Raw genomic sequence first — 57,671 nt, 5'->3', positions numbered from 1 at the left:
AGCAGACGCGGGAAGAAGCGGGCCGCCTCGACTTCGGCATCAGCGTTGATGGCGCGCGCATGCGCGATGCAAGCCTGCCGGATAGCGGTCCAGTCGCCGGCGAGATCGGCGACACGGTCTTCGATCAGGGCGAAATCCCGTTCGCGATCGAGCGTCATGAGATGGCCGGGCGTACGGATGCGGTCGCGGATACATCCCGTATCGCTTGCCACCACGTCGACACCCCGCGCGAATGCTTCGAGCATCACCAGCGGCTCGGCCTCGTCGATCAGCGTCGTCGGCAGGACGAACAGGTCGATATCGGCAAAGAACCGCTCCTTTTCCGCGCCCTCGACGGATCCACGATACTCCACGCGGGCCGGTCGCCCGTCCGGCCCGGCGACCGTCGCGGCGGCCAGGGCCGCGCTCAAGACGGGATCCGCACACGGACCGGCGATCACAAGGCGCCAGTCATGCCCGCGCGCCGCAAGACCCGCGAACAGATCGAGCAGATAGGGCACCCCCTTTTCCCGCGTCAGCACGCTCATATGGCCCAGCGTGACCGGCCGTTGGGGGCGGGCCCGAGGACGGTCGTCGTCGATCCGCGGGCCGAACAGATAGGCGTTGGAGAGGCTGATCGCGCAGTCGTCCGTTTCACCGTCCAGATAAAGTCCGGCGAACCGACGCCGCATGTCGTTCGACAGCAATATGTGATGCTGACGGCGCCCGCCTGCCGCGACCAGCGCCCGCATCGCCTGCGATGGGCCGAGGTTGATCGGGCGGAAACTGTGATGGTGAACCCAGTGTTCGATGCCGCGCAGCCGCAGGATCGAGGCCAGCAGGACGAAAAGCCAGACGCCGCGCTGTCCAGGGACCGAGAGATAGGCGCGGTCGCGGCGTTTTCCGCCGACCACCAAGGCAAGCGCAGCCCTCATGGTACGCTTGAGCTTCGTTGCGCCTGCCCCCCCGGTATCGCGCAAACATACCGGTGCGCCGTGCGTGACAAAATACTCGAGCATTGCCCGATTGCAGTTGGACTGACCGTGAAGCGGAGGCGGAAGGGCGCCGACGAACCAGAGACGGGGGCCGGATTTGGCCTTGGTCTCGGCCGGGACGGGAGGGCGCAAAGCTGCGGCGATGGGCATGAATCAAGCGAGCCTATGGGGAAAGCGGATCGGTGGTCGACGTTGCCATCCCGAAACCCGTATGCGAGACGCGCACCTTACCGACGATTACGGGCGAGGAAAAGTGACCGCATCGTACACCACGCGTCACGACGACGTCACCGCAGCGACGGGCCAGCCCACGCACCGCGACGACGTTATCGCGAAGACCGGATATACTACACGTCGCAGCGACTTCATCGTGGCGGCCGGATTGCTGTGCCTGGCATTATTGCTCGGGGGCGGCAGCCCGATCTCACCGATCCAGCGCATGATCGTCGAGATCGCCGGCGTCTTCACGCTCGGATGGTTCTTCGCGCGCGGATGGCACGCGCCCCGCAGCCGCTCGGTCACGACCGGCCTGATCCTGATCGGGGCCCTGGTGCTGCTGATCGTCGTGCAGGTCATTCCGCTTCCACCCGGCACCTGGCGGGCGTTGCCCGGACGAGAGATGGTCATCAACGTCCTGGACGTCATTGGCGCAGGCAGCACATGGCTGCCGCTCAGCCTCGATCCGACCGCGACGCGCGAAGCGGGGTATTTCCTCATCCCGCCGATCGCGATGTTCGTCGCGACGCTGCATCTCGATCGTGACGCACAGATCAAGCTGATCCTGCTCATCGTCGCCGCGGCGGTCGTCAGCGCCGTGCTGGTGATGATCCAGGCCCAGGGCGCGATGTGGCTGACGCTCTACGACGCCCCGCATGCCACCAAGGGCAAGGGGATCTTCGCCAACAAGAACCACAACGCCGCCTTGCTGGTGGTGGCGATCCCGCTGGCGGCCATGCTCGGCCGAAGCGCCCTGCGGTTCGCGCAGCAAAGCACGCAGCGTGCGGTGACCGGTATCGTGATCGCGATCCTGGCGCTGGCGGTGCTCGGCTGTCTGTCGCGGGCGGGTATCGCGTTGCTGCCGATCGCGCTTCTCGCCTGCGTACCCGTTCTCGGGGGCTATGCACTGGTGAAACGTCACTGGAAGATCGCCGTCGGCGCGGCCGTGGCCCTGGTGGTCGCCGCGATCCTGATCGCGCAGTCGTCGATCGTGAAGGAGACGCTCGACCGGTTCGGTGCCAGCCAGGAGGGCCGGTACGTCTTCTGGCCCGACGTGATCGCCGCGATCCGTCAGTTCATGCCATGGGGATCGGGCTTCGGAACGTTCGTCCCGGTGTTCCGGATGAGCGAGACGCTCAACGCCGTGCACCAGACCTATACCAACCATGCGCATGCCGACTTCATGGAAATCGCGCTCGAGGCTGGCGTACCCGGCCTGTTGCTGGTGGTCGCATTCCTTATCTGGTTCGGCGTTACCGCATGGTCGCGACTGCGCGGCCGGATCGACGCGCCGGACTTTTCGCCGATGCTGACGGCCGCGACGGGTATCCTGCTGTTGCTGGCCGCATCGATCGTCGACTATCCTCTGCGGACGCTGTTACTGGCTTGTGTATTCGCAGTTTTGGCAGCGATCCTCGCGTCTCCGCTGCGGTTTTCCGCCACGTCCAATCCTTTTGGTACTGGACGCGATACAGCACCGCGCCATCCTCGCCGAAAGGTCAGGCTCTAGCCAATCGGGCAAACCCCGGGTAAGCGCCCAACTCGGTTGCGGAAACAGTCTGTAGCCCGGTAGTATCTTGATAGAGGCCATAATGAAGGCTGGTTGTTTCCTCCTGCTGTCGAGCATGTCGCTCAGCGCTTGCGTCTCGTCCGAAAACTGGAAGAAGCTGCCGGCTGGTCCGGCTGCCTACAACACGATTCCGGCGACCATACCTGTGGATGCGCGGCCCGAGTACCGCATCAATCCCCAGGACAAGCTGACGATCACGGTGTTCCGCGAGCCCGACATGTCGGTCGAGGAAGCACCCGTCGAGACGGGCGGCACGCTGGTGCTGCCCCTGATCGGCCGGATCCGCGCGGCGGGACAGACGACAGCCGCGCTCGCCAATTCAATCCAGTCGCAGCTTGCAGCACGCTATCTGGTCGATCCTCGCGTGTCGGTGATCGTCGCGGAATCGCGCGCGCAGAGCGTCACGGTCGATGGTGCAGTCGGTATCCCCGGGGTTTACGGATTGCAGGGCGATACGACATTGCTTCAGTCAATCGCGCTGGCACGAGGCGTGACCCGCACCGCGACATTCGACAAGGTCGCGGTTTTCCGCACCATCAATGGTCAGCGCCAAGGCGCGCTCTTCAATATCAGCGATATCCGCAATGGCGATGCAGAAGACCCCGTGTTGCAGAGCGGCGACTATGTCGTCGTTGGCAATTCGGCGATCAAGGCGGTCGGATACGACCTTCTGAGCCTTGCCCCAGCCGCGGCGCTCTTCATTCCGCTCGTGAACTGACCCTTGCTTCGCGATCAAATACCCTCGTTCGTCCGGATCTCGCATGAATAGTGTCACCCCTAGCCTTTCGCGTTTCCCGGATGCGGATGCACCGCTGCTCAACGACGTGCCGGACGAGACCAAGGGTCCGATCGATCTGCGCGCCGTCTGGTCGGCAGCCTATCGCAACCGCGTCAAGCTGCTCATCACGGTCATCGTAGCGATGCTGCTTGGCCTGCTGATCACGTTCCTGAGCACGCCGATCTTTCGTGCCGACGCGCTCATCCAGATCGACCAGCAGGCGGCACAGATCCTGGCGGGTACCGATGTCGAGCCGAGTGAATCGATCCTCGACGGCGACCGGTTTCTCCAGACCCAGATCGACGTGATCAAGAGCCGCACGCTGGCGCGCCAGGTCGCGGAATCGATCGGTCTCTACCGGAACAACAGTTTCCTCGAGAAGATGCACATCACCCCTGCGGCCGAACCGCGGGGGTCTTATAATCTCGTGCAGACGCGTCGCGAGCAGGTTGTCGACGCGCTCCAGAAGAATCTCGACGTCGAGCTTCCGGTCGACTCGCGGATCGTGACGATCTCGTTCTCGAGCCCCGACCGCCAGCTGTCGGCGCAGGTCGCCAACAGCTTTGCCGACAGCTTCATCGTCAGCAACATCCAGCGCAAGTTCAACACGTCGGCCTATGCCCGTCGCTTCCTCGAAGGCCAGCTGGCCCAGACCCGCCAGCGCCTGGAGGAATCCGAGCGTGCCCAGATCGCCTATGCGCGTTCAGCCGGGCTGATCGACGCGAGTTCGGGTTCGTCCGAAGGCCAGTCCTCGGGACCGAAGTCGCTGACGACGGCGAACCTGATCCAGCTGAACCAGGCCTATGCGCAGGCCGTCAGCAACCGCATCATGGCCGAGCAGCGGTGGCGTGAAGCGTCGGGAACGGCGCTGCTGAACCAGCCCGAAGTACTGAGCAACGCCGCGGTCCAGGTCCTGATCCAGGAGCGCGCCAAGGCACAGGCGGAATACGCCCAGAACGCCAAGCGCTATCTGTCGGGCTACCCCGGCCAGACCCAAGCTGCAGCGCAGATCGAGACGCTCAACAACCAGATTTCGCGCATCGCCAGTGGCATCCGGGACGGCGTCCGCCAGCAATATCAGATCGCCTTGAGCCAGGAAAAGGCACTCGAACGCGATCTCGACAGGCTGAAGGGCACGACGCTCACCGAGCAGGGTCGTGGCGTCCAAGCCAACATCCTGCGTCGCGAAGTCGATACCAACCGCGCCCTCTATGATGCACTGCTCCAGCGCTACAAGGGCGTGAGCGCAACCGCAGGCGTGTCGTCGAACAATGTCTCGATCATCGACCGTGCCGATCCGCCGATCACGCCTGTGTCGCCGCGACTGCTGCTCAACCTCGCACTGGCGCTGTTCACCGGCCTGTTGCTGGGCGTCGGCTATGTCGTGCTCCGCGAGCATTTCGACGATGCCATCCGCTCGTCGGAGGACGTCGAGACCGAACTCGGCACGAGCATGATCGGGCTCGTGCCGATGCTCGCCGCGGGCCAGAGCCCCAATACCGAGTTGCAGAAGGTGCGCTCGGAGACGTCGGAGGCTTATTACGCGCTGCGTGCGGCACTCGAACTCGCAACGCCGACCGGCGCGCCGCACAGCCTGATGGTAACCAGCACGGGGCCGTCGGAAGGCAAGTCGACCACGTCCTATGCGCTCGCCCGCGGGTTCGCACAGATCGGTCGCCGCGTGATCCTGATCGATGCCGACATGCGCAAGCCGGCCCAGCATCGCAATCTGGAGCTGCCCAACAAGTTCGGCCTCGCCAATTTGCTGGCACGCCAGGCGACGCTGCAGGAAGTGCTGCAGCATACGACCACGCCGAACCTCGACTTCATCTCGGCCGGGCCCCTGCCCGTCAATCCTGCCGAGCTGATCGCAGGACTGGGGCTGGCGAAGCTGATCGATCAGATCAAGGACGACTACGACATCATCCTGGTCGACGCCCCGCCGGTCCTCGGCCTCGCCGATGCGCCGACGCTCGCCTCGCATGTCGATGCGACCCTGTTCGTGGTCCAGGCAAACCATGCCCGCGGTCGCCAGGCACGGATCGCCCTCACCCGGCTCAAGGCCGCGCGCGCCTATGTGGTCGGTGCGCTGCTGACGAAGTTCGATGCCAAGGTGATCGGGCATTCGACCGATTACGGCTATTCGTACAGCTATGGTCAAACCGATCCGCGGAGCTGAATGCATGCCGGATACCGGTAAAACCATCCGCAAGACGTCTGGCAAAACGGGCCGCATAGCCCGTACGCTCGTCGCCGTACTGCTGGGGACGGGACTTTGCTGGCAGATCAGCGCGGCTGGCGTCGCGTCGTTGGCGGCCCGATCCTCCGATCCCCGCCTGCTGACGGCGACCGGATCGGCCGCGCATCCCCAGGCCGGGTCGATCATGGCGCAGAGCCTGTTGGCAGCCGGGCAACGCGCCCCGGCAGCTGCGCTCGCCCGGTCCATCCTGCTGGTCGATCCCACCAACGACCGGGCCATGCGCGTGCTCGGCCTCGCGACCGAGGCGCTCGGGCAGCGCGACCAAGGCGCCATGATCATGCGCCAGGCAGCCGCGCTCGGCTGGCGCGACACGCCGACGCAATTGTGGGTCCTGCGCGATGCCGTCATGCGCGACGACTATGTCACGGTGATCCAGCGCGCCGACGCGCTGGCCCGCCGCAACCGTTCGGGCGAACTGACGCAGCCGCTTTTCCGGGCCGCGGTCACCGAGCCTCATTTGCGTGGTGCGCTTGCCGACAGTCTCGGCGACAAGCCGATGTGGCGCGGTGCGTTCTTCGCCGATATCCGCCAGAACCTCCCCGCGACCTCGACCGCAGGCATGGAAGCGCTGTTTCGCGACATGAAGGCGCGTGGCCAGACGATCGGATCGATCGAATGGCTGAGCTACGCCGAGCGCCTGATCGATCTCGGCCAGTTCCAGCGGGCGCGGCAGGTCTGGGCGAACGCCTTCAAGGTTCCCGCCAGCCGATTGTCGACGTCCCCCTATGACGGCAATTTCGCACTCGCGGCTGCGCGGCCCAACGACGCACCGACCAGCCGGTTCGAATGGGTCTTCAACCCCGATCTCGCCATGACCTTCGCCGAAGGTTCGGGCGGGTCGTCGCTGACCATTCCCACCGACATCGCGGGCGGTACGCCGCTGGCCTCGCAGGTGGTGATCCTGCCTGCCGGCGAACATACCCTGACCGCCAAGATCGACGGGTCGCCAAGCGCCGCGGCTGCCGGATGGACGATCACCTGCCTGCCGTCCAAGCAGATCCTGCCGCGCCGCCTGGCGCGCGGGGCGAGCGACGAATTGTCCAGCGTGACGTTCGACGTCCCAGGCGACGGCTGCGTTGCACAACAGCTCACGCTGATGACGCGCGACCGGCTGGATGCGCAATCGATCACGATCGGCGACGTCCGCATTCGCTGACCCCAGGCTCGGCTACCGGTTCGGTCGCCGCCCCAGGGTCACCATAAGCGCGCCAACCGTCGTGTATTCGGCGTGTCGTTATTCGGCGTGTCGTTATTCGGCGTGGACGGGGGGATTGGTCACCAGCGCTGCCTTGCGCCGCCTGCGACCCAGCACGCGAAGCAGGTTTCGCTCGATCAGCCGATAGCAGAGATAGCCGACGGCGATCGCGAACAGCGATATCACCGGAACCCCGATCGCGGTCGACAGGTTCGGCATCACCACCGAGGCGACCTTGCAGACGCACGATATCGCGATCACGTGGACGAGATAGATCGAATAGGACGCATTGCCGAGCTCGGGCAGTACAAAACCCGCATAGGGTTTGCGAAAATCGGCATAGATCGCGAGCGAGACCAGCGCGGCCGACGGCACCCCGAAGGCCCAGACCCGCCACGCCGCACCGCTCATCGGCAGGGTCAGCAGGACCAGAACACAGCCGAGCAGCATCCAGGGGAACAGCCGGCGATCGTAGAGGAACGTGCCGATCGTCATCCCGAACACGAACTCGATCATGATCGGATTCTGCAGGAAGAAGGACGTTCCCCGCCCCGACAGGACCAGCGCGAGCATGACGAACGCGGCCGTTGCCCAGGCCCGCTTGGTCAGAGCCATCGACGCCGCGGCGACTGCATAGAACAACACCTCGTATTCGAGCGTCCAGCCGACGTTCAACACCGGATAGGTCTCCGGTCCATTGACCCACGACATGAACAACAGCGACTGGAGAAGGTGGCCGGGTCCGGAGACCTCGTTTCGTGCCAACCCCGGGATATGCGTCAGAGCAAACGTCGCGGCGGTCATGATCCAGTACATCGGAACGATCCGCTCGACTCGGCGCTTCACGAACACCGACGCCGTAGTCTCCCGGCTCGAGCCGATGAAGACGATGATGAAACCCGAGATGACGAAGAACAGGTCGACCCCGTAGACCCCCAGTTCAAGTACACGGTAGGGATCATCGCCCCCGAAATAAGATATCGTCGTGATCTGTGCGTGATAGGCGACAACGACCGCAGCAGCGATGAACCGCAATATTTGGATACGCAGGAATGTACGCTTGTCTTGCACTGCTAACGGATCCGAATTATGGAGGGCTGTGGGCCCGCCGGGTATGCAAAGACCGGGGTGGTGGCAACGGAGGCGATCGACATAATATCCCGTATTTACCGCAGGCTAGGTCGGGGATCTGCCATCGCGAAGGCCGCTTGGCTTGCCACCGGCCTTGGCCTCGCCGCTGCGACCGGATCCGCATCAGCGATATCGCCATACATCAAATCGCAGCGCGACCAAGTGGTGTTCGTGGGCGACAGTATCACTTTCGGGCAGGGGTCTTCGGACCCCGCCACCAAATCCCGACCCGCGCTTTTCGAGCAACGCTTCGGGACAAAGGTCGATGTCGTGAACAAGGGGATCAACGGCATAACGCTAGGATCGATCGCGGGGATAAACGATATCGGCGCGATCAAGCGACCTGGTGTCCGCAACGTCGCGATCGTTCTTGCTGGCTCGAACGACCTCGAACAGGGCGACAAGGCGCCCGCGCTGTACGGAACCTTGCGGACCTATGTGACGGGACTGAAAGCCAGCGGCTGGAAGGTCGCCGTCGGGACCATCCTGGCGCGCCATTTCCCGCCCGACAAAGAACGCGAACGCCTTGCCCTCAATGCGATGATCAAGTCCGGCGAGATCGCCGCTGCAGGGATCGTCGTGATCGATTATGCCCGCGCGCAGGACAAGGGCGGGATTCCGCTGGCGGATCCCGTACATCCCGACGACACCGGTTTCGTCACGATGGCCGCGCTCGAACGCCCGGTGATCCTGCGCCTGCTGCGATCGAAGTGATCGAGCGCTGCGGACTATCGGGCGTGACGATCGGCAATGTGCCCCCGCCGGTCGACCTCGAGAGTTGCGCTTGCCGGCGCCCTTTGGGGTGACCTGGGCATCACGATCCGGGGCAAGGTTTGGCAAGGCGAAGTACGCCTAGACCTTGCCGTTCGCCAGATCGGCGTACCGACGGGCGAGTTCGAGATGCGCGGCTTTCGCACATCCGTCGCTGGTTATTTCTGCGATGGACCGCTCCTCGGCAGCCCTGGCGACATAATATTGGCGATCGTTTTCTGGCATGGGGTTTGGCCGAAAATCCTTGAAATCGATGCGTCAAAAGCTGCACCGAGATCTTTGTATCGCCGGTAAGTCGCGGAATACATGGTACATATGTACGTGTTTCAGGGTAGATTCCGACGGCACCCCTCAGGTCCGGTCACGTTTTGCAGGACAGCCGAGCCCCGCTGTCCTGCCGTTTCGACACGGAAATCGCCGATCTAACTACAGCCCGGACGACCTGACGTCGCTCAGGCCTGTCGCTCGGCGCGATCGCGCTGCCGCCAGTAGAAGGGTTGCATCGACAGGCGCTGCTTCCAGCGGTTCGACAATTTGGCCTCGCGGCTGCCCATCTTGTAGCCGGCATATTTGGCGAAGGTCCGCGTGACCGCCGAGGGCAGTTGCAGCGGGTCGTGCCGCGCCAGATAGGTCAGCTCCGAGCGGATGAAGCGAAGCCCCTCCCCCTCGGCCCTGCCGAAGGTGTCGAGCAGCCAGCGATTGCGACCGTGGAACACGCCGACGTCGAAATACCGGCGGAATTCCTCGGCGATCGTATAGCCGTGGCTGTGGATCACCTCTGCGTCACCGCGATAGGCGATCCGCCAGCCCTTAATCAGCATCTGGCCGGCAACCAGCTGGTCCTCCGCGAAAAAGGCATCTTCGGGGAAGCCACCCACCGCCGCCAGCGCCGCAGTGCGATAGGCGGCGAAGGAATCCGAACAAAATACCGTCTTCACGCCGCTTCGCGCGCGATCCTCGAGCGACCGCGTTTCCGATGCCGGGGGATAGTTGGTCAGTCGGGCGTGCCGCTCGATACCGCGCGCGACGGTGCGGGGCAGCTGCCGGCCATAGGCCATGCCGACTTGCGGGTCGGCAAATGCATCGACCAGTCGGGCAATCGTATCGGGCGCCTGCGGAATGGCATCCTGCGTCAACATGACGACGACATCGGCCTCGGGCCGCATCTCGACCGCGCGTTGCCGGGTTCCGCCATGATTGAACGTGCGACGCTCGATGCCCACGACCGTCGCACCGAAGGCGCGGAACGCCGCGCAGCTGTCATCGTCGGACTCGGAATCGACGATCAGGAACTGTGCGGGGGCAAGCCCCTGCCCTGCCAGCGCCGGCAACAGCGCCGGCAGATAGGCGCCGGCATTGAGCGTCGGGATGACCACCGACACGCGTGCCGGATCGATCGTCCACTGCTGGGTTCCGGGCTGGGTTTCCGGCTGGGTTCCGGTTTCGAACATGGTGACGGTCGGATCAGAAGGCATTGTCATGCCGGATCACGAAGATGGTCCTGAACAAAATCCACATATCCTTACCCATCGACCAGTCGCGCAGATATTCGAGATCGGACGACAGCCTGTTCGTCAAGTCTGCGGTCAGAACCGTCGCCCCGCGAAAGCCGCGGATCTGCGCGAGCCCGGTCACGCCCGGCTTGACCGCATGACGGTGCCGATAACGCGCGTCGATTTCCCAATAGAGCTGTTCGGCCGCGCGAGCCGACAACGCATGCGGCCGCGGCCCGACCATGCTCATGTCGCCACGCAGCACGTTGATGAGCTGGGGCAATTCGTCGATGCTGTTGCGCCGGATGAACTGGCCGATCCGGGTCACGCGACTGTCGCTCCGGGTCGTCAGCACGCTGGCCGTCGCATCGCACTGGTCGTCGAACATGCTGCGGAACTTGAGCATCATGAACAGCGTGTTGTCGCGGCCGATCCGCTGCTGGCGGAACAGGACCGCGCCGGGGGATTCGAGACGGATAGCGATCGCGATGCCCACCAGCAACGGCGACAGCAGCACCAACGCGATCGCCGAGACGACGATGTCGAAGAGCCGCTTCATGATGCGATCGCGCAGATGCAGCGGTCCTGCCGATACCACCAGCGTCCGGTGGTTATGGTAATGGCTGACGCCGATCATGCCGATGCGATCGACCTCGGGCGTGAGGATCTCGCCATCGACCGCCATGCTCTTCAGCACGTGCGCCCAGGCGACCACGCGGTCGTCGCGGCATGCGATCACCACGCGGTCGGCATGCGCGACGAGCTTGGCGAGCCGGTGATATTCGAGCGGATCCTCGGTTGTGGGATCGAACCCGATATGGGCGGCATCGAGGATCATGCCATGCGACGGCGCAGTCCAGGCGATGCCGTCGACCACCACGACAGTGCTGAACGGCGTCCCTCCCAGGCGGCGCAGCATGATCCGACCCAAGATCAGCCGTTCGCCGATGATCAGCCCGGCCGCGCTCAACGTGCCGGTCCAGAAGACAAAGCGGGAAAACGCTGCGCCGACCTTGAAGGAATAGGCGATGATCAGCATCGCCGCGGCCGCGAACGCGATCGCGCGGATCGCGGTGAATGCACCGACCCGCGGATCGCGCAGGACTGCGCCGTTATACGATCCGTTGATCGCCGCGACCCAGAGATAGATCGGCAAGAGCACGCTCAGCATCGTCGTGCCGTGCAGCGTGGACCATGTGCCGAGATACAGCAGATTGGCGAACAGAAATCCCAATCCGATCGCAACGACGTCGGCACCCGCCAACGCCGCGTAACAGCGGATCCGTCGCGTCTCCATATTTTTGACCGAGATCATGGAGTCTGGGAGGATCAGGGATTCTGTAGCGTTGGCGACGCTGTCGTAGCGGCGATTGCTCTGGATATTCATCAAGTCTGTTCCGGTGGACCAATTGAGTGGCTTGCCCGCCAGCGTCGGCCTATGCCACGGATATCCAACGACCGTTAGTCTCGATGTGGCCGGCGGTGAAGCGGGCGGAGGTAAAGCGGGCGGCGCAGACGGAGCTGATCCTGCCGCCAAGTAATTTAGGCCTTTGGTGCAGCCGCTTAGCTTTGATCCCAAACCGCAATCGTCAGCATTTCGTCAGACGGGCATAGCGCCAACACGTCCCGCCTTATGATGATCTCGCGCGGGCGACGCATTGGTACGTCCTCCCCCGGTGGCAGCTCCTCGCCGAGAAGCAACGGCACGACCGATCCGGCGGGTGCTGTATAAAGATTGGGGTACCCACCAGTCTTAAGACATCGGGCCATCCCGCGTTCCACCAGCTCCTCGATCCAGTTGATGCCCATCGCGCCAACCTTCCAGTTCGCCAGCACCGCGTCGCGATCGAGTTTTAGCGGGTAATCTTCGGGAGCCTGCCAAATGATGGTGATCGACCAGCCTGCCATGCCTGTCTCCTGTTTCCCACGTTTGCCATTGGCGTCACGCCCCACGCGAGCACGATAAAGCTATCACCTGCTCGACAAACCGGATGGGGCGCGTTTTCGGTGGTATCTCGTATTCATAGGCGCCTGGGCATCATCGCGCGCGTGACCGCTTATTGATTCTGGCGGTTCCCGTTTGCGATATCCTAGAGCCTGGTTTGGCGTTGCAGTACCCGCAGAACGAGCACTTCGACGCCGACGTCTATGAGCAGGATATTGCCTATTCGGACCTGGCGCCAAAGGTCCGTCATAGCCGCACGAATGCAATGCCCCGATCCCCCCTTTAGCAAAATCCCGGCACTTTCCGGCGTCACTTTTCCTGCTCGCATTACAGCGATCCGGCCAGCATCCGGCAGCCGTTTGAACACATCGGTTCCTATAATTTATGACGATCCACAATCCTCAACGGATCCTTGTCGGTGGCCCCGGTATCTTGAACGGTTTCAGTCCCTGTCGCTCGATTTCGGCCGTAACCATCTGCAATTTTTGCGGCGCTGAAAGGGCGCGCAATAGCAGCAGGGTCTCGACCTCAATGGCACTGGGCTCGCTGGTGGCCTGCGTCTCCTGGGTAGGCGTACCGGGCCGGTCCGTTACCTGATCGCGCATTTCGTCCATCGTTTCTCCCATGTCGATCATGGCAGCACGGAGACTCGCAAGCTCCTCACAAATCCTGTCGGCGTGATCGAGGCGATCACGTATGTAGGCCGCGACACCAACCCCCCGCTGTTCGGCCTGGGCGGCATATACAAGCGCCTGGCCCTCCCTCAACCGGATCTTAATGGAATCTGACAGAGCCATATTACCTCCGACTACAGCTTGGACCCCAGATATTTTACAAAATTCTCATATTAGCAAATACTTACTGAATTATAGGGTCCGCTTGGGGTCCAGCCGACTAGTAGCATCCTGCTAGTTCTTGTTTTTTATCAGTGACTTACCTGCACCGGAAGGTGCGTATGGTGTACGACCCGAAACCACGGATTTAAGGGTTGTGATTGAAGCTCTGGCAGGCCGAAAACGGGGTGGCCAAGCTTTAAGGGGGTTCAAACTATCCTGATGAGCGCAGCTCAGCAGGCACTACCGATAATCACGCAATGAGATCGCAAAAAGATAGCACCTGGATAGCGATTATGGTGCGGACGGTGTGCGTTTTGATAGCAGATATTGTACATATCAATTTATGCGCGGCCGTGATTGCCACGATCTAGTCCGGGATGACGAGATGAATGAACTGATCGAAGGAATTCGCGCGCTATCGGTCCGAACCAAGTCAGGCCGGCTACGCGCTCTAATGCCCGTGATCGAAGACCGCTTGGCAGACGGTGTCCGGCAACAGGACATCATAACCGCGCTCCGGGAGGGCGGCATCGATCTGACGCCGGGAACCTTCAAGAGCTATCTCCACAGGTATAGGGCCAAGCAACGCAGTCACCTGACGAGCGTGCCAAAACTCAAATCCGAGCCATCCCGATCAGAACAGGATCGACCGCATACGGACCTGTCAGTGAACACCGATCGCACGCCCAGCGTTAACGGCGGCATGGATGCGGAATCGACAGATCTGATTCCTAGTCAGCTAACGCTGGCGGATATCCTAGACAGGAAAAACAGTGATGCCCTTACAGACCAGTATATGAACCGCCAGCGCCCGTTAATTGGTCGCAATCGCGGAAAGCCTTAGTACCGGATTAGAATGCGTTAGCTGGCTTCGATACGTCGGCGTATTTCCTGTCCGTCCCGTATCGCCAACAGGAGATCGTTGGTGAACCGGTCCATGTCCTTTCGGAAATTGCCGAGAATTTTTTCGAATAGCTCACGCTGTGGACTTCGGAACGCTTCAAGTATCATGGTTCTCGAGATCGATGTGAAATCCTCCAGTTCATCGATCACGAACTCGACACGAGCATCCTCACATTTGATGACTCGGGATGGCCGGTTCAGAGGTATCTCTAATTCGGTTATCGTTGGTGCGTTATCCTGCCCATCAAGAGCCGATGCGCGCTGCTGGCGTTTGCGCAAATCCCGCAGACCAAGCATAAACTCCCGGGTCTTGTATTCCAGGGCAGCCAATTCGAGATCAGGTTTGTCCAGCTTTTCGGTCATGCCGCCTCCTCGTTTGAATGAGAGGCAGACCCGGCTCGATGAGCCGGGCGTTGGAAACCCTGCACAAGCACAAGGCGCTGCCACCTTTGGGCAAGCCTTGGACATGCGTGACAGCCGCCCGGCCGAATAGCTCGACCGGTGCTTGTGATTCTCGGGGTTTCCACGCCCCGCGGCCGGGATTGACCGAACCGCATCCTCTCGATTGCAAAAGCAGCCGCTGCGCGCAAGGCATGCTTTCAGTGGCGAGAGTTAGGAGATTGCCGAAGCTGTCCGTCATCACCCCTTTTCGCGGGAACGGCTACGCCCGCGAGCCCGGTTTTATCATCGCCGACCGACGCGGTCGCGATCTTCGCTACAAATGGGGATACTGCCCTGCGATCGGACGCCCCTTCCCTCGCTAATATCGATCTTCTCCCGGTCCGATCCATTCCCTGTCATCGGGCTGCTGGTTCGCTTGGGACTATCGCAGGGCGTCACAAACAATGGGCACACGGATATACGTTTAGTATACGTTTAGGCGATGGCCTCTGATCGTGAAGATAGCTGGCCATCCGCTCTTGGACGTCATCGCCCCTGCTATCGCAGTCGCTGTGCAGCGATAATGTCGACACGCATTTTCTCGTGATCTCCCAAACGCCGATACGCCGCAGCTCTCATCGAAAGTGCCCAAGCGTCACGCGGATCTTGAGCGATTGCCTTGCCCAAAAGCCGGATCGCTTCACGCGTTTCGCCGCGCACCATGGCAAGAACGGCCTCTCCATGCAACAGAGTTAGGTTGGACGGATCGCTCTTCCTGACGACCGCGAAGTCCTGCTCGGCGCGTGCCCGATCGTTCTTCCAAGCGTAAGCAACGCCGCGATTGGCGAGCGTGAACACGTTTGTGGGCTGCAGTTTATCGGCCTCGGTGAAGTCGGCGATCGCCTGATCGAACCTGCCCGAGTCCAGGTGAATGAAACCGCGGTTCTGCAAGGCTTCGACGTTCTCCGGGTCGATGCCGAGTGCCGCGCTGTAGTCCGTAAAGGCCCGCCGGCGGTCGCCGATCTGCTCATGTACGAGGCCGAGATTGTAGTGGGACGAACTGTCTTTCGGATCGAGGCGGATCGCGTTTGTGTAGTCCACGCCCGCGCGTCGGTAGTCACCTGCGCGGTAGTAGGCCGATCCGCGCGAGGCGATCACGCCAGACCGGTCGTCTTCCGCGTGATCGGCCAGCAATCGATCACAGGCCGCAATCTCTTCCTGCGGCGTGCGCTCGTTTTTCCAATCATGGCAGCGGTCACGAAGCGCCTGGACTGGAGCGTCGACAAGCGACTGCATGCCAAAGACGAGCATGAACGCCGCAAGCAGCGCGTTCCATGTCATGGAGGCCCAGTAGCGTTTCGGCTGTTCGGTGCGATCGAACCGCCAACTCGCTCCGCGGACCATAGGCTCGACGCTGCCCGTCATCACACCCTTGACGACCGACCAGAGCGCGAGGGCAGCAAAACCGACCAACAGGATCGGCATGAAGCTCGGCGATCGCGCGAATTCGGCAGCGGCATCGGTGAAAATGAAGATTGCGAGCGCCGCCAAGCCGATCAGGATCGCGCTGTTCTTTATGAATGCGCCCGGTGATCTCCAGCTAAGGTCTTCCGCGGACTGCGTGATGTCGCGCCTCGATGGCGACCACACAACATGCCGAAGGACGTAGCGTGCTGGCATCCAAGCGATCGCCCCGATGAGAAGCAATAGCCAGACTTTGACGGGAACAGCATCGAACATCGACTATGATGCTGGCCGACTGATCCTGCTCGCGCAATAGCTCGCTCGATCCATCCGCAGACAGGTGGCGCGATCGGCACGGCTTGCCGCCCGCTGCAACGTTCACACTCGGGCGCTTCCCGTATACGGGTCTCTATCTATCTACCGACCGCCAAAATCAGTCGCCGATCGGGCTTTCGCCGTGCTTGCGCAGGACGTCGTTGAAGGCTTCGGCCATCAACGCCTGCAGGCTTCGACCTTGGCGACGCGCGAGCGTGTGCATTGCGAACGACATTTCGGGTGAGAAGAAGCCGGCGATCTGCTTGCGGCCCTGGCGGCTGGCGGGGCCGGTGGTAGCCCCCTGCCCGCCTGTTCCCTGGCCGTTCTGGCTCTGAGCGGTCTGGGCCTGCCCAACCGGAGTCTGGCCGACATGGCTGGGTGGCACCGCGGCGACGGGTGCGGCGATAGATGCGGGAGGCGTGCGATCGCGCAGATTGGCGAACGAGGGCTTGCGGCTCATGCTGCGACTTTTCCTTTTCGCGCAGGTTTGACGGTTGGTGTCGAAATGCCGACCTGTCGACATGTCCACTCGTAGATCTGTCGAACATCGTCGGCGGCCTTGCCGGTCGGCTCGAATTCCATGACCGTCCGCCCTTCGGCACTGGCGTGGCGGAACGCGGCGCGATCGGGAATCTGGATCGGACAGGCGGGCGTCCCGAAGCTCTCGACCAGTTCGCCGGCCTCCTGATAGATCCGCGGCGCATTGGGCGAGCCGGCGGTGAAGACGACGAAGGCCGGCTTGCGCAGCAATTGTACCAGCTTTGCAGTCGTCTGGATCGCCGAGAGATCGAATGCGCTGGGCCGGCACGGGATCAGGACCAAGTCGGCGATCTCAACCGCGGCACGCGCCGCGCTGTCGGCATGCGGGGGCGTATCGATGACGATGAACTCGGCGCCCTGCTCCTTCGCCTGCGCGACCTTGGCCGCGAGCCTTGGCGGCGGGCTGTCGATCACTTCGGGCGGTGCCTCCTCGCGCCATGCCGCCCATTGGCTGGCGGTCGCCTGGGGATCGGTATCGATGACGAGCGCGACCCGCCCGGAATCGTGCGCGGCTGCGGCAAGATGGAGCGCCAGCGTCGTCTTGCCGGCCCCGCCCTTCTGGCTGATGATTGCGATTGTCGTCATGTCAGACCCCCTACATGTCTACATGGCGACAAGGCAACAGGACTGGCAAGCGATTTGGTCCCGGGAACATCCCCTGCCCTTCCGTCGACACTTCCCCCGGCCGACATGTCCGCCGCATGAAACGCGCCGCCAACCGCTTGCTCCAGCTAGGGAGCATATGACGGCGAAGCCGGCATTCCAGGTTCGTCCTTTTGCATTTTGGTCGTTTGGGTTTCGGCCAATCTTCCGGCGTCGTCAGACGAATGTACCGGCCGGCTAGGTCGGTTCGATATAAAGAAATCATATTAACTTCGGAGCGGTTGCGGATGGTTATGAGACTCGCACTCACGCCGGTCGATGCTCGCCCCAAGCTTGGCGAGCATCTTGCCCAATTGCCCGCCGACGGTCGCAATCGCCATGTCCCGGCACGATAATCCCGCGACCATCGCCGCGACCTCGCTGGCGCGGTCGATTTCGTGCTGCACCGCATCGTCGGGCAGGGGGGCAGGCCGCATCCAGCGCGGCATGAAGCCGAGCACGCGCTGAGGCAGGGTCGGGCGGTACGCGTTGGACGTCTGTCGATACCGCGGCCCCGGGCCGTCCGCGTCGATCCGCTTGAAACGGCGCTGACGAACGAGGAATCCGATGTCCTCGAGGATGTCGAGGGCGCGGGCGATGGTCGCGCGGCCAAGGCTCGTCGCATCGGACAGATGATCGTAGCTCGGGAAGACCCGCCCGCGATTGAGCCGGGCCAGCGTGAGGATCTCCTCATAGACGCGTACGGCGGCTGCGGTCAGCGTGACGATCCGGCGCTCGGCCGCAGTGAGGATACGATCGCCGGCGCGGGCTTCGCGGCGCAGCTGGCGGCCCGCATCGAGCGTCCGCCGGGCGATCCGCAGCAATGTGTCGGTCTCGCCCTTGGCCGGCACCGCGAAGAACATCTCTTCGAACGTCCCCGCCTCGATGCTGTCGCGCAGCACCGGCGCGCCGGTCCGATGCGGCTTGCGAGCGCGCCCGGTGCCGGCATCAGGTGCCACGCCCCGCGTGCCCCTGCTCTGGCCCATGCCCGGGTCCATACGCGCGCCCATGCTCGCGCCCGCCTTGCCCAGCGCCCTTGCGGTCGCCTGGCTCAGGGTAAAAACCGTCATCTTCCATCCCCTTGTCGGGGCTGGGACCAAGTCAAAAAGGGGCGTGGCGCGAAACGCGCATCCTTGAACCGAAGTTCGTGTCCGGCTATATGAAGGGGGTCTGAGAGTGACCCCGGATCGACGTTTGGCGACGTCGCTCCATCAAAGCTTGGGATGCCCGGCCTCGTGCCGGGCTTTCCTTTATGGGGTCACAGCCGCTCCATCTTCGGTCGTGCCAGCATCAGCGCCGACATCTGACGATTTTTGCAGCAAATCCCGAAGAGCGAAAGCACCTACGGTTCGTGCTTTCGAGTATCAATTACGAATTACTTTACATTTCGACGTCGAAAGTTCGTGCTTTCGAGTATCAATTCATGCGCGCATTCGTGCTTTCGAGTATGAATTACTGGGCATGTTCGTGCTTTTGGATATCAATTCCGATGCAAGTTCGTGCTTTCGAGTATCAATTCACGATGCCCGATCCGAATCGGGCGCTGCCGATTCGCGTCGCGATTCGGAAATCGAGTCGCGCATCGATTCCCGCGCGCCTTCGCGGCCCCCTTCGTGCACCGATTCCGTCGGTGGACCGATCGCCGGCGCAGACTCTGCGAGCAAGACCGGACGCCGGGTGATGACGACCTTGACCGGGTTGCTCTTGCGGCCACGCTTGGCGGTATCGACTACCGCGTCGGGGTCGCTGACGGTCTCGATCAGCTCGAGCCGATAGTCCGGGATCGTGTCCGCGCCCGCGATCTGCCGCAGTGCGGCACGGAAATTGGCGAGTGGATTCTGGTACCCAATCTGCAACCGGAAGGTCGCAAGGTCGATCTCGAACCCGTCGCCATCGCCGGTCGAGCGTGCGACTTCGTAGATCCGCCGTTCGATCGGCCCCAGTTGAAAATACGCCGCGGCATAGTCGAGGACATGCCGATCGAGCAGGATCGCCCGAAACAGCCAGTCGCAGAGCCGTACCTTAACCGCCTTCAACCGCCGTTCGCCCGCCCGCGTCTTGTTGTAATGCAGCTTTGCTTCGGACAACCACGAGAAAAATCCTTCCTCGCCTTCGCCACCCGCCTCGATATTGGTCTTGATCTGCGTGCCCTGCAGCCGCTCCAGCGCCTCCGACAGCCGGCCATAGGAGCGCGCGCTGTGGTTGCTGCCGGTCACGCTGAACAGATCGTGCGCGGTGAACACGAAATCCTGCGCGACGTCCTCGCCCGCCTCGAGCTTGGCGGCCATGAGGCTGGCGATGTAGAGCACGATCTCCTTGTCGTAGATCGTCGCCACGCCGCTGGCGCTCGGGCGGACCTCGATCGTGACGGTATCGGTCTGGTAGCTGAGCGGCTTCATCCACGCATTCTTGCTGAGCGCGAAGAACGGGAAGGCCATCAGCGATCGCTCGCCGCGGATCTCGCCGTACAGCGGGCTGTCGAGCAGGAATAGCTCGCCCTGGGGAATCCTGGACGGCGTCGTCTTGCCATCCTTGGTGCGCTTTACGGTGGGCGATCGGGTCATCCGCTATTCCTACTCGAAAGCACGAACTTTTGGCATCCCATCTCCTGTCATACGGGGCAGGGGAGGCGTTACCGCTCTCCAGTTCGTGCTTTCGAGTAGAAATTCACCCGGCGCTCCAGACAAATCGACCAAGCCAACAGCGCGGCTCTCGCTGGTCCCGGATTGCGTTAGAACCAATTCTCAGTGTCGACATGTCGGTGCGTCGAGGTTTCGACAAATTGCCGCGGCGCGACATGGCGTGGGTTGCATTTGGCTACGGGCGTCGCTCGGTCGCGTCCATCCGGATCCGTTTCCCTCCATTCGATACCGACGACGACGCGCATACATTCCGACACGTCGTCGTTCCAACACGCCGACAGTCATACTTATAGACATGTATACATGAATAGATATCGTCATGCGGTGGTGCTGTTACCGCAGGCTGATCCGCTCCTCGAACACGTCCGGAACAGGACGGCAACGAAAGGCGAAAAATTTCGCTTTCCTTCGAATCGGCGGTGACTCATAGAATCACGATGCCGATCCGCCCCGAAAACCGCTGGCTCTATCCGATCGACTGGCCGCAGCTGTCGGACGCGATCCGCTTTGGCAGGGCAGGGGCGCGCTGCGAACATTGCGCGCGGCCGCATCGGCGTTTCGTCGCGCATCTCGGCGACGGGCGCTGGTGGGACGCCGAAGCGGGCTGCTGGCGTTCCGAGCGCGGTCGGCGGATCGCCGTCCGCGACCGGTTCGAGCTGGCTGGCGTCCGCACCACCTATGTCGTCCTCGCGTGCGCGCATCTCGATCACGATCCGGGACACAACATGCCGGCCAACCTCGCCGCCTTGTGCCAGCGCTGCCACATGCTCCACGACGCGGCCGAACATCGCTGGCAGCGCTGGTGGAACGCGTTCCGCCTGCGCGCGCTACGCGACCTCTACGAGGATCCGCGCCTTACCCGCGACCGCCTCGCCTCGGGTCCGCGACTGGCCTGCAGCCGGGCGCATCAGTCGAGTGCGCTCGCACGTTGAGCTCAAACCCCGTGTCGATTCGTCGACACGTCTACATGCCGACTAATAGACATGCCTTCACCGCGACATGTCGAGCGATAGCCGTTCCACGAGGGCGGATGCCTCGGCGAGCCGATCGAGTGCGCGTGGGCGAACGAGGCGGTGGACTCCCGCAGCGTTGAACAGGTCGAGACACTGCCGCCAGTGTGCCGCCTGACGTCCCATCGGCGCGACCAGCTGGCCACGGAAGGTGTTGGCGATCAGCGCGCCGACCGCTTCCGCACCGGGCAAGGACGCGATCGCCGGTTCCTCTCCCCAGCCGAGCAACACCACCGCGGCGAGATCGAAGACACGATCCCCGGTCGGCGCATCGACGGGGACGCGATATTTGTCCATGTCGGCAAGGACCGGTTCCAACCCGTCGGGGGTTCGCGCGATCGCACCGAGCGACGCACGCCATAGCTTGAGATTGCGCAGGCCGGGCCTGAGCCGCGCGACCCCGTCGCCGACCTCGACCGCGCAGATATCGTCGCAGATCACGCGGTGCCCACGATGCTGGAGGTGCATCGCGATCGTCGACTTGCCGCTGCCTGCCGGGGCGATGAAGGCGACGGCCCGTCCGTCCACTGCCACCGCCGACGCATGCAGCGGTAGCAGCCCACGCTGCTGGAGAAGCGCCCCCATCGCCGATCCGAGCAGATAGGCGCGCACGTCGCCGTCCGGCGCACCTGGACACGGCTCCACGATCATCTCGCGCCCGTTGCGGACCAGGAAGCGACCGACGCGGGGAACGTCCATCCAGAAGTGATTGGCGTCGACGCGGACGGCAGGCAGGATTTCGGGAGCGTCGGGGGGCGGGGCGGGGGCCAGCCTGACATCGACGTCCATGGACCCGTCGACGGCCACGCACGCGGCGTCGTCCGGGTGAAGTTCGGGAAGCGGTAGCGCAGATTGCAACCGGAGGCCGAACGCCCGATAACACGACGAAGAGGGTGGCGAAGAGCGGGGTGACATGCGCCCGGCTTATCCCCCGCTCCATGCCCCGCCAAGGGCGAGAACGCGCAAACGGAGAGACAGGTGGACGGAATGACGCTGGTATCCCGGCAACCCGGGATGATCGAGGCCGATGCGGCCGGCGAACTGGTCGGCCTGCATGTCGAGCGCGGTACCTGCTACGGCTTCAACGCGACCGCGACGCGTGTCTGGCAGTTGCTGGAACAGCCCCGCACGGTCGACGGACTGGTCGCCGACCTTCTCGCCGAGCACGCGGTCGACGAAGTGGAATGCCGCGTTGATCTCCAGGACCTGCTTCGGTCGTTGGAGGCTGAGCAGCTTGTCAGCTTGACGCCCGCATGACGGCGCTCGCCGGCCTGTGGAGCCGGCGTGGCGAGGCGATGGAAACGGCGGTCGGGCGGATGCTCGATGCCCAGGCAGCGTTCGGGCCGGACCCGGCGATCCGCCGTACGCTGGACGCCGCGACGCTCGGGCGACGACTCTACCCACTCGTGCCCGAAGACGATTTCGACCGGGGACCGGTCCTGGGCGGCGACGGCACGCTGCTGCTCGTCGCCGATGCCCGCATCGACAACCGCGACGAGATCGCGAGCGCGCTCGGCCTGTCCGTCAATATCGCGCGCACGGCCGAGCCGCAGCTGTTGATGGCGGTCGTAGAGCAATGGGGCATTGCAGGCCTTGCCCGCGTCGTCGGAGCCTTTGCCGTCATGCTGTGGGATGCGCGCCGGTCCGTGCTGACCCTGGCGCGGGATCCGATGGGCGAGCGACCGCTCTTCTACCACCGCGGCGACGGCTTCGTCGCGGCGTCCTCGATGCCGCGCGGCCTGCACGCTCACCCCGACATCCCCTATGCGCCGAGCGAGACCGCCACGGCCGACTTCTTGGCGATACTGCCCGAAGGCGAGGAAAGCTTCTTTGCCGGCATCGCGCGGGTGCGCCCCGGTCACGCGGTCGCGATCGATGCGGACGGTATTGCCGAGACTCGGCTGTGGACCCCGGCGCGCACGATCCTGCGCCTCAAGCCCGACGACTATGCGGAAGGGTTACGCGCCGAACTGGATCGTGCGGTCGCCGTCAGACTGCGCCGGATACAGGGGGCGGTGGGATCGCATTTGTCCGCCGGCCTGGACAGCGCCAGCGTTGCCGCCACGGCAGCGCGGTTGCTGACGCCCGAGCCTCTCCACGCGTTTACCGCGGTACCGGGCACCAGCGCGCCCGTGCCCGGCGGCACGATCGGCGACGAGGGGCCGGTCGCCGCACGCGTCGCGGCACTGCACGCCAACATCGTCCATGTCCCCGTTCAAGGTGACGGGCGCTCGCCGCTGCGGCTGCTGGACCGGCATTTCGATCTTTACCAGCGACCGGTCATGAACCCGTGGAATGCGATGTGGGGCGAGGCGATCAACGATTCCGCGCGGGCGCGCGGCGTGAGCGTCCTACTCACCGGGCAGCTTGGCAATTTTACGCTGAGCCATGACGGCGTCCAGCATCTGGCGCAGCTGTTCGGCACCGGGCGGTTCGGCGCGCTTGCCACGCTGGCGCGGCAACTGCGCGCGCAAGGCTGGCGGCGGCGACGGATCGGCGCGGCGACGCTAGGGCCGTTCGTACCGCCTGCCGTCTGGACCTGGCTGGTCGATCGCTTCGGCCACTCGCTGGCACTCGAGGGCTATAGCGCGCTGCGCCCGGGCGCGATCGCCGACTTGGACAGGCGCGCCGCAGCGAGCGGCACCGACCTGTCCTACCGCCCCTGGCGCGACGGCCGCGCGATGCGGCTATGGGGGCTCGATCGTGTCGACATGGGATCCTACAACAAGGGCACGCTCGCGGGGTGGGGCATCGACCTGCGCGATCCCACCGCAGACCGGCGGCTGATCGAATGGGCGCTGAGCGTGCCGGACGAGCAATATATTCTGGAGGGAAAGCCTCGGTCGCTGGCGCGCCGTGCCTTTGCGGATCGGCTGCCGCCCGAACTCATCGGCGAGCAGCGGCGCGGCTATCAGGCGGCGGATTGGCACATCGGCGCAACCGCCGCGCTCGAGGAGCTTGCCGCGGAGTTGGACGGCATCGAGCGCTGCCGGCCGGCGGGGGCGGTGCTCGACGTGGAGCGGTTGCGCACGCTGATCCGCAACTGGCCGGACTTTCCCGCGGACGATCCCCGCTGGAACCAGCTGGCGATTACCGACCGCTATCGGTCGATGCTGCTGCGCGGGACCGCGGCCGGGCATTTCCTGCGCCGGGCGGCGCGCAGCAATTGATCCGCCGCCTGCCCCTTTTGGCCGAGGCCTTGGCCATGCTGGGGCTCGCATCGCTGCTGATCGCGGTCCTGTCGTTCCGGCGCGTGGCCGCGCTGTCCGCGGGTCGGGCGTCGGGAACCCCCGCCACGGAACCCCAGGCGCGCGCGATCGCCCGCGCGGTTGCCGCCTGGGGTCGGCGCGTACCGTGGCGTGCCGTGTGTTTCCAGCAGGGCCTGGCCGCCCAGCTAATGTTGCGCCGACGAGGATTGGCCGCAGCGCTGCATTACGGAGCCGCCCGCGATGAGAAGGGACTGTTGATCGCGCATGTATGGGTGCGCTCGGGCGACGTCGACGTGATCGGTTGCGAGGAGACGGAACGCTACGGCCTTTTGGCAGTGTTCCCCCGAACCTGACGTCGCCCCCGACCTCGACCATCGTTGAGACCGCGATGGTTGAGGTAGCCGTCTACAGTGTCTTTTACGCTGGCGTAACGCCTGGCCGGGCTGCCGCGACATCGGCGTATCCACCGCAATATTGCGCTCCGGGCAGGCCATCGATGACTTGTACACCGCAATATTTCCGGGCGCGCATGACCACGTCGCGAAGAACCAGCACGCGTCCGCTGCGGAGCTCCACCGTCAGATGCCCGTCGGGCCCCACCCTGACGAACGCCGTGGACAAGGTGCGGCGTCCCAGCGCCTCGGTGGGCGAGTCCACCGGCAGGGTCGGGGAAGGGGCGGGGGGAGCGGCCGGGCCGGGGGCAGGGGCAGGGTTCTCTGCCGCGGACACCGAGTCCGGGATCGGTCCCTGGGCAGCGTGTCCGCCATGACCCGCGGCCTGCCCGACCGCGTTCGAAGTGGCCAGGCCCCGGCTGTCGGACCCTGCCTTACTCAAGGTCTTACTCGAAGCCTCGCTCGAACCTTGGGCGGTGGTTCCGGGGACCGGACTGGGACTGCGCATGGCGGCATCCTGAGGTGAAGGCGTGCAGGCGGCGAGTGCTGCGCAGAGAGGTAGCAACATGCGGAGCATCGCGTTTTCCTATCGGCCGGAAGGGCTTTCGATACGCGAACCGCGACCTCGAGTCACGGCTGTTCGGGGCGAGATGAGGGGGGACGCGGTACACGCTCCAAGAGGGCGAGGGGGGCCGGAATTCGACAGCGATTTAGCCTTTATCTGCAACGGGTTCCTCAACTCGCCTCCTGCCGCAGCGCTTTGAGATAACTTTTTGCGGCTTCTGTACGAACTCGACGATCTTGCGCTTGACCAACGTGAACATTCGATGACAGGATTGAAATAATTAGAGCCGATTACGAACGAATCTGCCTGCCTAAGTGCGCATTGCACAGCATGAACGATGCGATCGTGTCACAAAGGGGGAGTCTCGATGAATATTTCCGACCTAAGCGGTATTGCACCCACCGATGGCGTGGTTAACGACGTGGTAATCGGCATTCGGGAACCGCTCGCGGAAATCGACTCCGTACCGACCGAGACTTTTCTGGCAGGCTCGCCAACCGGCGTGACAGGCATCGATCGCGCACCAGGCGACATGGGTCCGGGCTCCTGGGATCCGCTCGCGGAAATCGATCATATGACGGTCGTCGCAGGTTGCGGTTGCGCCGCGTGCCAGGGCTTTCGCGAGGCGGATGGCGGCGGCAAAGACGTAAACCCGATCGACGCCAACCCCGAAGGCAACAACATCGGCGAGCTGCTGCCGCTGGTTACCAATCCGGACGGAAGCCGCTCGTTCACCGGCAACCGCAACATCGACGCAACCCTGATCGGCGCCAAATGGGGCACGCTGAACCTCACCTACAGCTTCCCGACGTCGGGCTCGAACTATAACGGCAGCGGCTACGACACCAATGGCGTCAGCCTCTACCACGTAGACCTGGGCACGCAGCAGCAGGCGGCGGCGCGCGCGTCCTTCGCGCAGCTCTCGGCCGCAACCGGCCTGACGTTCACCGAGATCACCGACACCGACACCGTCCACGCCAACATCCGTATCTCGCAGAGCGGCGACCAGGACGTGGGGTCCGCCTATGGCAACTTCCCGTCCGACACCCGCGGGCTTTCGGGCGATATCTGGTTCGGCCGTACCAGCCAGCCTTATTACGATCTCGCCTTCAAGGGCACCTGGGGCTACGCCACCATGATGCACGAGATCGGCCACACCATGGGGCTGAAGCACGGGCATCAGGACTATACGAACAGCGACCTGTCCTTCTATTTTGGCGGTACGCCGCGCTTCGGCACCCAGTCGCTGACTCCGGATCGTGACGGCCAGGCCTGGTCGCTGATGACCTATACGCCGGCGCCGTTCACCAACAGCAACTTCGCCGGCGAGAAGATCAACCAGCCGCAGACCTACATGCAGTATGATCTGGCCGCGCTCCAGTACATGTACGGCGCCAACTACACGACCAATGCCGGCGACAGCGTCTACACCTTCAGCCAGACGACCGGCGAGATGTTCATCAACGGCGTCGGCCAGGGCGCACCGTCGGGCAATAAGATCTTCCTCACCGTCTGGGATGGCGGCGGCAACGACACGATCGACGCCAGCAACTATTCCAACGGCATCACCATCGACCTGCGGCCGGGCGAGTTCTCGACGTTTGACCAGTCGCAGCTTGCCAACAGCCTGGCCTATCAGGGCCTGACGTCGCTGGCGCCAGGCAACATCGCCATGTCGCTGCTCTATAACAACGACACGCGGTCGCTGATCGAGAACGCGACAGGCGGCGCGGGCAACGACATCTTCGTCGGCAACGTAGCCAACAACGTGCTCGACGGCGGTGCCGGCAGCGACACGGTGATCTTCACCGGCGTCACGGGCGTGAACGTCACGCTGAACGACACCGGCGCGGACGTCATCGTCAGCCACGATGGCGAGACGGACACGCTGCGCAGCATCGAGAACATCCAGGGCACCATCGCCAACGATGTCTTGGTCGGCAACAGCCAGAACAACACGCTGAGCGGCGGTGCCGGCGGTGCCGACACCCTGTCGGGCGGCGCGGGCGACGACCGCCTGATCGGCGGCGGCTTCACCACCACCACGACCGTCTCGGCCCCCTCACAGCCGGATATCGCCAAGCCGCAGACGACCAACAACGGCAGCATCGCGACGGCGGTGAGCATCGCCGGCGCCTATGACGTCGACGCCGCTACGAACATCACGAACGCGACCAGTATCCCGCATGCGACGATCAACGCGGTGGCGGCCGGCGGCGCGCTGGAATATTACCGGATCGACGTGACGGTGGCGGGGTCGCAGGCGATCTTCGACATCGACGGGACCGGTACGCTCGACGACAGCATCCTCGAGCTGGTCAACAGCGCCGGTACCGTGCTGAGCAGCAACGACACCGGCCCGGGCGACGTCGGCACGACGATCAACGACGATGCCTACATCACCTATACTTTCGCCACCGCGGGCACCTATTACATCCGCGTCGGCCGCTACACGAGTGCGACCGGAAGCGTGGCTCAGCCGCTGGTGGCCGGGCAGAGCTATCAGCTGAACGTGTCGCTCCAGAACGCGGCAGTCGTGACCAGCACAGTTACCGCCACCAACACCAGCAGTGTCGTGATGGACGGTGGCGAGGGCAATGACTTCCTGCAGGGAACGATCGGCAACGACATCCTGAACGGTGGTATCGGCAACGACACCGCGTCGTTCGCAACCGCTTTCAGCGGCGGCTCCACGACGGGGGTGACGGTCGACCTGACCATGCAGGGCGCCGCGCAGACTACGGTCGCAGCGGGCACCGACACACTGACCGGCATCGAGAACCTGATCGGTTCGCAGTATAACGACACCCTGACCGGCGACGAAAACGCCAACGTCATCGAAGGTGGCCTGGGCAACGACACGCTGAGCGCGGGCGCAGGTGATGACACCGCGTCTTATGCTGGTTCCGCAGCCGGCGTGACGGCAAGCCTTGCGCTGCAGGGCGCCGCGCAGAACACGGGTACCGCGGGCACGGACACGCTCACCGGGTTCGAGAATCTGCTGGGCTCCGCCTTCAACGACACCCTTAGCGGCGATGCCACGGCAAACACCGTTTCGGGCGGCGCGGGCGACGATACGCTGGGCACCGGTGGAAACGCGGGCGGCACCGTGGACCTGCTGGATGGTGGAACCGGGTCGGATACGGCGTCGTTCGCGGGTTATACCGCCAACGTCACGGCGCGACTGAACGGCGCGAACGACGGGACCGCAAACATCGCGGGCGCGGCGATCGCCACGTTGCGCGGCATCGAGAACCTGACGGGCGGGGCCGGCAACGACATCCTGATCGGTGATGACAATGCCAACGCCCTCGAAGGCGGCCTTGGTGACGACGTCCTTGACGGTGGCGCGGGCGTCGACACGCTGCTCTTCACGGGCACGACCGGGGTCACCGTCAACCTCACTGCCCTGACGGCGCAGGGCCTGGGCAACGACACCGTTCTCGGCTTCGAGAATGTCCGGACCGGTTCGGGTGCCGACAGCGTTACCGGCGATGCGGGCAACAACGTCCTGTTCGACGGTGGCGGCAACGATATTTACGATGGTGCGGCAGGGGCGGACACGGTCGACTATTCCGGTTCCACCTCGTCGGTTACCGTCAACCTCAACACGACCACCGCTCAGACGATCGGTGTGTCCGGGGGCAGCGACACGATCACCAATGTAGAGAACGTGATCGGTGCGGCGAACTTCTCCAACACCCTCGTCGGCGGCAACACCACGGCGAACCGGTTGGTCGGCGGCACGCTTGCCGACTTCGTCATCGGCGGCGGTCTCGCTGACACGCTGATCGGTGGTACCGGCAACGACGTCATGTTCGGCGACTACGTCAACACGTTCAACACCAGCACAACGACCGCAGATGGCGGCGACGTCCTCGAAGGTGGTGCCGGCAACGACACCCTTGTCGGCGGCATGGGTAACGACATCCTGCGCGGGGGCGACGGCGACGACGTCATGGTGGGCGGCATCGCCAACGGGACCGCGGCCGGGCTGACCGCAGTTTACACCAACGACGGTGGGAACGACACGTTCGACGGCGGCGACGGCACCGATCTGGCCTACGCCTATTACACGGATCGCGCAGGCGGGGTCAGCTTCGACCTCGGCAACCTCGCAGGCGATAGCGCGATCACGATCGACGGGGTCGCTGCAGGCTCCTTCACGAGCGTTGAACGCGTCGTCTTCCGCGGCGGTCTCGGCAACGACGTCGTGCGGGGCGGCGGTACGCTCGACACGCTGGTGGGCAATGCCGGCGACGACGTGCTCGACGGCTGGTACGGCAACGACACGCTGTCGGGCGGTCTCGGCAACGATACGCTGATCGGCGGCGAAGGGCTGGATACCGCGACCTACGTGAACGCGACGGCGGCCGTGAACGTCGACCTGCGGATCCAAGGCGTGGCGCAGGACACCGGCGGCGAGGGCATCGACACCCTGGTCGGCATCGAATACCTGACCGGCTCCGGCTTCGGCGATACGTTGCGCGGCAATGACGACTTCAACCTGATCACCGATAACGCTGTCGCCACCACCACGGCGGCGCTCAGCCAGACCGACTCGCTGTTCGGCTATGGCGGCAACGACAGCATCCTGGTGACGCGTGCCAACGCGACCACCGCCGGCACCGCGACCGCAGCGACCAACATCAATATGGACGGTGGTGAAGGCGACGACTTCATCGAACTGCGCGGCGGTACGCTATCGACCGCGCTGGCGACGAACACGGCAGGCCTTTCGGGCACGACCTATCTTGCGCTGGGCGCGACCTCGAACGATCGGAACGTCGATGTCGTGACCGTCGATGGCGGTGCGGGCAATGACCGCATCGTCCTGACCGGCGTTGCCAGCGCCACGGTCAACGCCGGCGCTGGTGCCGACATCGTCAGCATCAGCATGCGCGGCGCATCCAGCGTCAACAACTACCAGCTCACGCTGGGAGCCGGCGCGGACATCGTCCAGTTCGGCGTCGGCGCCACGGCAGGGGCCTCGGCGGACGTGGCAACCACGGCTCGGACCAACCGCGTGACCGACTTCGAGGGCGGCAGCGCCGGCGACAAGTTCGAGATGACGGACTTCCTCAACCGCGGGCTGACCAACTACACCGCCAACAGCAACGCATTCGCCAGCGGCCATCTGCGGCTGGTTCAGCTCGGCGGGGACCTGCTTCTGCAGGTGGATCGCGACGGCGCGTCGGGCACCGTCAACGGCTTCGTGACCATCTTTGCGATCGGCAACGGCTATACGGGTGGGTTCTCTGCCTTCAACTTCGACGGCTTTATCGGGGACCTCACCCTGTCGGGCTTCTCCGCCGACGAAACCATCACCGGTGCGGCCGGCAACGACGTTCTCAACGGCGGCGACGGTAACGATACGCTGATCGGTATGGCCGGGAACGACACGCTGGACGGCGGCAACGGTAACGACATTCTACGCGGCGGTGCAGGCAACGACACCCTGATCGGCGGTGCCGGGATCGATACCGCAAGCTACAGCGAAGCGACGTCCGGGGTACGCGTTAACCTCCTCGTCAGTGGCGCACAGGACACGGGCGAAGGTACCGACACGCTCGTCGGTATCGAGAACGTGACCGGGTCGACGTTCAGCGACGTCATCACCGGTAGTGCAGGAGCCAACGTTATCGATGCGGGTGCCAGCAACGACGCGGTCGACGGCGGTGCCGGGAACGACACAATCTTCGGTGGTGCCGGCGACGACATGCTCATCGGCAATCTGGGCGCCAACACGATCGATGGCGGCGACGGCATCGACACGGGCGTGTTGCTGGAAAAATACGCCGATTACACCGTCACGCAGACGGGCGCAGGATCGGCGACCATCGTCCATAACGGCGCGATCGAGAGCAACAGCTTCACCAATGTCGAGCGCTTCCGCTTTGTCGACGGCGTGGTGCTGACGCTCGGCGGTGCCGGCAACGACCTGTTCGATCTGTCGCAGAAGACGGGCGCGGTGGCGCTGGCGACGGGTGTAGGGAACGACGCGATCCTGGCAGGCGGCGCGCTGATCGCTGCAGACCGGATCGACGGCGGGGCCGGCACCGATGAGATCGGTCTCAAGGGCGACTATACCGGTGCCAACCGGCTGGTGCTCGACGCAGCCACGCTCAGCAATGTCGAGGTGTTGGCCGTCTTGGCGGATGGCAGCTACGACATCACCAGTGCGGACGCTACGGTCGCGGCCGGCCAGGTGTTCACCGTGTTCGGCGGCAACCTGACCAGCGCCGACAGCCTGAGCTTCGACGGTTCGGCAGAGACCGATGGCTCGTTCCTGATGTTCGGTGGCCTCGGCACCGACGCGCTGACGGGCGGTGCCGGCGACGACGCGTTCTTCTTCGGCCCGGGAGGGTTCGGTGCGAACGACGTGGTCGTGGGTGGCGCCGGGATCGACCAGCTCGGGCTTGACGGCTTTGCCGGCAACCTGTCGCTGCGTGCCGACAACGCCGATGTCGAAGTGGTGGCCCTGCTGCGCGGGCCGAATGGCACGAACACCTATGGGACGCTGTTCGTCGAGGACAGCTGGGTGTCAGCCGGCGCGACCAAGACGATCACCGCAGTAACCAGCTTCCAGGGGCAGGCGGGCTCGGTCATGGCCGATCTGGTCATCGACGGCAGCCAGGAGACGAACGGTAGCCTGCGCATCCTCGCAGGATCGGGCAACGACACGATCTTCGGCGGTGCTGGCGACGACACGCTGTTCGGCGGTCTGGGTCGCGACAAGATTTCGGGCGGTGCGGGTGCGGACACCTTCGTGTTTAACGCCGCAGCGGAATCGAACGTCACGGTTGGCAATGGCGGGGCTGCGGTCCTGAACTACGATACGCTGTTCGGCTTCACGCAGGGCACCGACGTGATCCAGGTCAACGGGCAGACCTACGGCACCGCCACGGCGGGCCAGAACGGCCGGCTGGACGATGCCACCTTCAACGACGATCTTGCCGCGGCTTTCGGTAATATCGGCGGCAATGCGGCCGTGACGTTCACTGCAACGTCGGGTAATCATGCAGGCGAGACCTTCATGGTCGTCAACACCGATGGCGTCGCTGGCTATCAGGCCGGCAGCGACCTCGTCCTGCATCTTGCCCCAGTGGGCGACCTGACGCCGCCTTCCGTTATCCTGTAAGCATCATCAAGGGAGTTCAACCATGACCAAGACCACCAAGACACCCGTCGCCCGCAAGCCTTGGGTCCGCCCTGCGGTCCAGAAGATCGCAGCCGGCCAAGCCGAGGTTGGTACCCGTACCGCCGGTGACGGTACGTTCACCACGTCCTGATCGATTTACCATCAGCAAGAGTGGCCGGCGCGATACCTATCGCGTCGGCCACTTTCGTATCTACGTCGTGAGTTACGGTAACGGTGCAGAGCCGATCTCGAACGCCATGATGAATTATTCGGGGCGAAGTCAAAGGGCAGTATATCGTGCCCGACAGCACCTGACCGCCAGCAAGTATCGGAATCGCCGCGGGCGCCATTTGTGTCTGTTTGGGAGTCGCTCACTGCTCCGCAGCCCTCGCCACATGGGACAACAGCAACAGGGCGAGCGTCTCGCGAGCGCTATTGATGCCGCGCCTAGAAAATGGGGCGAGTAATCTCACAACTGCCTTCTATTAACTTCAGGACTCCGGGTAAAACCCGGATACGAACCGGATAAGGAGCGCGTTACGTAGCCGAACAAAGTGGCAAGGCACATGCCTCGATAGATCCTGACGTGCCCCAAATAGGGTAATTACTGTTGGCAACGATCATATCTACTACGGTAGCGGTAGGCGCCCTGGTCGTTGTCGGCGCCGCGTATCGAGTGTTTGTTGCCAAGCGCCAGCGACGCCAGAAGGAACGTTGGCTGCGCTGGCGCGCGGAAGTCCAGAGGAACTGGGACAATCGGCCAAGCGCCTAGTTACCGTACCGCTCCATGATCTCCCATCCAAGACCACCCCTTTCCCATTTGCCACGCCTTTGCACGCACCGGAATCGGTGCGGACGGAATGCTGTCGGAAATTCGAGAAGATCCGACACGCCGCGCCGATGTCTTCGTGCAGCGCTGGCAGGGGCTCGAGCAGCAGCGTCGTGCGCTAAAAATCTACCATGAAGACACGAAGGTTCGGGCCATCGAGAACACTATGATCGGCATGGCCAAAAGCCTGGAGCGCGACCCACAAGTGGAGTCGATCCTTCGCAATCGGAAGGTCCAGCTGGGAATAGGAGCGACCAGCGGCGCAAGTGTCGGCCGGGAACTGGCGGATATGATTGGGCGCGGACGTAGCCGCGGGTTGGGTATTGGGATGTGAAATCCACTGACAAAGGCAACCAACGGTGGCTGCCCCCCGCCCATAGAAATCGAACAGGCCATTGACGGCGCGTTCAGTTCCTACGGTAGTGAACCGGCCACTACTAAATTGATTCCGGGTAAATAGCGGATCGCTCCAAAGCTTTACGCTGATATGGCTCACATCCAAGGGGCCAGCCTCCCATCTATTATTTCTTCGCCTTTACCTCCGGTACGCGGTGCCGGCTCTTGTTCTGGCTCGTCCAGCGAAGCGGGTATTGAGTCTTTATTGTCTTTTGCAAATCGTATTGGCTGCCCGTTGATTTGCGCCGGCGATACCATTCATCCTAGCAGCGGCGTGATGTACTTCTTTAGGTCGTCACCGATCAGATCAATACTTATTGACGCTCGCAATCGTATCGACTCCGTTCGTGAACGGCGACGATGGCCATAATGAAGGACAGAGGGACGTCCGATTATCTGCATTGAGGCGCCGTAGTTGCCATTCAGCTGTCAGCTGACAGCGTATGGGGACATCGCTTTCCAAAATCGTCTGGTGGTAAGCTAAAGGGGAGGCTCGAAAACCTCCCCAGCCCATTACTGTCTTTCCGCATGTTTATGATGCGGACCAGAGCCAATGCGGTTTACGCGTTGTGACGCGCAAGACAGTCTTTTCGAACAACGCCGGACATGCGCCTGTCATTGGAGTCGGCCCCGATACATTTTGATTAACGGAGAATGCCACTCAAATGTCCATACCCAGACCGCTAATGCGACGATTTCGCTGCCATGGAGGCGCTACCTCGAATAAATTTGAAGGCCCGCATCGGGAGTAAGGCCAATGGCCGGGATGGGAGGACAGCAGCCTGTCCGCTTACGGGCGACGATCCGCGATAGCGGAATGGCCGGTTTGGGGAGAAAAGCGGTCAGGCTGCCTTGGAGCGACAGTCGGTCAAAGTTGTCATCCGTTTAGGAGCGCGCTTTGTGATTTGACCGTTCAGTCGTCCCCGTTTGGACTAGCCGAGCGGCTGGGCTTTGCCGTCCGAACATGGTCCGAGCTTTTCTAACGCCTCCATGATCTGGATAGCCACCAACGGTAGGTCCAAGGCATCTGCTTGCACCAGCGCATCCTCTAAGTCTTCTCGCAGGCGCTGTAGAGGTGAGAGGGCGGCACGCGGCATAACGTAAATGTAACATGGATCAACATAAAGCCAGCCCTATTATTGCATGCCTGAGACCAGCCGGACCTTAATCTATCCACTAAGCGGTGTACTCGACCAATTGTCGCGGGAGATAATGTCTAGCTGGGAGAAAACCTTCCCTCACGCGGGTGACGTGTCGATCGTTGGGTCGCCATCCGCTTGAAAAGCCCAAACACTTTTCCCGCTGTCCTTGGCCCGGTACAAAGCTTGATCAGCAACGCGCAGCGTCGCAGCGACGTCCGACCCTGTCGCAGCCCCCAAGCTGCAGGTCGCGCCATATTTCGTTCGATTAAGCGCAGTCCGTACGGCATCATGGATCTTGCCGATCCTTCTTTCCGCGGATGCTGTGTCACGAACGGCGAGACAGAACGCAAACTCGTCGCCGCCCAAGCGTGCAGTCACGTCATAGGGCCTGACTGCTGACAGAATGGCATCTGCAATTGTCCGCAGAACATCGTCTCCTGCGGCATGACCGTGGCGATCGTTCACCGACTTGAAGTCGTCGACATCGATCAAGCCGCACAGAAGAATTTGATCGTTACGTGTACTGGCTAACTCCAGTCTGTTGCACTCGCTTTTAAATGCCCGGCGGTTGCCTAGCCCGGTCAAGGGATCGATTCGAGCGCTTGCCCGCTCCTGATCAAAGGTTCGGCGAAAGGCTCCAACAAACAGAATGATAAATACGACGCCAAAGACTCTCGCCCCCGCATTCCACGCCGCCGTCGACACCGGGACGGTTGAGGCCTGCGCCGAAAGCCCATCGCCGAAGCCGTTGAGATACAGGGTTACAACGATTGCTATGACGCCCGATACGAGGCCGGCCATCCTGCCTAAGCACCATACGGTAAAGCATAAGGGTACCAGATAGGCCGCGTCTAGGGATACACGTGGCCCTGTCGCACCATCGGCAACCAGGACCGCACTCCACATTAGGAAAAGCCAGACCATGGCTACCGCCTTGTTCAGATCCGCTGATCCGCGCAGAGCTGCTTCAAATGGCGACAATCTGGCCCGCAAACGATAGCGAGCAGGCGGCATTGGAGCGTCAAGGTTCAGCGGGCTCTTCACGGACACTGTGACCTCGCCGGAGGTACCAGTAAGCCTACGATTAGCGGTTCGCTTGAACCAACCCTCAACCACCTATGCAAGGTGAGCTGCTCCTGTTGCAGCGTCAGGTGGGCTCATGTGCAAATATCGGCTGTTGAAGCCAGCTGCCGTCACAAGCGCCTCCCAATCGGGAATCGTCACGCCCCGCTTGCTGTGGGCAATTAAGCCATCGTTCACGAGAATTTTTAAAGTCCGGTTGATATGGACGGCCGTCAAGCCAAGAGCATCGGCTAGTTGCTCTTGTGTCATCGGCAGTTCGTACGCCTGGCCGGGCGGTAGGCCGTGTTTGTCGAGCCTGAAGGCAAACTCACATAGGAGATGAGAAATGCGAGTGCGGGCGTCGCGACGTCCGATATTTAGCATCCATTCCCGCGCCATCGACAGCTCAACGATTGTCGTCACGAAAAAAGCGTGCGCTACGGAAGGGCGCTCCTCCGCAAGCCGACGTAGCGCCCCATGAGATATCGTCACGACCTCACACCGTGTCAGGGTCTGTACGTTACTGTCTGCGGTAGCGACATGCAGTTGTTGCAGGTCATAGACCTCACCGGGAATGTGGATCGCGACGATCTGGCGTAGGCCATCCACCCCGATTTTATGTCGGTAGGCGAGGCCCGAAACCAGCAAACCGGAGTGATTGGGCGTATCCCCGTCCCGGAGTAAATAGCTACCGGCCTCAAAAAATCGTGATGTATACGGTAGTTCAAGAAGACCTACCCGATCCTCTACCGATATTGACGTATGGAGAGCAATCTTGTCGACCATGCGACTAAGTTGGTTGATTTTTTTCTCGGTCAATATTTTATTCCTGCGAATGCAGGGCTTGATCGCGCGCACTCTTGATTTATCGCAGAGACGCTAAATCTTGCTACAAATTAATATAGCATTGGTCGGGTTCATTTACTAGCACCCAAACTTATGATAGTTTTGGTCCTAAGACCATAAAACAAAGAGTTTTGCAAACACGATCAATCTCTTCAACATATGTTAAAGGACGTATCATAACATATATTAGATAGATTGGATGGGTTTGCCGCGCAAGAACGCCGCTTTGGCTGACAGCCGAATATGATTTAAAGCGTCATCTGATTCTGTTCGGCTATTAGGTAGTATTTCTCCAAGGTATCGTAAATGCACCTTAAGGTATGATTGGGCTGGTGTCAGGAGATGACACGGACGCCAAGGCTTTCTTTAGAAGTCGGGACTCAGATCAGCCATGTGCGCATGATGAACGGATGACCGCTTTCGGAAGTCCGAATAATTATCGGAACGTTCGGGTGAGGCGTAAGCGTAATGGCCGGATTGCACGTAAACGGAAGTACCGCTTTAAGCACATCCGAAGACAGTATTAGGTACCTCGTTCTACCCCATTAAGGCCACGACCGGACTTTGGGACATTGCGGACCGGTATTTACCGGCGCAGCTTCGTTTCCAGCGAACGGCAAGTTCGCCGCATCAATATGGAGGAAGCAATGAGCGTTTCGGTCAAATCCAACGATCTGCGTACCCGCCTTAACAGCCTCGACCAAATCGTGGTCCGCGATGGAGAAAGCGCGCGCGCGCGGCCAATCGCGGCCAAGGTTTTCGAGGGCGACGACGCCGTATTTGGTTCGCGTAGCTAATTCAGCCGCTGTCGTACGATCGGCATGTTCGAAGCCGACGTCCATCTTCATGACCTTGGCGCTCCCCCCGCAATCGTAGGCGGAGCGCTAGTCTTTGGCGGCTCGCACGTCCGCCCGCTCGCGCATCGGATGGTGCAATGGTATGCTCTCGCCGGTCCGGTTCGATTGCTAGTGATCGCGCGGGAGCGCTTCTCGGACGACGACGCTGTGTCGGGCACCTGCCGCGCCGCAAACGAACGCGAGATTGACACGGTACTGGCTGACCTTGACAACTATCTCCTCGACTATGCCGCGTTTATCCTCGACCGGGATGAAACGGCGATCCGCTATCGAACGTCGCCGATCGTGTCGATCCCCGCCTATATCCACACGAACAGTGGGTTGGTAATGGTAGACTGGGACTACACCCGTCTGCTCCGCAAGATGACGGTACGCCCATCGATCGACATCGTACTGGCCCAGATCGCGGGACGTTCGCCATATGGCAGTCGCACCATAGTGGAGAACCTATATCGAACGGTTGCCGACTCTGTGACGACCGTGAAGTTATCCGGTGTAGCCTTTTGCTATCCGCCGCCTATCGAGCACGAGGGACCTCGGGTAGTCGCCCCCAACGTCGATCTGGAGAGCGTGCTCCTCGAAACCATCGGTGACCTTATCGCGGCGCGCCGACTGTCGCCGGCTCAGGTCGCTGTGGAAGTCAGCGGCGGCATGGACTCGGCACTAACTGCAATGGCAGCGGCCAGTGCGTTAGACGGACGATTGCTGAGCATCGGCGCTCAGTTCAGTGGCGCGATGGGGCGGGCACAGGCCGAACGACGCTCCCTTTTAGTGGATCGAGGCGGGTTCGACGACCTCTCCGTGCCTGCGGAACGCTACCCGCCGTTCTTTCCAGGCACCGCTAGGCGGACCGGCCTGAATGTCTTGCCTGACGACGAGAACTATCCCGAACTGTTCGAAGTAATGTTCGCTGCGTTGCGATCAGCCGGGATTGATACGCTTGTATCTGGCTTTGGCGGCGATGAACTTTACGCCATATACGAGGACGAGGAGGACGGAGACGGTGTCCCACGCCAACCCTTCCCATCTCCCTTTCTTTCGCCCGAAGGTCGGCGACGCGCGCAGGCAGTTCAAAGCGACTATCCAGCATCGTGGCTGCAGCCGTCCTGCTGGCAAAGCGCGGCAGCACGGTCGCAACGGCTGCTCCGCTTCGGGCTTTGGCCGGTCTACCCGTTCATCAACGTGTCCTTGGCGCGCTTCGTTGCCGCCCTACCTTATCCGCACCGACGCGATCGCAATCTTCTACGTAAGACGCTGACCGGAGTGCTAGGTAGCTCTGTGTTCGAGACTGATTATCAAAAGGAGGCGTTCGGGTCGGTAGCGCGGCGTGGGATTGAGGAGAACAAGGCCTATCTCCTTGACCTTGTTCGTTGCAGTCCGCTGATCGAAGGTCATGGAATCGATGGTGCAGTCCTCCTGCGTTCACTCGAGGTTCCAGCTATCAGCCTCGACAAACCGACCTTCGAAGGCCTGTTCAGGTCGCTCAAGGTTCTCGCATTCTTCGCGTAGGGGCGGGATTGACGAATGCCGAAAGTTGGGCGGCAGGTCGGGCCCGAGAATGTCCGCAAAGCAGCCTTGGCGGGATGGCACCCGCCGAGTTTACGAACCGCCCCCGGCAGGGGCATATGGACACCGAAGCTAAGTTATCAGCGGCCTGAAAACGGGGAGCAGGTCAGTCCCTATCGCGTGGTTTGCACCATGACGCCGTGAGCATTCAACCTGCCATGATCCCTGCTCCCACGGTCCCCCGCGACGTCGCTACTACGGTCGTTGGCACCCGACAGCAGTAGACCTTCGAAGCCGAATCAGCCGATAGGCAGGTGGACCGCAACGAGGTCCAGCATCATCGAGTGGGGAGCGATCATTTCGACTGGTGCCGCGGCCATCTGGAACGCGGCGGGTGGGACGATCTGCATGACAAGATCCTGTCCGGCCTGATAGCCATCGATCCCGTTGGCATCGACCACCAGGAACGTCTCGCCCTGATGATTGCCGGCGTTGGCGTTGAAGAACACCGCCGACCCGCTGGTCAGGCTGCCGCGTACCGCGTTGCCGAGATCGGTGTCGAAGCTCGCATCGTCAAGCCGGCCGGTGACATCGGTGCCATAGGTGTTGCGAACGATGCCCGCGGCCTGGACGACGTCTGCACCACGGGTGAAACCGACCAGCGTGTCGTATCCCGTGCTCGAGGACTCGCTGGCGGCATTGTAGACGAAGACGTCGTTGCCCGCCCCGCCGGCCAGCGTGTCGCGACCGGCTCCGCCGAACAGCAGGTCGTTGCCGCTGCCACCCGTCAGCGTGTCGTTGCCCGATCCACCAAAGATGTTCAGATTGCCCTGCGCGACCGCGCGTCCGTCGACGACCAGATCGGTCGTGACCGGCAGCCCCCAGACCGTCTTGGTCGCGGCCCCGGTAACGAAGCTGTCGGCGATGGTGATGACATAGTCGTTCGCGGCATTGCCGGGCTGTGCCGGACCTGCGAGCAACGCCACCGTCTCGACACCGGCACGGCTGTCGAGCGTGATGGTATAGTCGCCGTCGAGCGCCAGCTGATCGTTACCGGCGCCCCCGACCACGACATCGGCCGCGCTCCAACGATCCGCCCCGAACAGGAAGCCGTCATTACCCGCGCCCCCAGTCAAAGTGTCGACACCTAGACCACCATACAGCGTCAGCGATCCCGACGTGACGGCGGACCCGTCGACCGTAAACGCATCGCCCGCCGCCAGATTGGTCCCGAACACCGTGAAACCGCCCGCAGCGCCGATGACGCCGTCGTTGAGGACGATATCGTAGCTGAAGCCCGACAGAGCAGCGAGAACCTCGACGTCGTTCAGCGTGGTGGCGGTCAGCACCAATCGATTGGCGCCGGTATAGTCACCCTGCAGGCCGACCTGATCGCTGCCCGATCCGCCGTCGATACGGTCTGCACCGGTCAGCGTCGCGCCGACGAAGAACGCATCCGCCCCGGCTCCAGCACTCACGCGATCGACGCCGCCATTCGACAGATCGAAATAATCGGTGCCCTGCGTGCCGCCATACGTGTCGTTGCCGGCGGTCCCGAGGATATGGCCGGCCCCATCCGGGGCAGGGGTCGCGACCCCGCCGATCGTGATCGTCGCGGTCGCGGTCGACCCGCCACTGATGGTGTAGGTGAAGCTGTCGGTGGTCGTCGCGCCCGCCGCCAGCGCGCTGAACGCGCCGTCGGGATTATAAGCGAAGGTACCCCCCGACAGCAGCGTGACGAGTGCACCCGACGAGAGGCGCACGGCCTGACCGACCCCGGCCGCGCTGCCGTTCAGCGCGATGACGCTGAGCGACGCATCACCACCGGTGTCGTTGGCGAGCACGGTGCCGCCATAGACCGAGATCGCTGTGATCGCGAACCCGTCGGCGACCGCAACGGCCGGACCGGTGCCGCTCCGCACGATCCCGATCAGCGCCAGCGCCTGGTCGTGATCGGTCGTCGACAGCCCGTCATTATAGCCCGCATTATAGTGGACGATGTCGAAGCTCGAGCCGGCATACAGGCCGGTCGAGACGATGATGTTGTCGAACGACTGGTAATAGCCGTCGAAATAATAGGTGTACCGCTCTTCGACCGGCAGTTTGTAGATCAGGTTCGACAGCGCGCCGGTGTTGCCCGCGGGTGCCAGCGTCTGCAGCGCGGTTTCGTAGTAGAATCCATTGAAGTCGCCATTGACGACGAACTGGTGCGACGGATCGCGCGCAAGGATCGCATCGACATAGGCCTTGGCCGCGGTCGCCTGCGCGGTGCGGGCGGCGTCGCCGGCATTGTTGGGAGGCTGGTTCGCGCCGTACAGTGCGTCCGACCCGCCGCGCGAGGTCGAGTGCATGTCGATCGCGGTGAACACCTGACCGTTGAACACGAAATCGGCCACGGCGGGCTTGCGCGTACCGTTATAAGCGTCGGCCTGGATCGCGGTCGCCGATCCCTCGACATAGCTCACCCGCTCGGTGTTGAAGAGGAAGCCGTTACGGATGTTGCCGTTGGGCGCCCCGCCGCTGATGTTGGTCGCGGTCGGCGCGACCTCGACATAGCGATAGGTCGCGCCGCCCGCCGCGGCGATCGCGTCGATCAGCTTCTGCGCGGTCGCAGCGCCCGACAGGTCGGTGCCGGCATTCTCGCCATCGGCGTCCTGGACCTCCTGCACGCCGATGATGTCGGGATTGTGCAGCGCGTTGACGACCTCGTTGGCGTGGATCGTAAACCGCGCATCGACGGCCGCCTGCTTGACCGCATAGGTCGCGTCGGTATCGCCGGTTGCCCGCGTGGCCACGGGCGACAGGTTCTCCAGGTTGAAGCTGGCATAGCTCAGCCCCGATGCCGTCCCGACCAGAGTGGTCGTCTCGCGGGGCAGGGGCGTCGCGGTGGTCGCGGCACTGACCGGGCCGGTGGGGTCGACCTCGTATTCGCCCCCGAAATAGTTCACGATGCCCGTGACGTCGTTCAGCGTGTCGCCCTGATGATAGGCGCCCGCGGCCGATGTGCCCTGATAGATCTTGATCGTCTCGGGGTTCACGTCGCCCGCCGAGATCGTCATGCCGCCCCGGCTGTTCAGCCCCGTAGCGCCCACGCCCAGCGACGCGACGACATAGGTCTCGCCATTGGCATTGGTATCGGCGACGACCCGCGGCCCGCGGACGGTGACGCGCATTCCCTCGAGCGATTCATAGAAATCGGCGCCGTCGGTGGTCGGATCGTAGCTGGTGAGACGATCGTCATCGATCACCTGGGTGGGCGGCGCGCGACCGGTGCCGTCGGTTGTAATCAGCACCGCGGCCGGCAGCGCGACTGATGGGTTGGTGACGGTGATCGCGGTCGGGCTGTTCAGTTGCGTGATCGTCAGGTTGGTCGTCGCCGACGCGAATTCGGCGACCGTGCCCGACAGCGTGATCGCATTGCCGACGGAGACCGTCGGCGGGGTGGTGCCGGTCGAGACGAAGATCGCGTCCGACGTGCCGTCATTGCCGTCGCCGTTAGGATCCTGGATGTAGAAGCCGTTGCTGCGGACCGAGGTGACGATGCCGCTGGTAGCGACGACCTGGCCGGTGAACAGCGAGCGGTGGCCGAGCCCCTGGATATCGTAGATCGCGATCGGGCCGGTATCGTCGTTGAGGATCGTCGCGGTCGCGCTTGGGGCGGGAACGACGAAGCCGACCGGGTTGGTCAGGTTGACGACGAAGGTCTCGTTCGCTTCGTTGACCCTGTCGCCGTTGACGAGGATCGTGATCGTCTTGCTCGTCTCGCCGGCCGCAAAATTGACCGTGCCGGTCTGCGCGACATAGTCGCTGCCTGCCTGCGCGGTGCCGTTCGCCGTGGCGTAGCTGACGCTCGCGGTACCGACGCCGCTGGAACGCGTGACCGTGAAGACCGCGGCGGTGGCGCCGCCATCGCCCTCGAGAAGGCTGATGTTGCTGATCGCCGCGGTGGGATCGGTGCTCAGCCGCGCGGTGACCGAAACATTGTCGATCCCCACTTCGTCACGGCTGCCGCTGCCGACCGACGAGACATGGATCCAGCGCAGATAGAGATAGCCGCCATCGGCGACCGTGCCGGCGATGCTGACCTGTTCGTTCTGGGTGGTGAAAGTGGCGGTGGTGTTGTCGATCGCCGTCGGGGTCGTGAAGCTGGCCGCGGCCACGCTCGTGAAGGTCGTGCCGTCGGTCGAATAGGCGAGCTGCATGTTCTCGCCGCGCGTCGCATTGTTGCGATACGCCCAGTCGAACCCGATGTCGAAGCTGGTCGCGGTCGCGCCGCTCGTGTTCTGGATGCGCGCCTCGATGAAGCCGCCCGCTTCGAGCTCGGCACCGGTCGGCTGGAGGATCAGCGCACGGTCGTTGACCGGGGTGTAGACGCCCGCGGTCACGGGATCGCCGCTGATCAGGCCACGACCAAAATCGCCCCCCGATGCGCCGGTGAAGCCGTATGCCGGGTTGGTCTGGTCCGATAGGCCGACGACGCGCCAGACGTTGGAGTCGAGCTGTCCGCTGCTCGCTGCGGCGTTGGGGGTGAAGCCCGATGCGGCAAAATCTGCAAAATTGGTCGTGAAGATCGATGCGGTCGCGGGTACCGCGTCGTCATTGGCGATCGTGCCGATCGCCGGGCCACCTGCGATGATCGCATTGGTCGGGTTGGTCAGCGTCACCAGCAGCGTTTCGTTGCGCTCGAACACCGTATCGCCGTTGATCACGACGCTCACGGTGGTGCTGGTAGCGCCGGCCGCGATCGTGAAATTGCCCGCCAGCGCGACATAGTCGCTGCCCGCAGACGCCGTGCCGTCCGACGTCGCCGCCTGGAAACTGATCCCGCCGGTCGGAGCAGGCGCGCTGGCGGTCACCGTGAAGACCAGCACGCTCGTGCCTGCATCACCCTCGATGATCGAGGCGTTGGCGATCGACAGCCCGGGCAAATCGTCGTTCAGGATCGTGCCGGTCGCGGTCGCGGTGGTGATCGTCTGGCCCGCGCCGGCGCCCGACAGCGTGACGGTGAAGGTCTCGTCGGGTTCGCTCACGGCGTCGTTGTCGACCGGCACCAGGATGGTGGCCGTGGCGGCATTGGCGGCAAACGTCACCTGGCCCGCAGGCAGCGTTCCGCCCGCGAAATCATTCGCCAGGGCGGTGTCGCTGCTCCCGAGCGACACCGCATAGGACAGGGTCGCGGCCTGGCTGAGATCGCCGGTGCGCGTGACGATCAACGGGATGCTGCCGGTCGCTTCGCTGGCGCTGCCCGCGGCGATCGCGAACGCTGAATCGTCGTTCAGGACCGTGTTCGTCAGCGTGGCCGGGCTGACGTCATAGCCGGCGCTGGGGGAGGACAGGGCAAGCACGAACGTCTCGTCGGTCTCCGTCAGCGTGTCGCCCGCGACCGTGATCGTCACCGTCGTGCTGCTTTGCCCTGCCGCGAAAATCGCAGTGTTGGTCGTCGCACCGACAAAATCGGCCGCATCCGCGGTGCCGCCCGCGACGACCGCATAGGTCACCGTGGCAGCCGCGGCGGTGCTGCCGGTCCGGGTCAGCGTGAAAGAGTAAACGGTGTCGGTGCCGGTGCCTTCGCTCTGGCTGACCGTCGTCGTCTGCAGCGCGATCGTCTCGTTCGCGACCGGAGCTGCCTGCGGTGCGAACGCGACGCCGCGAAAGGCGGTATTGGTCGCGGCGGTGGCGAGGCGTGTGCTGCCCCCCGTCAGGACGCCGTTATAGCCGGTCGCATCACTGAACAGGTCGAGCGCGGTCGCGGTCGTGCCGAACAGCGTCACGGTGCTGCCACTGACCGATCCGGTGAGCCCTGTCAGCCCGCTGTCGACGATCGAGCCGTTCGAGGTCCACAGCCCCCCGACCAGCGAATATTTGAACAGTCCGCCGCCCGTCCGGCTGTCGGCGACATACAGCGTGTCGACGCCGTCGACCGCCGCGGTGAGATCGGCGAAGAAGAAAGCGCCGGGCGCCGATGCGGTTGCGCCGGGCGACGTCGCCGAGCCGTCGCCCGCGATAGTCGTGATGGTCTGCCCTGCGGTCGTCGGCGCGCCAGTTCCGACAGTCGAGATCCGGAACGTGCCCGACATCGAGCTTTCGTAGAGCTGACCGTCATAGATGCTCAGGCCTCGCACGTTGACGGGGCCGGTCGCACTGGTGTTGAGCTGCGTCACGGCCGTGCTGCCGAAGGTGCCGTAGGAGACGCCGGTCGTCGACGTGCTGACGTAGAAGCTCGCGCCGTTGTCGCTCGCGATGCCGCGCACGTTGCCCGAACCGATCGCCAGCGCTGTCGACGTGTCGACCAGACCATCGACGCCGACGCGACCGACGACGCGGCCGGTTGCCGACGACAGCGCAGCGGCGTTGGTCGTTGCGACCGCGGTGTCGTAGCCGGTCAGCATGAGGAAACGGCCGTCGACGCTGCGCGTGAGAAGACCTTCCAGCGCCGAGTTGCCGATTGCGGTCAGCGTCTGATTGGTGATCCCTCCGGGGGTCGTATCGACGGTCGGCAGCGCGATCGACTGAACCAAGGTCCCGGCCGAGGTATATTCGTCGAGGAACACCGCGGCGGTTGCGTTCGACAGCGCGGTGGCACCCGACCCGACCCGATAAACGACGACATTTCCTGCAGTAAATGCACCCACGACCGATCCCCCCGATTATGCCACGCGATTCGCGCCCCTGTACGCAAAATCTCGCAATTTCATGCACCTATTGCCGTTAAATGACGGCACCATGACGAACGTGTCAGATTCGGCAGCGGAGGAAAGACAAATCGCGCGCGAGAATGCTGTCACACCAAGTATTCGCCGCCATGACCTGACTGCCGCCTTCGATCATTGCGGCGCCATCACGTTATTCGCGTAACGCCTCTTCGCGCAGCCGGGTGAAGGGCGTCAGGATATACGCCATGATCGATCGCTTATCGCCGATCAGGTTCACGTCCGCCGTCATGCCTGGACCGATCACCAGACGCTGGCCTCCGGGGCCGCGGAAGTTCTGCGCGTCGGCGCGTACCCGCACGGTGTAATGGCTCTCGCCGGTGCGTTCCTCGAGCGTGGCGTCGGGCGAGATGGTAAGGACGCGGCCGTCCATGCCGCCATAGACGCCCGATTCATACGCGGTGATGTTGACCCGGGCGCGCTGACCGATGCGCACCGCAGCGATGTCCTTGGGGCTGACGAGCGCTTCCACGGTCAACGTCTCGGCGCTCGGCACCACTTCGACGATCGGCTGGCCCGCGCCGATGCTGCTGCCGACCGTCGACACGAGCACGCGGTTGACGCGACCATCGACCGGGGAGGCGACCGTCGCGCGCCCGAGCTTGGCGGCAAGCGCCGGCATCGAGCGCTGGCGCGAGGCCATCTCGGATTGCGCGGCGGCCAGATCCGTTCCCGCCTGCGCGCGCCAGCTACTGCGTACCTGGGCAAGACTTGCGCGCGCTTCGGCGACGGCGGATTGCGCGCGGGCGATCGCTGCCGAGGCCTGGGCGGCATCGGTTCCCGCGACCGCGGCACTGTTCTCCAGTTGGATCAACGTCAGCTGCGGCTCGATCCCGCGCTGGACGAGCGGACGGATCATCTCGAGCTGACGCTGCGCGGAATCGCGTGCCGATACCCGCGAGGCATAGGCCGATCGCGCTTCGGCGACCGCACGCTCGGCTTGGGCTGCGCGCGCGGCACCGGCCGCGCTGAGGCTGGCGAGGTCGCTCATGCGTGCCGCGTGGAGCGAGCGTTCGATGCCGATCTGCTGCGCAACCTCGGGCGTGGCAGCCACAGGATAGACCGGTTCACGGCCGGCGATTTCCGCCTGCAACCGGGCGATCTTGGCGTTGAGCGCGCCGACCGTGATCTCGCTACTGCCGAATTCCGCCCCCGCCTGGGTCTGGTCGAGCCGGACGAGCGGCTGGCCGCGCTTCACGAGATCGCCGACATGGACGAGGATCGCCGAGACGACACCGCCTTCGAAATTGCTGAGCACCTGCAACCGGCTGCTCGGCACGACGCGACCCGGCGCATGGACGGTGCGATCCAGCTTCACGATGCTGGCCCAGACGATAAAGGCGACGATGAAGCCCAATATCAGCCACAACAGCAGGTTCGATACCGCCTTGGGCTTGATGCGATCGGCGAGGTCTTCGAGATGCGTGTCGGTCATGGGTTTCGTACTCAGGCCGCGTTGCGGGGACGCTGGAGCGCTTGCAGGACGGCGTCGCGCGGTCCGTCCTGGACGACCTTGCCCGCCTCGACGACGACGATGCGGTCGACCAGCCGGACGAGGGCAGGGCGGTGCGTGATGAGCACGAAGGTGCGGCCTTGCAACTCGGCCTGAAGCCGATCGATCAGCTGCATTTCGGTCGTCTGGTCCATCGCACTGGTGGGCTCGTCGAACACCAGCACCTGCGGACGACCGGCCAGCGCGCGTGCGAGACTGATCGACTGGCGCTGGCCGCCCGACAGGCCTTCGCCGCGATCTGCGAGCATCAGGTCATAGCCGTTGGCGATCCGCCCCATAAAGCCATGCGTGCCGGTCAGCTCGGCGACGCGCAGCATCTCGGCATCGTCGACGCCGGGGCGGCCGAGCGTGATGTTCTCGCGCACCGAACCGCTCAACAGCACGCTTTCCTGCAGCGCAGTCCCGACCAGCGACCGCATCGCGTGTGGATCATATTGGCGGATGTCGGTGCCGTCGATCATCACCAGCCCCTCCTGCGGCTGGTAAAGACCGAGGATGAGGCGCGCGATCGTCGATTTGCCCGATCCTACCCTGCCGAGCAGCGCGACGCGCTGCCCTGCCGGAATGACCAGATCGAGCCCGTCGAACGTCTTCTCCGCGGCGCCCGGATAGCGGAACGAGACCCCGCGCAACTCGATCCGACCATCGAAGCGGGCGGGCTTGAGCGCGGTGCCGCGCGGCTCCTCGGACCCCGTTTCCATCATTGCGTCGATCTGCTTGTACGCCGTGCGCGTCGCCGACAGCCGCGACAGCAGCGCCGCGATCGTCGCCAACGGCTGCACCGCGCGGCCCGACAGGATCGAACAGGCCACCAGCGCACCGGTGGTCAGCTTGTGGTCGGCGATCAGGAACACGCCGACGACGACGGTACCGGCATAGGCCAGCGTGTTCGCCGACGCCGCGACCGTAGTTGCGATCGTCGAGACCAGGCGTTGGCGCGTCGAGCTGTCCGAATGCTGCTGGTTGGCCCTTTTCCAGCGCTGGCCGAGCAAATTGCTCGCACCGCTGGTCTTGACCATTTCGAGCGCGCCCACGGTCTCGACCAGCACGCTCTGCTTGGTCAGCCCTTCGCTCATCGAGCGCGCCGACAACCGATCGAGCGCGGGTCGCGTCAGCCAGCCTGCTCCAATGACGATCGGGATCGCCGCCAGCGGCACCCACACCACCGCCCCGCCGAGGATGGCGATGAAGATCAATGTGATGACGATGAACGGCACGTCGACCAGCGCGGTCATCGTGGCCGACGCGAAAAAGTCGCGTAGCGTCTCGAGCTCGCGCATCATGCCGGTCAGCGCGCCGGTCGATCCCTTTTTCTGGTCGAGCCGGATCGCGACCAGGCGGCGGAACACCCGTCCACCGATATCGTGATCGATATCGGCGCCCGCCAGGTCGGTGAAATAGGCGCGCAGTACGCGCAGCACGAAATCGAACACCACGACGATCGCGAGCCCGATCGACAGCGCGACCAGCGAGGAGAACGCATTGTTCGGGACGACGCGGTCGTACACCGTCATCGTGAACAGCGACGTGATCAGCCCGAAGATATTGATCATCGCAGCCGCCAGAGCGACCTTCAGATAGGTGCCCTTGTTGCGCAACATCGGCTCGACCAGCCACGGCGCGAAGCGCGGCCGCGGATGCTCGATCATGTCGTGACCGGACCCGTCATGGGGCATGGCGTGAGGAGGGGTCATTGGGGTTCCAGCGCGGCAGGTTGAATGCCCAGTGCCGGCAGCAGCCGGCCGGTCCGGGCGAGAAGCGCATAGCGCGCGGTATCGAGTTCGATCACGGTCTGGACATAGCGGGCAGCGACACCGAAATAATTGCTCTGCGACGCGAGCAGATCGAACAGCGTGCCGCGCGAGACGCGGAACCGTTCCGCCAGCACGTCGCGCGCGCGCCGGCTCGCCAGGTAATTGGCCTCGATCGCCGTCTGCGCATCCTGCAATGCGGCCACGTCGGCCAGCGCGATCTGGGCATCACGCTGTGAATCGAGCCGGGTGCGCCGCAACCGGGCATCGGCACCATCGGCACGCGCCTGCGCCTGGTCGACGCGCTGCGGCCCGCCGCCACCCAGCCGCATGCTGAGCGTCAGGCTGCCGCGAATGTCGTAATCGCGTGCCGTCTCGATGATGCCATAGCGGCCGGCATCGATCCCGCCGGATAGCTGCGGCAAGAGATCGGACTTCACCGCGCGTACGTCCGATCGCGCCGCATCGACACCGAGCTTGGCAGCGCGGATCGCGGGCAGCGTATCGATATCCGCGGCCACGGTCGCAGTGCCGATGCCGGCCAGCGATGGCTCCGGCGCACGGGCCAGCCCGACAGGCGGCGCATGACCGATCACCGCGGTATATTGGGCTTCCGCACCGGCCAGCTGTCGCCGGAAATCGGCAAGCTGTGAATCCGACGACGCGATATAGCTGTCGACCTGCGCTACGTCGCCCGGTGCAGCCGCGCCCTGAAGGATGCGATCCTCGATACTGCTGCGCAGACTGCGCTGGCTGATCGCGAAGGCCTCGCCCAGCCGGACGAGAACACGGTAGCCATAGACGCTGTACCAGGCCGAGACCGCGCTCAGCGCGACCTGCGTACCGATATCCTCGACATTGGCGCGCGCCGCGTTCAGCCGGGCCTCGCTCGCCCGGATCCGGCCGAGGCTTGCGCCGAAATCGATCAACGGCTGCTGGATGCGGAGCAGGCCATCGGTGCGACGGCTCGGACGCGAGCGTTCGAGGACGTTGTTCGGATCGTTCGAAAACGCCCGGTCGATGATCCGGAAGGTCGAGATCGACAGATCGGCGACGGGCAGCGCGCGCGCGCGCGCTTCGCCGCGCACGCCCTTGGCTTCGTTCGTCTGCGCGATCGCCTCGTCGAGCGAGGGATTGCGCGCAACCGCCTCACCGATCACCTGCTGGAAGGTCGCAAGTGGCGACTGCGCATGCGCCAGCTGCAGGATCGGATCGGCGGTCGGATCGATGTGCAACGGATCCCCACTCGGCGCCGGCAGCCCTCCAGGCACGCCTTGCGCCCAGGCGCCGAGCTGCGGCGTGCCTCGCAGCGGAGTCGGCGGGCCATAGGAAGCGCTGGGCGGCCGCACGATTGGCTCGCTCGGACCCGCTATGCCGATCGTAGGTACGGGAGCGGGCGATACCGTCACCGGCGCCGGGACGGACGTGCTTGGCAGGGTGGGGGAGGGCGGCAACGGTCGCGGTGTCGCGCCCTGCTGCGGATCGACGACCAGCGACCCTTGGGTCGCCGAGGGCGCACGCTGCGCATCGATCGGCGCCGCAGCGAACGTCAATCCTGCAGCGACAGCGGTACAGCAGCCGAAGCGACGTCTGCGCGTCATCCGTCCTAGCGCCTGCATCGTGACGATGACCCACATGACGAGGACCGACGTACCGATGACCGGCGATCGCCGTCGCACCCTACCCGCGTGCAGCCATCGCGAAGCACGATGGCCGTCGATCCTGTCATGTCGTCGTACCCCAGCCCCGCATTCGGGTTCGGCTGCACTCCACCGCGCTCGCGGTCGGGACGGCCGATCCCTTGCTCCCCTAATATTGCGGCGGCACCTTTTCAGGTCTCCGCCCCCCTACATTCCCATTCTTCTATTTCGCCGCTCACGACAAGGGCATCGCGTCATCATCGGAAGGAGCGTTTCGTCGACGGTGCAGTATCTTGTGCCGATGTGACCCGGCCGGCGGTGATCCTCCGCGCGGCCGTCACGATCCACGGCTGCGGCCGGTCTGTCGCGTGGGTAAAGCAACGCTGCCATGACGCCCGGACATTCGACGGACGTCGGTGCCAGTACGGTGGTTGACCCGGGCGGTCGTCGCTATGCATGTCTCGGCGATCGTTCGATAGCGCGGCCGGGTTCAGCTCAGCACGCGACATCCCTATTCCCAGGCAGACCAAATTGTGATGCTTCGCAACCGACCTGACGACCGCGAACTGGCGCTTCTCGCCGCCTGCCTGTGCCCGCCGACTCTGCCGCACCGGGCGGCGGGCATCGCGCGGATAGCTGCACTCCCCTTCGACGCCGACCGGCTGGTGAATCTGGCACATCGACACCGGGTCAGTGGGTTCGTCGAGGAAGGTCTGAAGGCGATCGGCCATGCGCTACCCGACGCGGCTGCGGCCCTTCTTGCGCGGCGTGCGGCAGCATCGCGGATGCAATCCCTACGCAACGCGGGGGAGGAGATCCGCGTCGGGCGGGCACTGGCCGCGGCCGGGATCGATGCGGTGTTCGTCAAGGGATCGACGCTGGCGATGCATGCCCACCGCACGCTGATGCTCAAGACGTCCTGGGACGTCGACGTCCTGGTTGCGCGTGGCCAGCTGGATGCGGCGTGCGAAACCCTTACGGCGCTTGGCTATCGCCTCTCGATCCTGGGGGGGATCACCGATCCGGTGCACATCCGTCGCTATCTCGCCGCACACAAGGAGTCCGAATGGTACCATGACGACCGCGCTACGGTCGTCGAACTGCATACCGAACTCGGCGACAATCGCGCGGCCATTACCTCGATCGGCCTCGGCTCACCGCGCATGCTGGTCGAACTGATGCCCGGCACGTCGCTTGCGACGCTCGCGCCGGCGCCGCTGTTTGCCTATCTGGTGTTCCACGGTGCCAAGCATCTATGGGCGCGCCTGAAATGGCTCGCCGACGTGGCCGCATTGCTGCACGATGCGGATGTCGAGACGCTGTACCGCGAGGCCATCGCGCTGGGCGCCGGGCGCTGTCCCGGGCTGGCGATCATCCTGGCGCACGAGCTGTTCGGCATCGCCGTACCTCATGCCTTGCTGGAGGAAATCCGCCGCGACCGCGTGACGCGGCGCCTCGTCCGTTTCTGCTACACCGCGATCGTGGCGGACGAAGACGCAGAAGGCCGGCTGATGCGCCCGATGCGCGAGTTGATCGCGTTCGAGCGCGCACAGCTCTGGCTCGTACCCGGTCTGGCCTATCGCTGGGGTGCGGTTCGTAGTTTGCTTAGCCGGCCCAATGCCGTCGCGCATCTACAGGTGCCGAGCTGGGCGGTTCCCGCCGCCATCCTGACCGGATTGCCGCTGCGCCTGCTGCGCCGCCCCGCGCGGTTGCGGCCGCAAAGCGCCGGGAAGACTGCCAAGACCCTGTAGCGCCGGCGCGGTCGATCACGACACCAGCTTGCTCTCGGTCCGCCGTCCCCGCATGCTTCGCTGCATGCCGTTCCTTCGCAATCCGACTACCGCCCCGGCAGCCGATGGCCCCACGGGATCGCTGGTCGCGGACGGGAAGGCGCTGGTCGGCGATTTCGTCCGCTATGGCGGGCGACGACTGGGCGCGGCGCTCGCGCTGATGCTCGCAGGCGGCATTCTCGAAGGCGTCGGTCTGGCGCTCCTCGTGCCGATCTTCTCGCTGCTCGCGCCGCAGACCGGTGGACGCTGGCGGGCGATGATCGTCGACACCCTGTCATCGGTCGGGCTGGTCACCCGGCTCGAGCAGCTGGCGGCGGTGCTACTGGCGTTCTGCCTGCTGGTCGGCGTGCGCGCGGCCGTGCTGTCGGCGCGCGACCGTCTAGTCTCGGACCTGTCGCTGGGATTCGTCGATCATCGCCGGCTGATGGTCGTCACCGATCTGGCGCACGCGCGCTGGTCGTCGCTGGCGCGGCTGCGGCACGCGCGGATCGCGCACATCCTGTCGAGCGAGATCACCCGGCTGGCCTTTGCCTGTTCGGTGCTGCTGCAGATGATGACGGCGAGCATCATGCTGGTGACCCAGGCTATCCTGATGATCCTGCTGTCGCCGGTCGTCGCGGTGCTGATGATCGGGTTCGCGCTGCTCGGCCTCGTCGTACTGGTGCCGTTGTCGCGGCGCGCGGCCGATGTCGGCCGATCTACCGCGCGCTTCGCGTTCCGCATTGCCGGCGAGACGGCCCATTTCCTCGGTGGCCTCAAGATCGCCGTCGCGCACGACATGGCGGATGCCTTCGTCGCGCAGATCGGCGAGGAGGGGACACAATTGCGCGCGCAGCTGACCCTCCAGCAACGCTTCCAGTCGCGGGTTGCGATCGTATCGGCGAGTATCGCCTCGCTGGCCGGGGCGATGATGATCTTCGGTGCGGTGCTGTTCGACATCCCGACCGTGACGCTGCTCGCCGCGCTGGTCGTGCTGGTGCGGATGAGCGGCCCGGTCCGGTCGCTCCAGCAGAGCGTGCAGCAATTATTCGGCGTGATGCCCGCCTTCACCGCGTTGCACGATCTGAAAGTCGATCTCGGCCCGCCGGTTGCGATCACCAGCGGTGCCGGCGCGCAGTCGGTTCGACACGGAACGATCCGCTTCGATCGCATCACCTTTCGCTATCCGGACGCGAGCGCGGCCGTGTTCACCGGGCTCGATCTCGCGATCGGCGCAGGCGAGCTGGTCGGGCTGTCCGGCCCGTCGGGCACCGGCAAGACCAGCTTCGTCGATCTGCTGACCGGACTGCTGGAACCCAGCGAGGGCAGGATCATGATCGGCGACGCCGTGCTGGGTCCGGCCACGCTCGCGAGCTGGCGGCGTCGCCTCGCCTATGTCGCGCAGGATTCCTATCTCATCAACGACAGCATCCGCCGCAATCTGACCTGGGGCAGCGACGTCCGCCCCGATCCGGACCTCTGGCAGGCGCTCGCGCAGGCGGGGGCGGCCGACATGGTCGGGGCGATGCCGCAGGGGCTCGATACGCCGATGGACGATCGCGGCACACGGCTGTCGGGCGGCGAGCGCCAGCGGATCGCGCTCGCCCGCGCGCTGTTGCGCGATCCGCAACTGCTGATCCTCGACGAGGCGACCAATGCGATCGATATCGCGACCGAACAGGCGGTGATCGCCAATGTGCGCCGGGCACTGCCCGAAGCGACGATCCTGATCATCGCCCACCGCGAGGAAACGCTCCGCGCCTGCGACCGCGTGATCATGCTTGAGACGACTCAGACCACCATTTCGTAGCAACATGCTGACACGTCGACATGTCGACGTGTCAGCATGTTGCCTAGTCGTAACTGAGGTCGCACCCTGGATCGGAACACATCGGTACGGCCCGCTTCCGGCCTACCGACAGCAATTCTCTAGTTCGGCTTGCGACGACAGGACAACCCGTTAAGCGTCATGGATATTGCCGTTTTATCGGAGCTTTCGATGCGTCTCACCCTTGCTGCCGCTCTCCTTGTTGCAACTGCGGTCCCGACATCAGCTCAGTCGCTTCACCAATATGGCGCCCTTGCCCTCTCACCTGCAGGCGATCGGATCGCCACGGTCGAGAACAACGGTACGCGCGGCGTGGTAACGATCCGCGGCGTCGCGGACGGGCGGGTGTTGCGGACGATCGATCCCTGCGCGACGTGCAGCTATTCGGGGCTGACCTTCACGCCGGGCGGCGACCTGATCTTTCTAGTACGCGACGGCACCGCGGGCACCGTCCGACTGACCTATGCCGATGCCAGGACGACGCGCACCGTCGCGACGATCGCCGGCATCGCACAGACGCCTCGCGTATCTCCCGACGGCAAACGGATCGCGGTGCTAGTGACGCTGGGCGCCGCCAAGGAATCGGGGGCGACGCAGGCGGGCGTGCGGATGATCGGCGAGATCGGCGAGAAGAGCGACGAGCAGCGCCTCGCGGTGTTCGACATTGCTGCCGCAACGCCGGCTGCGACGGTAACGCCGCTATCGCCCGCGGGTCGCTATATCTACGAATATGACTGGACGCCGGACGGTCGCGGCTTCGTCGCGACGACGGCGCTCGGCAATGGCGACAATAACTGGTGGGTGGCGACGCTTGACGCGATCGATGCGCGGACCGGCGCGGTGCGCTCGATCGCAAAACCAACGACGCAGCTCAACCAGCCGCGCGTGTCGCCCGATGGACGGACGGTGGCCTATGTCGGCGGGCTGATGAGCGATTTCGGCTCGATTGGCGGCGACGTCTTCACCGTGCCACTGGCAGGTGGCAGTCCACGCAACATCACCGCCGGCGCCAAGTCGACCGTGACCACGATCGACTGGACCAAAGGCGGCCTCAGGACGGTGACGCTGGCGGGCGATCAGGTCCAGCTCGGCACGCTGACACCCGGTCAGGCGGTCGTGCCAGGTTTCGCCAAGCCGGCAAGCGTGAGCGCAGGCGACGGTCGCGCGGTATTCTCCGCCGATGGTCGCATCGCCGCAGCCGTGGTGCAGGATTACGAGCATGCCCCCGCTCTCTATGCCGGACCGATCGGCGCGCTGCGGCAGCTCACGCACGACAACGACGCGGCGCCCGCGCTCGTGACCGCGCGCAGCATCACCTGGAAGAACGAGGGGTACGACGTGCAGGGCTGGCTGCTTGCGCCTCGGATTACGCCCGTGGGCAAGGCGCCGATGATCACCCTCGTACACGGCGGGCCCTCCTCGGCATCGATGCCGGGCTATCTGTCCGAGACCTCGCTGAATGCTGCGCTGCTGAAGGCGGGCTATTACGTCTTTCTTCCCAATCCGCGCGGCAGCTACGGCCAGGGCGAAGCGTTCACCGCCGCCAACAAGCGCGATTTCGGGGGAGGCGACCTGCGCGACATCCTGGCCGGCATCGACGCGGTCGAGCGGCTCGCGCCGATCGACGACACACGCCTCGGCCTTGGTGGGTGCAGCTATGGCGGCTTCATGGCGATGTGGGCGAATACGCAGACCGATCGCTTCAAGGGCATCGTCGCGGGCGCCGGTCTGTCGAACTGGGTGAGCTATTACGGCACCAACGGCATCGACCAGTGGATGCTGCCGTTCTTCGGCAAGTCGATGTACGACGATATGAAGGCCTATGAGGACGTGTCGGCTATCTACCAGGCCAAGCGGGCGAAGACGCCGACGTTCATCTATGTCGGCGAGCGCGACATCGAGGTGCCACCGACCCAGTCGATCGAATGGTGGCATGCGCTGAAGGACCGCAACGTGCCGGTCAGCCTCGTGATCTACCCCGACGCTGGCCACTGCGTGACAGGACCCGAACAGTCCGCAGATGTGCGCCAACGCGCGATCGCCTGGTATGATCGGTACGTGAAGACGCCACGCTAGGCACTATGTAGCCGGCCCCAAAGTCAGATCCGCGCGTATTCAGTTGGCCGAGATCCTGCGGGATGTCGGCGTGAAGCTGAGCGGATCTACCAGAAGCGCCCGACGTGAAAACGCCAGACCCGCATGGTTGTGGTTTGTGGTGGGCGCGCGCCTGCGTTCGATCGCGGTTCACCCCAGTATTTGTCGTCAGATCGCGCGCATCTAGCTAAATAAAACCCAGGCCTTTCAAAATTGATCTGTTTCCGGTTACCACCGGATGAAGGCGGGGGCACGCCAGGGGGATGTCGAAATTATGAAGATAAAACAATTGCCTGAATGCCTGTTCGGCCGCCACTTGCGCGATGCTCACGGCGTTCGGTTCCGAGACGACATGGCTTTCAGTCGGTGCGTCGGCTGTCGCGTTGCGATGGTCAAAGTACAGGGACGTTGGCGACCGGTCGGCCGCAGTCCATTGTGGCAATATCTCGCTCTGGCTGCGTTGCTGCTGCTTTTGGCCTTTGGTTTGCAACGATGGTATGCCGCAGCCCACCCCAAACACGACATCGTGGTCTTCGTCGGAGACAGCATCACCGAGGGCGTTGCCGCGAGCGATCCGCTGACGACCTCTCGTCCGGGCCGGTACCAGGTTCATGCCGGCAACGATGTGATCGTCGCGAACGAGGGGGTGAACGGCATCACGCTGGGCTCGTTGGCCGGGCTGGTATCGCTGAAGGATTACTACCAGTCGGGACGCCGCAATGTCGTGGTCCTGGGGGGCGGTTCGAACGACTTCGCCCAGAACGCCAAGGCCATTCCGTTGTTCAAGACGCTGCAAGACTATGCCATGCGGCTCAAAGACGATGGCTGGATCGTCGGGGTCGGCACGGTGATGGCGCGCAACGGCCTACCGCCCGAGCAGGAACGCGAACGGCTGGCGTTCAACCGGATGATCGTTCACGGCCCGTTGAAAAGCCAGGGCATTGCGGTGCTCGACTTCGACGCGGAGCACCGTGCGGGACGCGTTCCCCTGGCAGATGGTGTGCATCCCACCGATGCCGGCTATGCGGGCATGAGCAAGCTCGATGTCGCGTTCGTCGACAAGGCTCTCGAGAAGCATTGAAGCCCTCGCGCCAAGTGGATCACGACGACATGACACTGACCCGGCGCGCGGCCGTAAGCGGCATAGTCAGCACTGTAGCGCTCGCGGGATGTGGCGGCGAGGGCGGCGCCAGCGACGCCCCTATCGCCGTCGTGCCCGTCACACCTGCACCTGCGCCGACGCCTTCTCCGACACCCACGCCCTCGGCGCCCCCGCTCCAATCGCGCAGCACGCTCGGTATCTTGACGTTGGGCATGTCGGTTTTTCTGGGCGATGATCTGGTGAGCTTCGGCAA

39 protein-coding genes and 1 pseudogene (1 of these 40 running past the window's edge) are annotated in these 57,671 nt (G+C 63.8%); 20 read left to right on the top strand and 20 right to left on the bottom strand.

Going from position 1 to position 57,671, the window contains the following annotated elements; all coding sequences use genetic code 11:
- A protein-coding gene (locus H8S47_RS06205) for a glycosyltransferase family 4 protein (RefSeq protein ID WP_187503051.1) crosses the window boundary here: on the bottom strand, positions 1-914 show its 5' portion. It extends 46 nt beyond the left edge of the window; the window shows 914 of its 960 coding nt (coding positions 1-914); its start codon is at positions 912-914; its stop codon lies off the left edge, out of view.
- 271 nt (positions 915-1,185) lie between these two features.
- On the opposite strand from H8S47_RS06205, the gene H8S47_RS06200 reads away from it, so the two are divergent.
- From H8S47_RS06200 to H8S47_RS06185, 4 genes are all read left to right on the top strand, one after another.
- The gene (locus H8S47_RS06200; RefSeq protein ID WP_187503050.1) at positions 1,186-2,700 is read left to right on the top strand and encodes an O-antigen ligase family protein; all 1,515 of its coding nucleotides are present in this window, start codon (positions 1,186-1,188) and stop codon (positions 2,698-2,700) included.
- An 82-nt stretch (positions 2,701-2,782) separates the two neighbouring features.
- Positions 2,783-3,478: a polysaccharide biosynthesis/export family protein gene (locus H8S47_RS06195; RefSeq protein WP_128455975.1), complete on the top strand. Its 696-nt coding sequence runs from the start codon at positions 2,783-2,785 to the stop codon at positions 3,476-3,478.
- 43 nt (positions 3,479-3,521) lie between these two features.
- The gene (locus H8S47_RS06190; RefSeq protein ID WP_187503049.1) at positions 3,522-5,717 is read left to right on the top strand and encodes a GumC family protein; all 2,196 of its coding nucleotides are present in this window, start codon (positions 3,522-3,524) and stop codon (positions 5,715-5,717) included.
- Between the two features lie 4 nt (positions 5,718-5,721).
- Positions 5,722-6,954: a hypothetical protein gene (locus H8S47_RS06185; RefSeq protein WP_187503048.1), complete on the top strand. Its 1,233-nt coding sequence runs from the start codon at positions 5,722-5,724 to the stop codon at positions 6,952-6,954.
- A 93-nt stretch (positions 6,955-7,047) separates the two neighbouring features.
- Here the strand turns inward: H8S47_RS06185 and H8S47_RS06180 are convergent, their stop codons facing one another.
- Positions 7,048-8,064 carry an acyltransferase family protein gene (locus H8S47_RS06180; protein WP_187503047.1) on the bottom strand — a complete coding sequence of 339 codons (1,017 nt, stop codon included), beginning with the start codon at positions 8,062-8,064 and terminating at the stop codon, positions 7,048-7,050.
- An 18-nt stretch (positions 8,065-8,082) separates the two neighbouring features.
- Here H8S47_RS06180 and H8S47_RS06175 point away from each other — a divergent pair, with 18 nt between their 5' ends.
- Entirely contained in the window at positions 8,083-8,838 is a 756-nt protein-coding gene (locus H8S47_RS06175) for an SGNH/GDSL hydrolase family protein (protein WP_235982644.1), read from the top strand.
- Between the two features lie 138 nt (positions 8,839-8,976).
- Here the strand turns inward: H8S47_RS06175 and H8S47_RS06170 are convergent, their stop codons facing one another.
- The 5 genes from H8S47_RS06170 to H8S47_RS06150 form a co-directional block, all read right to left on the bottom strand.
- Positions 8,977-9,120, bottom strand: coding sequence for a hypothetical protein (locus H8S47_RS06170; RefSeq protein WP_187503046.1), 144 nt, complete (start codon positions 9,118-9,120; stop codon positions 8,977-8,979).
- 227 nt (positions 9,121-9,347) lie between these two features.
- Positions 9,348-10,376, bottom strand: coding sequence for a glycosyltransferase family 2 protein (locus H8S47_RS06165; protein ID WP_214654968.1), 1,029 nt, complete (start codon positions 10,374-10,376; stop codon positions 9,348-9,350).
- A complete protein-coding gene (locus H8S47_RS18795; RefSeq protein ID WP_235982643.1) occupies positions 10,360-11,703 on the bottom strand; it encodes a sugar transferase in 1,344 nt (447 codons plus the stop codon). The genes H8S47_RS06165 and H8S47_RS18795 overlap by 17 nt, the downstream gene beginning before the upstream one ends.
- A 248-nt stretch (positions 11,704-11,951) precedes the next feature.
- Positions 11,952-12,296, bottom strand: a complete 345-nt coding sequence (locus tag H8S47_RS06155; protein WP_187503045.1) for a hypothetical protein — start codon at positions 12,294-12,296, stop codon at positions 11,952-11,954.
- Between the two features lie 438 nt (positions 12,297-12,734).
- The gene (locus H8S47_RS06150; RefSeq protein ID WP_187503044.1) at positions 12,735-13,130 is read right to left on the bottom strand and encodes a hypothetical protein; all 396 of its coding nucleotides are present in this window, start codon (positions 13,128-13,130) and stop codon (positions 12,735-12,737) included.
- Between the two features lie 424 nt (positions 13,131-13,554).
- Between H8S47_RS06150 and H8S47_RS06145 the strand changes: the two genes are divergently transcribed.
- Positions 13,555-14,013 carry a conjugal transfer protein TraD gene (locus H8S47_RS06145; protein WP_187503043.1) on the top strand — a complete coding sequence of 153 codons (459 nt, stop codon included), beginning with the start codon at positions 13,555-13,557 and terminating at the stop codon, positions 14,011-14,013.
- Positions 14,014-14,030: 17 nt separating this feature from the next.
- On the opposite strand, the gene H8S47_RS06140 is transcribed toward H8S47_RS06145, so the two are convergent.
- The 6 genes from H8S47_RS06140 to H8S47_RS06115 form a co-directional block, all read right to left on the bottom strand.
- On the bottom strand, positions 14,031-14,435 hold the full coding sequence (locus H8S47_RS06140; protein ID WP_187503042.1) for a hypothetical protein: 405 nt from the start codon (positions 14,433-14,435) through the stop codon (positions 14,031-14,033).
- Positions 14,436-15,011: 576 nt separating this feature from the next.
- Complete coding sequence (locus H8S47_RS06135) at positions 15,012-16,193, bottom strand: tetratricopeptide repeat protein (RefSeq protein WP_187503041.1); 1,182 nt, start codon at positions 16,191-16,193, stop codon at positions 15,012-15,014.
- A gap of 157 nt (positions 16,194-16,350) precedes the next feature.
- Positions 16,351-16,692: a ribbon-helix-helix domain-containing protein gene (locus tag H8S47_RS06130; RefSeq protein ID WP_187503040.1), complete on the bottom strand. Its 342-nt coding sequence runs from the start codon at positions 16,690-16,692 to the stop codon at positions 16,351-16,353.
- Positions 16,689-17,357 carry a ParA family partition ATPase gene (parA, locus tag H8S47_RS06125; RefSeq protein ID WP_187503039.1) on the bottom strand — a complete coding sequence of 223 codons (669 nt, stop codon included), beginning with the start codon at positions 17,355-17,357 and terminating at the stop codon, positions 16,689-16,691. The genes H8S47_RS06130 and parA overlap by 4 nt, the downstream gene beginning before the upstream one ends.
- Positions 17,358-17,641: 284 nt before the next feature.
- Positions 17,642-18,484, bottom strand: a complete 843-nt coding sequence (locus tag H8S47_RS06120) for a helix-turn-helix domain-containing protein (RefSeq protein WP_235982642.1) — start codon at positions 18,482-18,484, stop codon at positions 17,642-17,644.
- A 447-nt stretch (positions 18,485-18,931) separates the two neighbouring features.
- The gene (locus H8S47_RS06115) at positions 18,932-19,978 is read right to left on the bottom strand and encodes a replication initiator protein A (protein ID WP_187503038.1); all 1,047 of its coding nucleotides are present in this window, start codon (positions 19,976-19,978) and stop codon (positions 18,932-18,934) included.
- 515 nt (positions 19,979-20,493) lie between these two features.
- Between H8S47_RS06115 and H8S47_RS06110 the strand changes: the two genes are divergently transcribed.
- Entirely contained in the window at positions 20,494-20,988 is a 495-nt protein-coding gene (locus tag H8S47_RS06110) for a hypothetical protein (protein WP_235982641.1), read from the top strand.
- Between the two features lie 57 nt (positions 20,989-21,045).
- Here the strand turns inward: H8S47_RS06110 and H8S47_RS06105 are convergent, their stop codons facing one another.
- Complete coding sequence (locus H8S47_RS06105; protein ID WP_187503037.1) at positions 21,046-21,855, bottom strand: hypothetical protein; 810 nt, start codon at positions 21,853-21,855, stop codon at positions 21,046-21,048.
- Positions 21,856-22,053: 198 nt separating this feature from the next.
- On the opposite strand from H8S47_RS06105, the gene H8S47_RS06100 reads away from it, so the two are divergent.
- The 6 genes from H8S47_RS06100 (at position 22,054) to H8S47_RS06080 (ending at position 33,536) form a co-directional block, all read left to right on the top strand.
- Positions 22,054-22,323, top strand: coding sequence for a PqqD family protein (locus H8S47_RS06100; RefSeq protein ID WP_187503036.1), 270 nt, complete (start codon positions 22,054-22,056; stop codon positions 22,321-22,323).
- Complete coding sequence (locus H8S47_RS06095; RefSeq protein WP_187503035.1) at positions 22,320-24,236, top strand: asparagine synthetase B family protein; 1,917 nt, start codon at positions 22,320-22,322, stop codon at positions 24,234-24,236. The genes H8S47_RS06100 and H8S47_RS06095 overlap by 4 nt, the downstream gene beginning before the upstream one ends.
- Positions 24,233-24,628, top strand: coding sequence for a lasso peptide biosynthesis B2 protein (locus H8S47_RS06090; RefSeq protein ID WP_187503034.1), 396 nt, complete (start codon positions 24,233-24,235; stop codon positions 24,626-24,628). Before H8S47_RS06095 ends, H8S47_RS06090 begins: the two co-directional genes overlap by 4 nt.
- 1,013 nt (positions 24,629-25,641) lie before the next feature.
- Positions 25,642-32,373, top strand: a complete 6,732-nt coding sequence (locus H8S47_RS06085) for a M10 family metallopeptidase C-terminal domain-containing protein (protein WP_214654967.1) — start codon at positions 25,642-25,644, stop codon at positions 32,371-32,373.
- Between the two features lie 22 nt (positions 32,374-32,395).
- Positions 32,396-32,524: a hypothetical protein gene (locus tag H8S47_RS19030; RefSeq protein WP_268933007.1), complete on the top strand. Its 129-nt coding sequence runs from the start codon at positions 32,396-32,398 to the stop codon at positions 32,522-32,524.
- Positions 32,525-33,233: 709 nt separating this feature from the next.
- Entirely contained in the window at positions 33,234-33,536 is a 303-nt protein-coding gene (locus H8S47_RS06080) for a hypothetical protein (RefSeq protein WP_187503032.1), read from the top strand.
- A 1,300-nt stretch (positions 33,537-34,836) separates the two neighbouring features.
- Here the strand turns inward: H8S47_RS06080 and H8S47_RS06075 are convergent.
- Both H8S47_RS06075 and H8S47_RS06070 read right to left on the bottom strand, forming a co-directional pair.
- Positions 34,837-35,541 carry a GGDEF domain-containing protein gene (locus tag H8S47_RS06075; RefSeq protein WP_187503031.1) on the bottom strand — a complete coding sequence of 235 codons (705 nt, stop codon included), beginning with the start codon at positions 35,539-35,541 and terminating at the stop codon, positions 34,837-34,839.
- Between the two features lie 315 nt (positions 35,542-35,856).
- On the bottom strand, positions 35,857-36,621 hold the full coding sequence (locus H8S47_RS06070) for a Crp/Fnr family transcriptional regulator (protein WP_187503030.1): 765 nt from the start codon (positions 36,619-36,621) through the stop codon (positions 35,857-35,859).
- Positions 36,622-37,220: 599 nt separating this feature from the next.
- Between H8S47_RS06070 and H8S47_RS06065 the strand changes: the two genes are divergently transcribed.
- Both H8S47_RS06065 and H8S47_RS06060 read left to right on the top strand, forming a co-directional pair.
- Complete coding sequence (locus H8S47_RS06065) at positions 37,221-37,445, top strand: hypothetical protein (protein ID WP_187503029.1); 225 nt, start codon at positions 37,221-37,223, stop codon at positions 37,443-37,445.
- A 24-nt stretch (positions 37,446-37,469) separates the two neighbouring features.
- Positions 37,470-39,014, top strand: coding sequence for an asparagine synthase (locus tag H8S47_RS06060; protein WP_187503028.1), 1,545 nt, complete (start codon positions 37,470-37,472; stop codon positions 39,012-39,014).
- Positions 39,015-39,310: 296 nt separating this feature from the next.
- Here the strand turns inward: H8S47_RS06060 and H8S47_RS06055 are convergent, their stop codons facing one another.
- From H8S47_RS06055 to H8S47_RS06040, 4 genes are all read right to left on the bottom strand, one after another.
- The gene (locus tag H8S47_RS06055; protein WP_187503027.1) at positions 39,311-45,643 is read right to left on the bottom strand and encodes a Calx-beta domain-containing protein; all 6,333 of its coding nucleotides are present in this window, start codon (positions 45,641-45,643) and stop codon (positions 39,311-39,313) included.
- Positions 45,644-45,854: 211 nt separating this feature from the next.
- The gene (locus tag H8S47_RS06050) at positions 45,855-47,156 is read right to left on the bottom strand and encodes an HlyD family type I secretion periplasmic adaptor subunit (RefSeq protein ID WP_187503026.1); all 1,302 of its coding nucleotides are present in this window, start codon (positions 47,154-47,156) and stop codon (positions 45,855-45,857) included.
- Between the two features lie 11 nt (positions 47,157-47,167).
- Complete coding sequence (locus H8S47_RS06045) at positions 47,168-48,928, bottom strand: type I secretion system permease/ATPase (RefSeq protein ID WP_235982640.1); 1,761 nt, start codon at positions 48,926-48,928, stop codon at positions 47,168-47,170.
- Positions 48,925-50,664 carry a TolC family protein gene (locus H8S47_RS06040; protein WP_214654966.1) on the bottom strand — a complete coding sequence of 580 codons (1,740 nt, stop codon included), beginning with the start codon at positions 50,662-50,664 and terminating at the stop codon, positions 48,925-48,927. Before H8S47_RS06040 ends, H8S47_RS06045 begins: the two co-directional genes overlap by 4 nt.
- A gap of 497 nt (positions 50,665-51,161) precedes the next feature.
- Between H8S47_RS06040 and H8S47_RS06035 the strand changes: the two genes are divergently transcribed.
- The 5 genes and pseudogenes from H8S47_RS06035 to H8S47_RS18640 form a co-directional block, all read left to right on the top strand.
- Positions 51,162-52,376, top strand: a complete 1,215-nt coding sequence (locus H8S47_RS06035) for a nucleotidyltransferase family protein (protein WP_187503024.1) — start codon at positions 51,162-51,164, stop codon at positions 52,374-52,376.
- A 64-nt stretch (positions 52,377-52,440) separates the two neighbouring features.
- Complete coding sequence (locus tag H8S47_RS06030; protein ID WP_187503023.1) at positions 52,441-54,204, top strand: ABC transporter ATP-binding protein; 1,764 nt, start codon at positions 52,441-52,443, stop codon at positions 54,202-54,204.
- A gap of 189 nt (positions 54,205-54,393) precedes the next feature.
- Positions 54,394-56,298 carry a S9 family peptidase gene (locus tag H8S47_RS06025; protein WP_187503022.1) on the top strand — a complete coding sequence of 635 codons (1,905 nt, stop codon included), beginning with the start codon at positions 54,394-54,396 and terminating at the stop codon, positions 56,296-56,298.
- 256 nt (positions 56,299-56,554) lie between these two features.
- The gene (locus H8S47_RS06020; protein ID WP_187503021.1) at positions 56,555-57,397 is read left to right on the top strand and encodes an SGNH/GDSL hydrolase family protein; all 843 of its coding nucleotides are present in this window, start codon (positions 56,555-56,557) and stop codon (positions 57,395-57,397) included.
- A gap of 14 nt (positions 57,398-57,411) precedes the next feature.
- Positions 57,412-57,671, top strand: a pseudogene (locus H8S47_RS18640) (hypothetical protein); the annotation flags it as partial.

The sequence above is a fragment of the Sphingomonas albertensis genome (genome assembly GCF_014358075.1).
In the GTDB taxonomy this organism is placed as follows: Bacteria; Pseudomonadota; Alphaproteobacteria; order Sphingomonadales; family Sphingomonadaceae; genus Sphingomonas; species Sphingomonas albertensis.
The sequence above is the reverse complement of the archived record's forward strand: the minus strand, read 5'-3'. Positions and strand labels throughout refer to the sequence as shown.

Coding starts and splice junctions, on each gene's coding strand:
- H8S47_RS06095 (WP_187503035.1), top strand. CDS start 22,320: ATGACGGCGCTCGCCGGCCTGTGGAGCCGGCGTGGCGAGGCGATGGAA.
- H8S47_RS06170 (WP_187503046.1), bottom strand. CDS start 9,120: ATGCCAGAAAACGATCGCCAATATTATGTCGCCAGGGCTGCCGAGGAG.
- H8S47_RS06080 (WP_187503032.1), top strand. CDS start 33,234: ATGCTGTCGGAAATTCGAGAAGATCCGACACGCCGCGCCGATGTCTTC.
- H8S47_RS06050 (WP_187503026.1), bottom strand. CDS start 47,156: ATGACCGACACGCATCTCGAAGACCTCGCCGATCGCATCAAGCCCAAG.
- H8S47_RS06120 (WP_235982642.1), bottom strand. CDS start 18,484: ATGACGGTTTTTACCCTGAGCCAGGCGACCGCAAGGGCGCTGGGCAAG.
- H8S47_RS06200 (WP_187503050.1), top strand. CDS start 1,186: ATGCGAGACGCGCACCTTACCGACGATTACGGGCGAGGAAAAGTGACC.
- H8S47_RS06115 (WP_187503038.1), bottom strand. CDS start 19,978: ATGACCCGATCGCCCACCGTAAAGCGCACCAAGGATGGCAAGACGACG.
- H8S47_RS06140 (WP_187503042.1), bottom strand. CDS start 14,435: ATGACCGAAAAGCTGGACAAACCTGATCTCGAATTGGCTGCCCTGGAA.
- H8S47_RS19030 (WP_268933007.1), top strand. CDS start 32,396: ATGACCAAGACCACCAAGACACCCGTCGCCCGCAAGCCTTGGGTCCGC.
- H8S47_RS06185 (WP_187503048.1), top strand. CDS start 5,722: ATGCCGGATACCGGTAAAACCATCCGCAAGACGTCTGGCAAAACGGGC.
- H8S47_RS06190 (WP_187503049.1), top strand. CDS start 3,522: ATGAATAGTGTCACCCCTAGCCTTTCGCGTTTCCCGGATGCGGATGCA.
- H8S47_RS06155 (WP_187503045.1), bottom strand. CDS start 12,296: ATGGCAGGCTGGTCGATCACCATCATTTGGCAGGCTCCCGAAGATTAC.
- H8S47_RS06150 (WP_187503044.1), bottom strand. CDS start 13,130: ATGGCTCTGTCAGATTCCATTAAGATCCGGTTGAGGGAGGGCCAGGCG.
- H8S47_RS06130 (WP_187503040.1), bottom strand. CDS start 16,692: ATGAGCCGCAAGCCCTCGTTCGCCAATCTGCGCGATCGCACGCCTCCC.
- H8S47_RS06165 (WP_214654968.1), bottom strand. CDS start 10,376: ATGACAATGCCTTCTGATCCGACCGTCACCATGTTCGAAACCGGAACC.
- H8S47_RS06025 (WP_187503022.1), top strand. CDS start 54,394: ATGCGTCTCACCCTTGCTGCCGCTCTCCTTGTTGCAACTGCGGTCCCG.
- H8S47_RS06035 (WP_187503024.1), top strand. CDS start 51,162: ATGCTTCGCAACCGACCTGACGACCGCGAACTGGCGCTTCTCGCCGCC.
- parA (WP_187503039.1), bottom strand. CDS start 17,357: ATGACGACAATCGCAATCATCAGCCAGAAGGGCGGGGCCGGCAAGACG.
- H8S47_RS18795 (WP_235982643.1), bottom strand. CDS start 11,703: ATGATCTCGGTCAAAAATATGGAGACGCGACGGATCCGCTGTTACGCG.
- H8S47_RS06145 (WP_187503043.1), top strand. CDS start 13,555: ATGAATGAACTGATCGAAGGAATTCGCGCGCTATCGGTCCGAACCAAG.
- H8S47_RS06060 (WP_187503028.1), top strand. CDS start 37,470: ATGTTCGAAGCCGACGTCCATCTTCATGACCTTGGCGCTCCCCCCGCA.
- H8S47_RS06105 (WP_187503037.1), bottom strand. CDS start 21,855: ATGGACGTCGATGTCAGGCTGGCCCCCGCCCCGCCCCCCGACGCTCCC.
- H8S47_RS06045 (WP_235982640.1), bottom strand. CDS start 48,928: ATGACCCCTCCTCACGCCATGCCCCATGACGGGTCCGGTCACGACATG.
- H8S47_RS06175 (WP_235982644.1), top strand. CDS start 8,083: ATGGAGGGCTGTGGGCCCGCCGGGTATGCAAAGACCGGGGTGGTGGCA.
- H8S47_RS06075 (WP_187503031.1), bottom strand. CDS start 35,541: ATGGCCGGCCTCGTATCGGGCGTCATAGCAATCGTTGTAACCCTGTAT.
- H8S47_RS06195 (WP_128455975.1), top strand. CDS start 2,783: ATGAAGGCTGGTTGTTTCCTCCTGCTGTCGAGCATGTCGCTCAGCGCT.
- H8S47_RS06100 (WP_187503036.1), top strand. CDS start 22,054: ATGACGCTGGTATCCCGGCAACCCGGGATGATCGAGGCCGATGCGGCC.
- H8S47_RS06020 (WP_187503021.1), top strand. CDS start 56,555: ATGAAGGCGGGGGCACGCCAGGGGGATGTCGAAATTATGAAGATAAAA.
- H8S47_RS06135 (WP_187503041.1), bottom strand. CDS start 16,193: ATGTTCGATGCTGTTCCCGTCAAAGTCTGGCTATTGCTTCTCATCGGG.
- H8S47_RS06110 (WP_235982641.1), top strand. CDS start 20,494: ATGCCGATCCGCCCCGAAAACCGCTGGCTCTATCCGATCGACTGGCCG.
- H8S47_RS06030 (WP_187503023.1), top strand. CDS start 52,441: ATGCCGTTCCTTCGCAATCCGACTACCGCCCCGGCAGCCGATGGCCCC.